This is a genomic window from Streptococcus sanguinis SK355, from assembly GCF_000212855.1.
In the GTDB taxonomy this organism is placed as follows: domain Bacteria; phylum Bacillota; class Bacilli; order Lactobacillales; family Streptococcaceae; genus Streptococcus; species Streptococcus sanguinis_A.
Genome location: NZ_GL890993.1, coordinates 1,863,603 through 1,920,526 on the forward strand (window position 1 = coordinate 1,863,603; position 56,924 = coordinate 1,920,526).

Annotated in this window: 56 protein-coding genes and 4 pseudogenes (1 of these 60 only partly in view); 10 read left to right on the forward strand and 50 right to left on the reverse strand. The window is 40.6% G+C overall.

What is annotated here, in order from left to right:
* Positions 1-69: 69 nt before the first annotated feature.
* Positions 70-1,452, reverse strand: a complete 1,383-nt coding sequence (gene sufB / locus HMPREF9389_RS02445) for a Fe-S cluster assembly protein SufB (protein ID WP_002930631.1) — start codon at positions 1,450-1,452, stop codon at positions 70-72.
* A 124-nt stretch (positions 1,453-1,576) separates the two neighbouring features.
* Positions 1,577-2,017, reverse strand: coding sequence for a flavodoxin (locus HMPREF9389_RS02440; RefSeq protein WP_002930633.1), 441 nt, complete (start codon positions 2,015-2,017; stop codon positions 1,577-1,579).
* Between the two features lie 105 nt (positions 2,018-2,122).
* On the opposite strand from HMPREF9389_RS02440, the gene HMPREF9389_RS02435 reads away from it, so the two are divergent.
* Together HMPREF9389_RS02435 and HMPREF9389_RS02430 are read left to right on the forward strand one after the other, a co-directional pair.
* Positions 2,123-3,058 (forward strand): DHH family phosphoesterase, encoded by a 936-nt coding sequence (locus tag HMPREF9389_RS02435; protein WP_002930636.1) that lies wholly within the window; start codon positions 2,123-2,125, stop codon positions 3,056-3,058.
* A 107-nt stretch (positions 3,059-3,165) separates the two neighbouring features.
* Positions 3,166-3,408 carry a type B 50S ribosomal protein L31 gene (locus HMPREF9389_RS02430; RefSeq protein ID WP_002895374.1) on the forward strand — a complete coding sequence of 81 codons (243 nt, stop codon included), beginning with the start codon at positions 3,166-3,168 and terminating at the stop codon, positions 3,406-3,408.
* A 209-nt stretch (positions 3,409-3,617) separates the two neighbouring features.
* Here HMPREF9389_RS02430 and HMPREF9389_RS02425 read toward each other — a convergent pair whose 3' ends face one another.
* The 12 genes and pseudogenes from HMPREF9389_RS02425 to uvrC form a co-directional block, all read right to left on the reverse strand.
* Positions 3,618-5,120 carry a CAP domain-containing protein gene (locus tag HMPREF9389_RS02425; RefSeq protein ID WP_002930638.1) on the reverse strand — a complete coding sequence of 501 codons (1,503 nt, stop codon included), beginning with the start codon at positions 5,118-5,120 and terminating at the stop codon, positions 3,618-3,620.
* Positions 5,117-5,494: a hypothetical protein gene (locus HMPREF9389_RS12395; RefSeq protein ID WP_002930640.1), complete on the reverse strand. Its 378-nt coding sequence runs from the start codon at positions 5,492-5,494 to the stop codon at positions 5,117-5,119. The genes HMPREF9389_RS02425 and HMPREF9389_RS12395 overlap by 4 nt, the downstream gene beginning before the upstream one ends.
* Positions 5,495-6,279: 785 nt before the next feature.
* Entirely contained in the window at positions 6,280-6,570 is a 291-nt protein-coding gene (locus HMPREF9389_RS02420) for a cupin domain-containing protein (protein ID WP_002895366.1), read from the reverse strand.
* A gap of 29 nt (positions 6,571-6,599) precedes the next feature.
* The gene (ldcB, locus tag HMPREF9389_RS02415; protein WP_002930641.1) at positions 6,600-7,340 is read right to left on the reverse strand and encodes an LD-carboxypeptidase LdcB/DacB; all 741 of its coding nucleotides are present in this window, start codon (positions 7,338-7,340) and stop codon (positions 6,600-6,602) included.
* Between the two features lie 328 nt (positions 7,341-7,668).
* Positions 7,669-7,983, reverse strand: a complete 315-nt coding sequence (locus tag HMPREF9389_RS02410) for a rhodanese-like domain-containing protein (protein ID WP_002930642.1) — start codon at positions 7,981-7,983, stop codon at positions 7,669-7,671.
* Positions 7,976-8,938, reverse strand: a complete 963-nt coding sequence (locus HMPREF9389_RS02405; protein WP_002930647.1) for a zinc-binding alcohol dehydrogenase family protein — start codon at positions 8,936-8,938, stop codon at positions 7,976-7,978. Before HMPREF9389_RS02405 ends, HMPREF9389_RS02410 begins: the two co-directional genes overlap by 8 nt.
* Positions 8,939-9,213: 275 nt before the next feature.
* A complete protein-coding gene (locus HMPREF9389_RS02400) occupies positions 9,214-9,702 on the reverse strand; it encodes a prolyl-tRNA synthetase associated domain-containing protein (RefSeq protein WP_002930655.1) in 489 nt (162 codons plus the stop codon).
* Between the two features lie 10 nt (positions 9,703-9,712).
* A complete protein-coding gene (locus HMPREF9389_RS02395; protein ID WP_002930656.1) occupies positions 9,713-10,297 on the reverse strand; it encodes a uracil-DNA glycosylase family protein in 585 nt (194 codons plus the stop codon).
* Positions 10,298-10,350: 53 nt separating this feature from the next.
* Positions 10,351-11,757: a dipeptidase PepV gene (gene pepV, locus HMPREF9389_RS02390; RefSeq protein WP_002930657.1), complete on the reverse strand. Its 1,407-nt coding sequence runs from the start codon at positions 11,755-11,757 to the stop codon at positions 10,351-10,353.
* Between the two features lie 69 nt (positions 11,758-11,826).
* Positions 11,827-12,432, reverse strand: coding sequence for a nitroreductase family protein (locus HMPREF9389_RS02385; RefSeq protein ID WP_002930658.1), 606 nt, complete (start codon positions 12,430-12,432; stop codon positions 11,827-11,829).
* A gap of 298 nt (positions 12,433-12,730) precedes the next feature.
* Positions 12,731-12,964 (reverse strand): annotated as a pseudogene (locus tag HMPREF9389_RS12345) (DUF4274 domain-containing protein); the annotation flags it as partial.
* An 11-nt stretch (positions 12,965-12,975) separates the two neighbouring features.
* Positions 12,976-14,811, reverse strand: coding sequence for an excinuclease ABC subunit UvrC (gene uvrC, locus HMPREF9389_RS02375; protein WP_002930667.1), 1,836 nt, complete (start codon positions 14,809-14,811; stop codon positions 12,976-12,978).
* Positions 14,812-15,175: 364 nt separating this feature from the next.
* Here uvrC and HMPREF9389_RS02370 point away from each other — a divergent pair, with 364 nt between their 5' ends.
* The 3 genes from HMPREF9389_RS02370 (at position 15,176) to HMPREF9389_RS02360 (ending at position 18,707) form a co-directional block, all read left to right on the forward strand.
* Positions 15,176-16,432 (forward strand): extracellular solute-binding protein, encoded by a 1,257-nt coding sequence (locus tag HMPREF9389_RS02370; RefSeq protein ID WP_002930668.1) that lies wholly within the window; start codon positions 15,176-15,178, stop codon positions 16,430-16,432.
* A gap of 81 nt (positions 16,433-16,513) precedes the next feature.
* Positions 16,514-17,872: a carbohydrate ABC transporter permease gene (locus HMPREF9389_RS02365; RefSeq protein ID WP_002930669.1), complete on the forward strand. Its 1,359-nt coding sequence runs from the start codon at positions 16,514-16,516 to the stop codon at positions 17,870-17,872.
* 16 nt (positions 17,873-17,888) lie between these two features.
* Positions 17,889-18,707 (forward strand): sugar ABC transporter permease, encoded by an 819-nt coding sequence (locus tag HMPREF9389_RS02360; protein ID WP_032906578.1) that lies wholly within the window; start codon positions 17,889-17,891, stop codon positions 18,705-18,707.
* Between the two features lie 161 nt (positions 18,708-18,868).
* Here HMPREF9389_RS02360 and HMPREF9389_RS02355 read toward each other — a convergent pair whose 3' ends face one another.
* The 3 genes from HMPREF9389_RS02355 to rimM form a co-directional block, all read right to left on the reverse strand.
* Complete coding sequence (locus HMPREF9389_RS02355) at positions 18,869-21,430, reverse strand: CAP domain-containing protein (RefSeq protein ID WP_002930677.1); 2,562 nt, start codon at positions 21,428-21,430, stop codon at positions 18,869-18,871.
* Positions 21,431-21,620: 190 nt separating this feature from the next.
* Positions 21,621-22,343 carry a tRNA (guanosine(37)-N1)-methyltransferase TrmD gene (trmD, locus tag HMPREF9389_RS02350; RefSeq protein WP_002930678.1) on the reverse strand — a complete coding sequence of 241 codons (723 nt, stop codon included), beginning with the start codon at positions 22,341-22,343 and terminating at the stop codon, positions 21,621-21,623.
* Positions 22,333-22,851, reverse strand: coding sequence for a ribosome maturation factor RimM (rimM, locus tag HMPREF9389_RS02345; RefSeq protein WP_002930679.1), 519 nt, complete (start codon positions 22,849-22,851; stop codon positions 22,333-22,335). Before rimM ends, trmD begins: the two co-directional genes overlap by 11 nt.
* Before the next feature lie 198 nt (positions 22,852-23,049).
* Here rimM and HMPREF9389_RS02340 point away from each other — a divergent pair, with 198 nt between their 5' ends.
* On the forward strand, positions 23,050-23,508 hold the full coding sequence (locus tag HMPREF9389_RS02340) for a hypothetical protein (RefSeq protein ID WP_002930680.1): 459 nt from the start codon (positions 23,050-23,052) through the stop codon (positions 23,506-23,508).
* Between the two features lie 251 nt (positions 23,509-23,759).
* Here the strand turns inward: HMPREF9389_RS02340 and HMPREF9389_RS02335 are convergent, their stop codons facing one another.
* The 21 genes and pseudogenes from HMPREF9389_RS02335 to lepA all read right to left on the reverse strand — a co-directional run bounded on the left by HMPREF9389_RS02335 (position 23,760) and on the right by lepA (position 41,488).
* On the reverse strand, positions 23,760-24,353 hold the full coding sequence (locus HMPREF9389_RS02335; protein WP_162091602.1) for a TipC family immunity protein: 594 nt from the start codon (positions 24,351-24,353) through the stop codon (positions 23,760-23,762).
* Between the two features lie 5 nt (positions 24,354-24,358).
* Positions 24,359-26,008, reverse strand: coding sequence for a hypothetical protein (locus HMPREF9389_RS02330; protein ID WP_002930682.1), 1,650 nt, complete (start codon positions 26,006-26,008; stop codon positions 24,359-24,361).
* A complete protein-coding gene (locus HMPREF9389_RS02325) occupies positions 26,008-26,562 on the reverse strand; it encodes a DUF3958 family protein (protein ID WP_002930683.1) in 555 nt (184 codons plus the stop codon). The genes HMPREF9389_RS02330 and HMPREF9389_RS02325 overlap by 1 nt, the downstream gene beginning before the upstream one ends.
* A 52-nt stretch (positions 26,563-26,614) precedes the next feature.
* Positions 26,615-26,887, reverse strand: a complete 273-nt coding sequence (locus HMPREF9389_RS02320; protein WP_002930685.1) for a TIGR04197 family type VII secretion effector — start codon at positions 26,885-26,887, stop codon at positions 26,615-26,617.
* Positions 26,888-27,064: 177 nt separating this feature from the next.
* On the reverse strand, positions 27,065-27,850 hold the full coding sequence (locus HMPREF9389_RS02315) for an alpha/beta fold hydrolase (RefSeq protein WP_002930686.1): 786 nt from the start codon (positions 27,848-27,850) through the stop codon (positions 27,065-27,067).
* 187 nt (positions 27,851-28,037) lie between these two features.
* Positions 28,038-28,817, reverse strand: coding sequence for an alpha/beta fold hydrolase (locus HMPREF9389_RS02310; RefSeq protein ID WP_002930687.1), 780 nt, complete (start codon positions 28,815-28,817; stop codon positions 28,038-28,040).
* Between the two features lie 15 nt (positions 28,818-28,832).
* Complete coding sequence (locus tag HMPREF9389_RS02305) at positions 28,833-29,381, reverse strand: putative immunity protein (protein WP_002930692.1); 549 nt, start codon at positions 29,379-29,381, stop codon at positions 28,833-28,835.
* Between the two features lie 140 nt (positions 29,382-29,521).
* Positions 29,522-31,294, reverse strand: coding sequence for a hypothetical protein (locus HMPREF9389_RS02300; RefSeq protein ID WP_002930698.1), 1,773 nt, complete (start codon positions 31,292-31,294; stop codon positions 29,522-29,524).
* Positions 31,295-31,369: 75 nt separating this feature from the next.
* Positions 31,370-31,609, reverse strand: coding sequence for an RNA-binding protein KphA (gene kphA / locus HMPREF9389_RS02295; RefSeq protein WP_002895313.1), 240 nt, complete (start codon positions 31,607-31,609; stop codon positions 31,370-31,372).
* A 19-nt stretch (positions 31,610-31,628) separates the two neighbouring features.
* Positions 31,629-31,901, reverse strand: a complete 273-nt coding sequence (rpsP, locus tag HMPREF9389_RS02290; RefSeq protein ID WP_002895310.1) for a 30S ribosomal protein S16 — start codon at positions 31,899-31,901, stop codon at positions 31,629-31,631.
* 175 nt (positions 31,902-32,076) lie between these two features.
* Positions 32,077-32,766 (reverse strand): YjjG family noncanonical pyrimidine nucleotidase, encoded by a 690-nt coding sequence (locus HMPREF9389_RS02285; protein WP_002930699.1) that lies wholly within the window; start codon positions 32,764-32,766, stop codon positions 32,077-32,079.
* Between the two features lie 30 nt (positions 32,767-32,796).
* Complete coding sequence (locus tag HMPREF9389_RS02280; RefSeq protein ID WP_002900215.1) at positions 32,797-33,411, reverse strand: hypothetical protein; 615 nt, start codon at positions 33,409-33,411, stop codon at positions 32,797-32,799.
* A 62-nt stretch (positions 33,412-33,473) separates the two neighbouring features.
* Positions 33,474-33,826, reverse strand: a pseudogene (locus HMPREF9389_RS12350) (hypothetical protein); the annotation flags it as partial.
* Between the two features lie 283 nt (positions 33,827-34,109).
* Positions 34,110-34,343 (reverse strand): annotated as a pseudogene (locus tag HMPREF9389_RS11830) (ClbS/DfsB family four-helix bundle protein); the annotation flags it as partial.
* Positions 34,344-34,437: 94 nt separating this feature from the next.
* A complete protein-coding gene (locus HMPREF9389_RS02275; RefSeq protein ID WP_032906582.1) occupies positions 34,438-35,352 on the reverse strand; it encodes a hypothetical protein in 915 nt (304 codons plus the stop codon).
* 53 nt (positions 35,353-35,405) lie between these two features.
* Entirely contained in the window at positions 35,406-36,239 is an 834-nt protein-coding gene (locus tag HMPREF9389_RS02270) for an AraC family transcriptional regulator (RefSeq protein WP_002930701.1), read from the reverse strand.
* 197 nt (positions 36,240-36,436) lie between these two features.
* Positions 36,437-36,931, reverse strand: a complete 495-nt coding sequence (locus HMPREF9389_RS02265; protein WP_002930703.1) for a YkgJ family cysteine cluster protein — start codon at positions 36,929-36,931, stop codon at positions 36,437-36,439.
* A 154-nt stretch (positions 36,932-37,085) separates the two neighbouring features.
* Entirely contained in the window at positions 37,086-37,730 is a 645-nt protein-coding gene (locus HMPREF9389_RS02260) for a hypothetical protein (RefSeq protein WP_080560787.1), read from the reverse strand.
* 104 nt (positions 37,731-37,834) lie between these two features.
* Positions 37,835-38,626, reverse strand: coding sequence for a nicotinamide riboside transporter PnuC (gene pnuC / locus HMPREF9389_RS02255; protein ID WP_002930705.1), 792 nt, complete (start codon positions 38,624-38,626; stop codon positions 37,835-37,837).
* A gap of 447 nt (positions 38,627-39,073) precedes the next feature.
* The gene (locus HMPREF9389_RS11835; RefSeq protein ID WP_002930706.1) at positions 39,074-39,220 is read right to left on the reverse strand and encodes a hypothetical protein; all 147 of its coding nucleotides are present in this window, start codon (positions 39,218-39,220) and stop codon (positions 39,074-39,076) included.
* A gap of 444 nt (positions 39,221-39,664) precedes the next feature.
* Positions 39,665-41,488: a translation elongation factor 4 gene (gene lepA, locus HMPREF9389_RS02250; RefSeq protein ID WP_032906585.1), complete on the reverse strand. Its 1,824-nt coding sequence runs from the start codon at positions 41,486-41,488 to the stop codon at positions 39,665-39,667.
* Positions 41,489-41,610: 122 nt separating this feature from the next.
* Here lepA and HMPREF9389_RS02245 point away from each other — a divergent pair, with 122 nt between their 5' ends.
* On the forward strand, positions 41,611-42,426 hold the full coding sequence (locus tag HMPREF9389_RS02245; protein WP_002930711.1) for a Cof-type HAD-IIB family hydrolase: 816 nt from the start codon (positions 41,611-41,613) through the stop codon (positions 42,424-42,426).
* A gap of 76 nt (positions 42,427-42,502) precedes the next feature.
* Here the strand turns inward: HMPREF9389_RS02245 and HMPREF9389_RS02240 are convergent, their stop codons facing one another.
* The 6 genes from HMPREF9389_RS02240 to HMPREF9389_RS02215 form a co-directional block, all read right to left on the reverse strand.
* Positions 42,503-42,868, reverse strand: a complete 366-nt coding sequence (locus HMPREF9389_RS02240) for a TIGR02328 family protein (RefSeq protein ID WP_002930712.1) — start codon at positions 42,866-42,868, stop codon at positions 42,503-42,505.
* A gap of 51 nt (positions 42,869-42,919) precedes the next feature.
* A complete protein-coding gene (gene hemH / locus HMPREF9389_RS02235) occupies positions 42,920-44,014 on the reverse strand; it encodes a ferrochelatase (protein ID WP_032906586.1) in 1,095 nt (364 codons plus the stop codon).
* Between the two features lie 194 nt (positions 44,015-44,208).
* The gene (locus HMPREF9389_RS02230) at positions 44,209-45,492 is read right to left on the reverse strand and encodes a glycosyltransferase (protein WP_002930714.1); all 1,284 of its coding nucleotides are present in this window, start codon (positions 45,490-45,492) and stop codon (positions 44,209-44,211) included.
* The gene (locus HMPREF9389_RS02225; RefSeq protein ID WP_002930715.1) at positions 45,461-46,108 is read right to left on the reverse strand and encodes a hypothetical protein; all 648 of its coding nucleotides are present in this window, start codon (positions 46,106-46,108) and stop codon (positions 45,461-45,463) included. The genes HMPREF9389_RS02230 and HMPREF9389_RS02225 overlap by 32 nt, the downstream gene beginning before the upstream one ends.
* The gene (locus tag HMPREF9389_RS02220; RefSeq protein WP_002930716.1) at positions 46,101-47,273 is read right to left on the reverse strand and encodes a glycosyltransferase; all 1,173 of its coding nucleotides are present in this window, start codon (positions 47,271-47,273) and stop codon (positions 46,101-46,103) included. Before HMPREF9389_RS02220 ends, HMPREF9389_RS02225 begins: the two co-directional genes overlap by 8 nt.
* Complete coding sequence (locus HMPREF9389_RS02215; protein ID WP_002930717.1) at positions 47,245-48,015, reverse strand: SDR family NAD(P)-dependent oxidoreductase; 771 nt, start codon at positions 48,013-48,015, stop codon at positions 47,245-47,247. Before HMPREF9389_RS02215 ends, HMPREF9389_RS02220 begins: the two co-directional genes overlap by 29 nt.
* Before the next feature lie 138 nt (positions 48,016-48,153).
* Between HMPREF9389_RS02215 and pepT the strand changes: the two genes are divergently transcribed.
* On the forward strand, positions 48,154-49,377 hold the full coding sequence (gene pepT, locus HMPREF9389_RS02210) for a peptidase T (protein ID WP_002930718.1): 1,224 nt from the start codon (positions 48,154-48,156) through the stop codon (positions 49,375-49,377).
* A 44-nt stretch (positions 49,378-49,421) separates the two neighbouring features.
* Here pepT and HMPREF9389_RS02205 read toward each other — a convergent pair whose 3' ends face one another.
* From HMPREF9389_RS02205 to HMPREF9389_RS02195, 3 genes are read right to left on the reverse strand one after another with little or no spacing between them, the layout of a single operon-like run.
* The gene (locus HMPREF9389_RS02205; protein WP_002930719.1) at positions 49,422-50,081 is read right to left on the reverse strand and encodes a DUF6572 domain-containing protein; all 660 of its coding nucleotides are present in this window, start codon (positions 50,079-50,081) and stop codon (positions 49,422-49,424) included.
* 31 nt (positions 50,082-50,112) lie between these two features.
* Positions 50,113-50,547 (reverse strand): hypothetical protein, encoded by a 435-nt coding sequence (locus HMPREF9389_RS02200; protein WP_032906735.1) that lies wholly within the window; start codon positions 50,545-50,547, stop codon positions 50,113-50,115.
* A gap of 47 nt (positions 50,548-50,594) precedes the next feature.
* Positions 50,595-51,266, reverse strand: a complete 672-nt coding sequence (locus HMPREF9389_RS02195; RefSeq protein ID WP_002930721.1) for a PoNe immunity protein domain-containing protein — start codon at positions 51,264-51,266, stop codon at positions 50,595-50,597.
* A 123-nt stretch (positions 51,267-51,389) separates the two neighbouring features.
* Between HMPREF9389_RS02195 and HMPREF9389_RS02190 the strand changes: the two are divergent.
* Positions 51,390-51,974 (forward strand): annotated as a pseudogene (locus HMPREF9389_RS02190) (IS256 family transposase); the annotation flags it as partial.
* A gap of 536 nt (positions 51,975-52,510) precedes the next feature.
* Here the strand turns inward: HMPREF9389_RS02190 and HMPREF9389_RS02185 are convergent.
* The 3 genes from HMPREF9389_RS02185 to HMPREF9389_RS02175 all read right to left on the reverse strand — a co-directional run bounded on the left by HMPREF9389_RS02185 (position 52,511) and on the right by HMPREF9389_RS02175 (position 55,755).
* Positions 52,511-53,404 carry an alpha/beta hydrolase gene (locus tag HMPREF9389_RS02185; protein ID WP_002924421.1) on the reverse strand — a complete coding sequence of 298 codons (894 nt, stop codon included), beginning with the start codon at positions 53,402-53,404 and terminating at the stop codon, positions 52,511-52,513.
* 135 nt (positions 53,405-53,539) lie between these two features.
* On the reverse strand, positions 53,540-54,508 hold the full coding sequence (locus HMPREF9389_RS02180) for an NADPH:quinone reductase (RefSeq protein WP_002924420.1): 969 nt from the start codon (positions 54,506-54,508) through the stop codon (positions 53,540-53,542).
* 2 nt (positions 54,509-54,510) lie between these two features.
* Positions 54,511-55,755, reverse strand: coding sequence for an MATE family efflux transporter (locus HMPREF9389_RS02175; protein WP_268687550.1), 1,245 nt, complete (start codon positions 55,753-55,755; stop codon positions 54,511-54,513).
* An 88-nt stretch (positions 55,756-55,843) separates the two neighbouring features.
* Here HMPREF9389_RS02175 and HMPREF9389_RS02170 point away from each other — a divergent pair, with 88 nt between their 5' ends.
* Positions 55,844-56,924 carry the 5' portion of a PLP-dependent aminotransferase family protein gene (locus HMPREF9389_RS02170; RefSeq protein ID WP_002930724.1) on the forward strand. Its footprint extends 299 nt past the window's final position, so 1,081 of the gene's 1,380 nt are visible here — the first part of the coding sequence; its start codon is at positions 55,844-55,846; its stop codon lies beyond the right edge, outside the window.

The following is a 56,924-nucleotide window of genomic DNA, read 5'->3' on the forward strand; positions in this document are numbered from 1 at the left end:
GAACCTTATTAAAGGGAACTCGCTTTTGCGAGTTCTCATCAGCAGATTAAAAAGGTCCACTGGACCTTTTTAACCAACCGATCCTTCCATACTCATGTTGATGAGTTGGTTGAGTTCGACGGCGTATTCCATTGGAAGTTCTTTGGTAATAGGTTCCATAAATCCATTGATAATCATAGCTGTGGCTTCTTCTTCGCTGATGCCTCGGCTCATCAGATAGTAGAGCTGGTCCTCAGATACTTTGGAAACCTTGGCTTCATGCTCTAGCGCGACATTTGAATTATGGATTTCATTAAAAGGAATGGTGTCAGAACTGGACTCACCATCCATCAGAATGGTATCACACTCGATATGAGATTTGGAGCCAGCACTATTCTTACCAAAGCGAACCTGACCACGATAGTCGGTCTTACCACCATCCTTAGCCACTGATTTAGAAATCAAGGTACTGGAAGTCTTGGGTGCATTATGAAAGACCTTACAGCCCGCATCCAAGTGCTGGCCATAGTTGGCAAAAGACATGGATAGAACAGAAGTTCTTGCATTGCGACCATTAAGAATGCTACAAGGATATTTCATATTGACCTTGCTGCCTAAGTTTCCATCAATCCACTCTAAGGTACCGCCCTCTTCAACAATCCCGCGCTCCGTTACAAGATTATAGACATTGTCCGACCAGTTTTGAATGGTTGTATAGCGGAAAAAGGCATCCTTTTTGACAATGATTTCGACATTTGCCGCATGAAGACTATTACTTGTGTAAGTCGGTGCTGTACAGCCCTCAATATACTGGATAGAGCCCCCCTCCTCGATAATCATCAAGGAGCGCTCAAACTGGCCAGCGTTTTCACCATTGATTCGAAAATAGGTCTGAACAGGAACTTGGCACTGGACGTTCTTGGGCACATAGATAAAGGTTCCGCCGGACCAAACCGCACTATTAAGAGCAGAGAATTTATGCTCAGCATTTGAAATCACAGTACCAAAATACTGCTTGACCAAGTCTGGATATTCCTGAACAGCCGTATCCGTGTCAGTGAAGATAATCCCCAGCTTGGCAAACTCTTCCTTCATATTGTGGTAAACCACTTCAGATTCATACTGAGCCACAGCTCCAGATAGAAAGCGCTTCTCGGCTTCTGGAATTCCCAAGCGATCAAAGGTTTTCTTAATCTCTTCTGGAACTTCATCCCAACTGTGAGCCCGATCTCCGCTTAGCTTCTGGTAGTAGATAACATCATCAAAGCGAATCCCTGACAAATCCGGGCCAAAGCTGGGCATAGGTAACTTATGAAAGAGTTCCAAGGAGCGCAGACGATAGTCCAGCATCCACTGGGGCTCATTCTTGATTTCTGAGATTTCTCGAACTACTTCTTCTGTCAGGCCTTTACCAGTCGAAAAGAGCGGCTTGACATCGTCATGAAAGCCAAAGGCATAGTCGCGTTCTTTCATAGGGACTCCTCCTTTATCTTACGGATAGCGCTTGCCTATATTATACTCCTAATCATGAGAATTGTCAGAAAATAACACTTTCGAAAAATAAAAACGGCCGCAGCCGTTTCCTCTATTTATCACTTTAAACTTTATTAACCAAGCCTTCTGCAAAAGCTTCCAAGCGCGCAATATCATCATCTTCTGCAGATAGGTCTACTTTAACGCTTTCTGCACCCTTCACCGCTCCTGTAGCAGCAAAGGCAGCATCAAAGTCATCGACAGCCTTGCAGAATTCGTCATAGAAAGTATCGCCTGAACCGACCACTCCGTAGATCTTGCCAGACAAATCCAAACCAGACAAGTCTTCATAGAAGTCCATCATCTCATCGGGCAGCTCACCATCACCATAGGTATAAGTCGCTACAATCGCAATATCTGCTTCCAAGAAATCTTCTGCATCGACAGTGGTGCACTCGTCCACTTCAACTTCTACATCCAGGTCTCTTAGCTTATCCGCCACAATATCAGCAATTTCCTCGGTGTTTCCAGTCATGCTGGCAAATACAATTTTCGCTAAGGTCATAGTTTCCTCCAAATTCTAATCTGCTCTCATTATATCATATCTTTTTTATTTTAAAAATAAAAACTCTTATGCTACAATGGGTAAAGAAAGTTGACGAGGTTATTTATGACTCTTTATCATGATATTTTAAGTAAAATAAAAGAATACGATACTATTATCATTCATCGCCATATGCGGCCAGATCCCGATGCGCTTGGCAGTCAGGTCGGACTGCAAAAGCTACTTCAATACCACTTTCCAGAAAAGAAAATCAAAGCGACAGGCTACGACGAACCCAATCTCATGTGGCTAGCACAAATGGACCAAGTTACAGACGAAGAATACCAAGAGGCCTTAGTTATCGTCTGTGACACTGCTAATACAGCCCGGATTGACGACCAACGCTACACGACAGGCGACTTCCTCATCAAAATCGATCATCATCCTGATGATGAGGTTTACGGAGATATTTCTCTGGTAGATACAAGTTCCAGCAGTGCTAGTGAGATGATTGCTCTCTTCGCCTTTGAAAATAACTTAGACTTGAGCAAGGAAGCTGCAGAACTCCTCTATGCTGGTATCATCGGCGACACTGGCCGCTTCCTTTATCCTTCTACTAGCGCCCGCACATTCGAAGTAGCTGCCAAGCTGCGCCAGTACGATTTCGACTTATCAGCCTTGTCTCGCAAAATGGACTCTATCAGCCGCAAAGTAGCTAAACTGCAGGGCTATGTATATGAGCAATTGGAAATAGATGAAAATGGTACTGCGCGGGTCATTCTGCCTCAGGAAGTTTTACAAGCCTATCAACTGACTGATGCTGATACTGCAGCCATTGTCGGGGCACCTGGACGAATTGAAGAAGTCGGTCTGTGGGCTATCTTTGTTGAGCAGCCTGAAGGTCACTACCGTGTCCGCATGCGCAGCAAGGTTATTCCTATCAACGGTATTGCTAAAAATCATCATGGCGGAGGACACCCACTAGCCAGTGGAGCCAATGCATTTTCTAAAGAAGAAATAGAGCAAATCTACACCGAGATGAAAGAATTGGTAAAAAAGTAAGAAATTAGTCTAAAAGTCTTGTCAAATCAATCAGAATTTGATAAACTATCAAAGTAACTAATCTATGGCTCGCAAAGAGACCATGGCAGAAAGGAAATTTTTGTAAAATGAGAAAAGATATTCATCCAGAATACCGCCCAGTTGTCTTCATGGACACTTCTACCGGCTACCAATTCCTTAGTGGTTCAACTAAGCGTTCAAACGAAACAGTTGAATTCGAAGGTGAAACTTACCCATTGATCCGTGTAGAAATTTCATCAGACTCACACCCATTCTACACTGGACGTCAAAAGTTCACTCAAGCAGATGGACGTGTGGATCGTTTCAACAAAAAATACGGTCTCAAATAATCATAAGCACCAATCGGTGCTTTTTTTGTACTCAAAAATTTCTTTTCGCCTTTTTAAAACTCTAAACTTTCTTCACACCTGCTACTTTTGCTTCCTAGTTAACTCAACAAAAAAACTCCAAAAGTCAGAAGGTTAAATCCAACTTTTGGAGTGTGGTTTATATGTAACCAAAGATTAAGAGCACAGACGTTTAAGAATAAAATTCCTTATTATTTATAGCTGTAAGCCCAGTAGTAAACACCGTTTCCGTCTACAACTGTCGCTACTGCACCTTCAGTTACGTTAGGATCAAGAAGCAATTCTCTCAGACCGCTGTTAGCCCATTTCTTGACGACAACAGATGCATCTTCATCACGACGTCCAACAAAGCCTGAGCTATCGTATTGACGTGAGATTTCATTTACTTTTGGAAGTGCTTGATTTTGATAAATGTCTTCTGACCAAGTCAACTCTTTCAAGCCTTGTGCTTTACGCTCTTCATTGATTTTAGCGAAAGCTTCTTTGGCTTTTGAAAGATAGTCATAGTTTGTATCGTTTGTTGCTTCAACACGGTAAACAAACTTAACGTAACCAAATTCTACATCACTGTATTTCTTATCCTCAACACCACTCTTAAGGTTTGCAATCAAGACATAATCCTTAGCATATGGGTTTTCTTTAGTGTTCTCAAAGATTTCTGGATCTTCGATTTCCCATTCAACTTTGGCATCCCATCCTGCGTTATCAAGGAACTTAGGATTCATCTTTTCGATAACGTAGTTCTTGAACTCTTCAACGTTCTTGAATGGCAGCGGTTGACCTGCTTTAGCAGTTGTCACTAGGTTGGTTGAGTACAATTTCACGCTAGAGTCTTTATCACTGTACATGTATTCATCATCAGCAGTATTTTCGTGAAGTTTTGGATCAAGAGCTGGATCGTTTGGATCAGTCATACCTTGCAGTTTCCATTTGTCACCAAACCATTTCCAATACGGAGAGTATCCATTAGCTTCTGAGTCAGATGGTATACGGTAATAATGAGTAGATCCATCAAAGTAATAGTTAGGATCTGACTCAAGAGCCTTGTCACCCGGTTTTCCAGTTGGGTAGATAATTTTTGGAGCTCGTCCATTTGGTGCCCATGCCAAGTGCTCAAGACCTTCTGCTGGTTTTTCAACATATGGAGGAATTTGATCTTCACTTGGTTTATCAGTAGTTACCAAACCAGGAGTCTCTGGCACAGCAGGTCTTGTCGGAGTTTCTGGTTTTGGTTCTGCTGGTTGCTCTGGTTTCGGAGCAAATGGATCAAGCTCACCTTCCGCACCGTTAATTGGAGGATTTTCTGGCAAATCAACACTTGGAGTTTCTGGTTGGCTTGGTACTTCTGGTTTTGGTTCTGCTGGAGTTGTTGGTTGTTCCGGTCTATCATTTGGAGCTGGAGTTGGTTGCTCTGGTTCCGCTGGTGTCGGAGTTGGAACTTCTGGTTTTGGTTCTTCCGGCTGACTTGGAGTTGTTGGATTAGTAGAGTTATCAGTAGAATCCTTAACAAATACCCACTTACCATTTTTATAGTAGTAATAGTCGCCATTATCTAATACATAGTAATGATAACCATTTTCATAACGATAATGTGGATCGTTTTCCAGGTTGTTATTGGATGTACTGTTATTGTTAGTATTTGTCAATGGCTTCCACTCACCATCACGATAGATACGGTAAGAACCATCTGTCATACGGTAGTAATGGTTACCATTCCAGTAAATATAGTTCTCATCATTTGCCAGATTGTTGTAGTTATTCCAACCATTATATCCGTAGTTGTTGCTATAGTTATAATTCCAGTTGTTATAGCCTGGATAATAGTTATTATAACCATAGTCATAATTATAGCCATTGTAACCATAGTTATAGTTGTTATAGCCGTAGTTATAGTTGTTATAGCCATAATTGTAGTTATTATAACCATAGTTGTAATTATTGTAACGGTAGTTGCGGTTGTTACGGTAATTATAGTTGTTATAACCATAGTTATAATTGTTGTAACCACCATTCCAGTAATTATAACCTGGTTGATAGTAGTTATAGCCATAATCTTGAGCCTGAGCATTATTCGCAACAGCAATTGCTGGAATAATAGCCGCAGCCGCTACAACAGATCTTGATAAGAGTCTGAAACGATTGTTCATATTAATTAAACCTCCAAAGTGACCAACATCACTTTATTTTTTTGTGGGGGGAATTTATTTTTTGTGCACAACTTCATAAAAAAGAATTTCTCAAAAAAAATGCCAGCTGGCAGCTAACCACCCCATCTTTAGCAAATGGTAAAAAACTCGAATCACTAGCTAGTGACTCCACCTAAATAAAGGCTGCACCATAAATGTTTTTATATCATTTGTTTAAGAAAGCAAGTAGTCAATATGCTTGAAAATACTTTTTTATGCATATCTCACCCTCAAGTCGAATTATAGCACAAGAAATTTTTGAATGCAAGCATTTTAGTTAACAAGGTGTAAATTATTTTTATGGGTAATTTTTTATAGTTCGTATTTTTGTTTATTTTTCTGTTTTTTATCTATAAAATTCCATATAATCTTCTTATCAACGAACTAAAGTTATAGAAAAATGTTTATAATTTGGTTTACAGAGTGTAAATTATTTTTATTATTTATTTATAGAAACTCCTCGCCCTATCATTCTGATTTTTTATTTAAGTTTATTTTAAGCTTAAATTAAGGCTTTTTTAAGCATATCTTAAGTTTATTTTAAGAGTCAAAGAATCTGATTATAAATTTCTTGATTGTGGGTTTTTATTTACAGAAATGAATAAGTGTTAAAGAGTAGTAAAAAATACTAGAAGCATTTATTGCAGCTTCTAGTATTTTGAGTTTATTAATATTTGAGTTGTTTGATAACCAAGAGGTGACTATCTTCTTCTCCAACCAAGCTGTGTGGCTCATTGGGCTCCATGGTTAAAAAGGAACCTGCCACTAGCCGCACAGTTTGTTCTCCAGCAGAAAAGCTTACATCTCCCGACAAACAAACAACTGTTACCAGTGCATCAGCACTGTGCTCTGGTACTTCTTTTCCTTTAGCAAGATGCAGATGATGGATGATTCTGCCTTCTTCTTGCACAGGTGTTTCTGCAAAATCATTATTGGGATTGGTAACAAAAAATTTCATTTTCTTCCTCCTTCTAATGGATGATGTGACTACTGATCTTCATAGCCTCCACCAGTAATGCCAAAATATTCTTCTAAAGATTTGCCTGATTGAGCAATTTCCTTGGCTTCTTGACCAATATAGCGCAGATGCCAGCTTTCAGGCATATAGCCAGTTGAACCTTCCTTACCCTCTAGATAGCGAACGATAAAACCATATTTATAGGCGTTATCTAGAAGCCACTGACTTGCTCCGGCTTCTTGCACGAGGTTACCACTCTTATCAATCAAGTCAAAGGCTAAGCCGGTCTGATGCTCACTGTAGCCTGGCCGAGCCGAATAGCGGTCTGCAGCAGCTTTACCGTCCTGATTGACATAATTTTGATAGAGTTCTGTCTGAGTATCATAGCTGCGAAAACCACTGTATTGGTCGCTAATGGCATAACCTTGTGCCTGCATGTCTGCAATCAGTTTGAGCAATTCTGCTTTAGCAGTCGCATTCTCACCTGGATTATAGGAAGCAGACAAAGGATAGTGTTTATTGACAACGAGAATCTCATCATATTTCCCTTTGACACTGTAGTAGCTGCCGTTATAAGAAACATTTTCGTCAATATTTTTGACTTCTTCTGCCTTGTTTTCTGCTACTTGACTAGAAACCGATTTTTCCTGAGACACAGAAGAATTAGGCTGATTACCTCCAGTACTGCTGTTATTACTCTTGCTGTTCGTAGAACAAGCTGAAAGGCTGAAAACAGCTACGCTTAGAAGTAATAATTTCTTGTATTTCATATTGATTATAATCACCTTCCAATTGAAAAAAATTAAGACTGTTCTGAACTCGCATTACCCAGTCAACGACTTTTTGCCACCATGAATTACCAAGTGTTTTGGCCTGGAGACTAGTTTGTTTGCTTAATCCCAAATCGTTCTAACCAACTGCGTTTAAACAAATTCTTCTTACTTTAGTTGGGAAGAACTTTGTTTTTTTAGAAATGTCTAAGCCAATCTTCTTTTGACATAGATATTCTCCTATCCTCAATTTATTATACTACTATAGTATACAAAAAAAGGGCCGGAAATTCAATCTATTCCGGCATTTGCTCTTCTTAATCGCTTGTCATATCGTCAATTTAGCAGGAAAAGCTTCCACTCCTCCTTCAACGTTGATTACTTGGTAACCCTTGGCTTCCAAAAATTCGCAGGCACGCGCTGAACGGCCTCCTTTTTGGCAGATGATATGGTAGGGGATTTGTTTATCTAATTGCGCATAGTTCTCCGGTAGGGTGCTGAGTGGCAGATTTTGAGCCCCAGAGACATGTCCAGCTGTAAATTCGTCCACCTCGCGGACATCAATCAACTGCAGTTCTTCTTCCTGCAATTTGTCATATAAATCTTTCGCACTAATTTTTTGCATCATTTTTCTCCTATTCATTCATAATCACAATTTTTCCAAAACCTGCAGTCCCCTCTATAAAAGCATGAGCTTTAGGCACTTGCTCTAGGGAAAAGACACGCCTTGGTGTAACATTGACCTGATAGCGGTCAATATAGTCAAATAATTCATTCATCAAGTCTTGGCTCACATGAGCTGAGTGGAAACTTGTCAGAAAACTGTTGTTTTTGATTTCTTCAATTGGATTGAAATCTTCTAACTCCCATTGCCCACCCAAGAGTCCGGTAACGCAAATAATACCACCCTCGGCAATATGGTCAAAAGAATCCTTGACAGTTGCCGGACCGACCAACTCAAGGATTTTATCAAACTTATCCTCTGTTTCCAGTCGGCCATCCTGGTCTATAATGATATCGTCGTAGGCTTGGTGCTTGAGCAGAAACTGTTTGGAACCACTATTGACTGAGCCCACGATATGTGTGTCTGGAAACTGTGCCTTGACCAGACGAGCAAAGGCCAAACCGACACCGCTAGTGGCAGCCCGAACCAAAATCTTGTCATTGGGGTCAATGCACAGATTTTTCATAGAGCCTAGAGCAGTATAATAGGTCTCTGGCACTGCTGCCAGCTCAGTCCAGGTCAGGTCGGTCTCAACTGTATAAATTTGGTCGTTCGGCAGGAGGACATACTCAGCATAAGAACCATCAAAAGCTCGCCCCATTTCACCCATGATGGAAACCACTTTCTGGCCAATCTCTAAATCTGCCCGAGTCGTCTCGGCAACTTGGCCAACACACTCAATGCCTAAAATCCGAGGGAAGGTGACACTAGGCGATAAGCCCTCGCGAGTAAAAATCTCTGAGTGGTTAATCCCAAATCCTCTGACCTTGACCAGAGTCCAGCCTTCTTGAAGTTCTGGAATCGGTCTTTCTTCCAGCAGAAGCTTTTCTGGGCCACCCGCTTCGTAAATGACTATAGCTTTCATCGTTTCCATAGAATCACCTCGCTTTCTACAAAGTTTAGCATTCTAAGCTTAGACTTTTCAAAAAATAAGTCAGATACTCCAGCAAGATCTAATAGTTGTTTGACAATATCATTGGCTGGCTGTTGGAGAATCCCCTGAGGGAAACCAAGTGGCTGGACACGTCCTTCATCCAAGATCAAGATAGAGGTACAGAGGTGCTAGCAAACGAGTGATACCAATCTGCTAGGTTTAATCACTCGAAAGAGAAGCTGGATAGCGTTCCTCTAACTCAGCAAAACGGTTAGTTAAAGCTCAAGAACTTGGTAAGAATAACCTAAATCTTGCAAGAATTTAAATAAATCTCTTGTAGAGACAAAAATAGTTTTTTCATTAGTATTGGGATGGAAAGTCATGATATCCTCTGATACAATGTCCCTATCAAAATAAACTTGAATGTCCTTCTCCTCATTGTTGAGAAGACCAAAGGGAGATACAGTTCCTGCTGGTAGGTTCATTTTCTCTGCCAAGGAGTCCAATGAGGCCATACGAATCCGATCGGCTCCCACTTGAACTTTAAAGTCATCCATATCCAATCGTTTCTTGTCATCCATAATGAGTAAGTAATACTGGGTTTTCTTCTTATTGGTTAAAAACATAGTCTTAGTCCGAACACCCTCCATGCCTTCAATATAGCTATCTGCCTGCTCTGTCGTAAATGCAGGAGGGTGCTCCACCACATCAAAGGTGATCCCCAACTCTTGCAACTTGTTAGCTACTTGTTGATATGCATCCATGCTTCTTACCTCATTTCTCCATGATATTTTTTACTAATTTTTGTAAATCTGGTACAACCTGAGCTGCAAACCAAGGATTTTTAGCCATCCAAATTTGGTTGCGGGGCGACGGGTGGACCAGTGGGAAAAAGTCAGGCAGGTAGTCTTGATAATGCTGAACCGTCTCGGTCAGCTTGATATTTCCTTTTTGATGCAGATAATATTTCTGTGCATACTGACCAATCAAAATTGTCAGCTCAATATCTGGCAAAAGCTCTAAAATCGGCTGATGCCATTTGTCCGCAAAGCCCTTACGAGGTGGTAAATCTCCAGACTTCCCATGCCCCGGAAAATAAAAATCCATGGGCAAAACCGCAAAGTATCCAGAATTATAAAAAGTCTCTTCATCGACACCCAGCCATTTTCTCAGCCGCTCACCACTCTTGTCCTTCCAGTAAAGCCCTGCCTCTTGAGTTTTCAGCCCCGGCGCTTGTCCAACAATGTTAATCCGTGCATTCCGAGGCGCCGCAAAAAGCGGCTTGATCCCTTGCTCCGTAAATTTCTGATTATCTGGATCAGCCATGATGGCCTTGGCAATATCCTCTATTGTTTGCATGACATCTCCTTGCAAAGAAACTCATCCAGCAAGGCCAAACGAGTTTTTCTTTTTTATTTGATTAGCTCGTAGATAGCCTCCGCGTAAATGGCCGCAGCACGGAAAAGGTCTTCTACATCTGTAAATTCATTGGCTTGGTGCATAGTGTTGACATAGTCAGGGAACATAGCTCCAAAAGCCACACCGCGCTTCAAAAGACGACCAAAGGTTCCACCACCAATGACTTGCTCATGTCCTTTGAGACCCGTTTGTTTTTCGTAAACACTCAAAAGTGTTGCTACCAACTCATCATCTGCTGGAACATAGTGCGGAGTGTGTCCATGTTCAGACAAACTCACAGACACAACACCAGCAACTTTTTCAAGACCGGTTTGAATCGTTTTCGGATCAGTACCTTGCGGGTAACGGATGTTCAGAGCAATGGTATTATCAGCCTCGGCACTGTCAAAATGGAAAACACCAGCATTCATACTGAGAGCACCCATTTTAGCATCTGTATAAGCAATTCCTAACTTCTCACCTGTAAAGTCCTCGTGCAGAACTTGAGCTGCCACTTCCAGATAGGCCTTGGCGTCACCAGCAAAGTCAAATTGGTTGAGGAAGAGAGCTAAATAAGTTGCTCCGTTGATACCATCCTCTGGTGTAGAACCATGAGCTGATTTCCCAATGACTGTCACTTCAAGAGCGTCGCCATTTTCTTTCAGACTAGCTGAAAGCTTGTGGGCAGCAGCAAAGTCTTGTAATTTCTTATCCAATTCCGCTGCATCAACTGCTGCTGTAAAAATAGCTGTCGCTGATTCTGGCACCATATTCTCACGAAGTCCGCCAGTGAAGCTCTTGAGTTTAAAGCTGCCATCATTACTGTTACCAAAGTGGAGATATTCTGTGATATTCCCTTTTTCACCGTTAATGATTGGAAATTCTGCATCTGGTGAGAAACCAAAGTCTGGCTCAGGTAGGCCAACATGCTTGAAATAATAGTCCATGTCTTGCCAACCGGATTCCTCGTCTGTCCCCACCACAAAGCGAACGCGCTTAGATACTGGCAATCCCAAGTCTTTGATGATTTTCAAACCATAGTAACAAGCCATGGTTGGACCTTTATCATCAGATGAACCACGTGCATAAAGCTTACCATCAATAATTTCAGGTTTGTAAGGATCTGTATTCCAGCCACTCCCGGCAGGAACTACATCCATGTGGGCAAAAATCCCAAGTTCTTCCTCACCCTCACCAAAAGTAAAGTGACCAGCATAATTGTCCACATTCTTTGTTTCATAGCCATCGCGCTCAGCGATTTCTAAAAACTTATGCAGAGCTTGAACAGGACCAGGTCCAAAAGGATGTTCCTTGTCTGCCTTGGAGTCATCACGCTCTGAGTTAATTTCCAAAAGGCTGAACAAATCAGCCAAGAGAGCTTCTCTACGTTTTTCAACTTCTGCTTTAAAATCAATTGTCATTATTTTACCCCAATTTTCAATTCGATCTAAATCGATATTATTATGAATTAAATCGTAAATATAACTATATCAACGTTTCTCAATGATTTCATCAACTGGCAAACGATAACTAGGTTCTAGTTTTTCATCAGTATAACCAACAGTAATCAAGAGTTCCGGACGGAAACGCCCATCAATTTCCAGAACCTCATTAACCTTAGATTTATCGAAGCCTAAGATGATGTTAGATCCGATACCTTGGTCAGTCAGAGCCAGAACAAGATTCATAGCCACTAGACCAGCATTGAGAGCTAAATAATCGCTCTTTTGCTGTTCACTATAGCGAGCAAACTCAGCTGGCAGATTCTGCATATAGAATTGGAGCTGCTCGTCAGAGAAATTTCTCACTCCAGCCACACGCGCAATCTTACGAGCCCGCTTGGTCAAATCTGTATCAGTAAAGAGGGCAATGGTCACTGGAGCTTCCTTAATCTGATCCACATTTCCACCGAAAGCTGTCTCTGCTAGAGCCTGATTACGCTCCCGCACCACAACGAACTTCCATGGCTGGCTATTGTGGGCACTGGGGGCCAACGTTGCAATTTCAATGGCTGTGCGAACATCCTTTGGATCCACAGGTTTGTCATTGAAATGCTTGGTCGCATGACGCTTTTTATTGAGTTCTAGAAATTTCATAAGTCGTATCCTTTTCTAAATATACTAGCTTCATTTTATCATATTTTGTAAGAGTTTGCAGGAGTTTTTCATTCTCTATAAGATCTGACTATCAGTACTTGCCACTTGATAAGATTATTCTGTAACAGAGGTTTCGTTTTCTCCATTCTGGCTACTTGAATATCTTAAGCCCTTAATTAAATCGCTATAACTAGAGCTTCTTTCTTGGTCAAAGACATTCTTAAAGTTTTAATTTTTCATAGATGTCTCAAGTCTCGGTTTAGGTTTTCATTTTTCAGATGTTCAACTAATTATTTAATTAAATTACTATATTCAAATCTTTACCAGAAACTCCATCAAGGAAAATTGGATTTGATGCCGGTTTTAATTTTTTCAGTTTAAATTTTTGAATTCTCGTTATTTCGGGTCGAAAATAGATATTCCCATTCGAAAATTTCCTTCTGATAATTTTATCATAGACATCTTTTAAAAAATCTTCCCATTCCTTAGATAAAGAATTTGCAAAGGCTGCTTCTGCATCTAATAAATACCTGCAAATTAATTTCAATCTATGTCTACAATTGGTTCCGCCACCTCTCGCAACTGTGCTTGTTCCTGCTCCTGAGTTTTCGGATTCAACTTTCTTTGCACCGCTTCTGCCACTGCTCGTGGTACGCCGACTTCGACGATTTCATCAACACTGGCTTCTTTAATCTTGGTTAGAGATTTGAAGTGTTTCATAAGGTTTTGCTTGCGTTTTGGTCCCAAGCCTTCAATGCCATCTAGCTGCGATGAGAAGGAACTCTTAGACCGGAGCTGGCGGTGGAAGGTAATTGCGAAGCGGTGGACCTCATCTTGGATACGCTGGAGTAGGAAAAATTCCTGCGAATTGCGGGATAATTCTACAACCTGCAGAGGGTCACCAAAGAGCAATTCATGGGTCTGGTGCTTGTCATTTTTTTGCAGTCCAGCGATGGGAATATCCAATCCCAGCTGCTCCTGAATAACTTCTTTAGCGACATTGACTTGGCCCTGTCCACCGTCAATGACAATCAAGTCTGGTGGAGTTAGTCCGTCACGAATTACCCGACTATAGCGGCGCTTAATGACCTCTCGCATACTAGCGTAGTCGTCAGGTCCTACCACAGTCTTGATCTTATACTTGCGATAGTCCTTCTTACTTGGTTTACCATTGACAAAGACCACCATAGCTGATACAGGACTGGTCCCCATGATGTTGGAGTTATCAAAAGACTCAATACGAACAGGTGTCGGAATGTTAAGGAGCTGCCCTAGATTCTCAATAGCCCCATGAGTCTTTTCAATAGATCTCTCCAAAAGGTCAAATTTCTGCTGAAGACTGACTCGGGCGTTTTTGATAGCCAGATTGACTAACTGTTTCTTCTCGCCTCGCTGGGGCTTAAACACCTTGGTATCCACCATGGCCCGTACAGCTTCTTCGTCAATATCTGGCGGAATCAAAATTTCATTGGGCTTGAGGTGGGATTTTTCCTGATAGAACTGGCCGATATAGGTCAGAAAATCTTCGTCCGGATCATTGTAATAGGGAAAAAGGTTGACATCACGCTCGATTAGCTTACCCTGACGGACAAAGAAAACCTGTACGCACATCCAGCCCTTATCCACATAGTAGCCAAAGACATCCCGATTCTGCAAATCCTTGGCCATGACCCGCTGCTTGGTTCGCAGGGTGCCAATGGACTGAATCAAGTCGCGGTACTCCGCTGCCTTTTCAAACTCCATAGCTTGCGCTGCGCCAGCCATTTTTCCCCGTAAATCCTCAATAATCTGGTCATCCTGACCCTTGAGAAAGGCTGCCACCTCCTGGGCTAGCTCCTTGAAATACTGGCTGTCTACCTGGCAAATAGTGTGGGCCTTGCACTGCCCCAGATGGTAGTAAAAGCAGACCTTTTCAGGTGGATTGGTACACTTACGAAAAGGAAAGAGCCGATCTAAAAGCCGCTTGATTTCATTGGCCGCTCCGACATCCGGATAAGGACCAAAATAAAGCCCACCGTCCTTTTTGACTTGGCGCGTGATGATGAGGCGCGGATAGGTCTCATTGGTAATCTTGATAAATGGATAGGACTTATCGTCCTTGAGCATGATATTGTACTTAGGCTTGTTTTCCTTGATTAGATTGATCTCCAGAAGCAAAGCCTCAATATTGGACTCGGTGACAATAAACTCAAAATCCTCAATCTCAGAAACCAGAGCCTCCGTCTTGGTATCATGGCTACCACGAAAATAAGAACGAACCCGATTGCGAAGATTCTTGGCTTTTCCGACATAGATAATGGTATCGTTTTTGTCTTTGTGAATGTAACAGCCGGGACTGGTCGGCAACAGTTCCAGCTTTGATTGGATTAGCTTATTCATAGGTCTATTATAGCAAAAAAGGGAAGCATTCAACAGGTAGACACTAGATTATTAGAAAATCATAAGTTTGATTCTTTTCATAGGTAATGATGAACTATAACTTCTCTTCATCTCTTCATACAAGTACCAAAAATATATTGCGAATGAGACAAAACTTTCTTCATAATAAAGCGTTTTCTAAGTAAAAATCAAGCAAGCGATTGCACAGCTATTTTAATAGGCTTTGATTAAATAAACAGAAATAAAATAGAAAAATTTTAGAAAAATTAATATATTTTTAAAAAAATTTCAAAAAAAGACTTGACAAAAATTGCAAACGGTTGCATAATAGAATTGTAAATAAAAATTCCGGGAGGAAATAGGAATGAAAACATGGAAAAAAGTAGTATTGGGCAGTGTCAGCTTGCTGGCTGCAGGAACGCTCTTAGCAGCTTGTAGCTCAAATAGCAGCAAGGAGAGCTCTTCTTCTAAAGCAGATAGCAAGACCTTGAAACTTTGGGTACCAACTGGTGCTAAAGATTCTTACTCTGATACAGTTAGCAAGTTCGAGAAAGAATCAGGCTACAAGGTTGACGTAGTCGAAATGGAAGATCCAAACGCTCAGGAAAATCTGACAAAAGATGCTAGTACTGCTGCCGATGTTTTCTCTCTGCCACACGACCAACTAGGTAAATTAGTTGAAGCTGGAGCTATTCAAGAAGTTCCTTCTAATATGGCAGAAGAAATCAAGAAAAACGATACAGAACAAGCAGCGATTGGTGCTCAGTATAAAGGTAAAACTTATGCTTTCCCATTCGGTATCGAGTCACAAGTAACCTACTATAACAAGTCAAAACTTTCTGCTGACGATGTTAAATCATACGAAACAATTACATCTAAAGCTAAATTCGGCGGAAACTTGAAAGAAGTTAATGCTTACGCTACTGCTCCACTCTTCCTTTCTGTTGGCGATACTCTCTTTGGTAAAGACGGTGAGCAAGTAGACGGAACAAACTGGGGTAACGAAGCTGGTGTGAACGTTCTGAAGTTCATCGCAGCTCAAAAGAATAACAGCGGTTTTGTAAACGTCGATGCTGCTAACCTTCTTGCTAAATTTGAAGATGGTTCAGTTGACGCTTTCCAATCTGGTCCATGGGACTATGCAGCTGCTGAAAAAGCTGTCGGTAAAGACAACCTTGGTATCTCTGTTTACCCAACTGTGAACATCGGTGGACAAGACGTTCAACAAAAAGCTTTCCTCGGTGTAAAACTTTACGCAGTTAACCAAACACCTTCAAATGGTGACACTGATCGTATCGCAGCAAGCTACAAACTGGCTCAAGCACTTACTAGCAAAGAAAGCCAAGAAAACCAATTCAAGTTTGAAGGACGTCACATCATCCCAGCTAACAAAGAAGTACAAGAGTCTGAAGATGTGAAGAAAGATGCATTGGCACAAGCTGTTATCACAATGGGATCTTCTGATACCTACACAACAGTTATGCCTAAACTTAGCCAAATGTCTGTCTTCTGGACTGAAAGTGCTGCAATCCTCAGCGATGCTTACAACGGTAAATTTGGTGAAGATCAATACCTCGCAAAATTACAACAGTTTGATAAAGATTTAGCAGCAGCTAAATAATACTCAAACGAATAAAAATAAGCATTGAAGTGAGGGGGGCAGCCTCCTCACTTCTTTCTTTGTAAATATAAGGAGAATACTATGACTCAGTCATCCTATGACAATGCATCCATGGTTCAGGTCTTTAAAGAGGGAACCTGGGATGTCAAACTCTCTTTTCTAGTAATGGGACTGAGCAACCTTGTAAACAAACAATTTATCAAGGGGCTGCTCTTCCTCTTCTCAGAAATTGCATTTCTGATTGCTTTTGTAGTTCAAATCGTTCCGGCTATCGGCGGTATGATTACTCTGGGTACTCAGGAGCAAGGAGAGACTATCAAAAAAGTTAATGGCTTGGAAATCACCGTTCAAGTAGCTGGTGACAACTCTATGCTGATGCTAATTTTTGGACTTGCTTCTCTCATCTTCTGTGCTGTCTTCGCCTATATCTACTGGTGTAATCTGAAAAGTGCTCGTCACTTGATGGCTCTTAAGCAGTCAGGTCAGAAAATCCCTAACTTCGTTGAGGACTTTAAGACACTTGCTGACGGTCGCTTCCACATGGGACTGATGAGCATTCCTCTTATCGGAGTACTGCTCTTTACCATCTTGCCTCTGATTTATATGATCTGTTTGGCCTTTACTAACTTTGACCATAAGCATCCCGCTCCTAAGTCACTCTTTGACTGGGTTGGCTTCTCTAGCTTTGGTGATGTATTCTCAGGTCGCATGGCTAGCACCTTCTTCCCACTTTTAGGCTGGACCTTGATTTGGGCGGTTGCTGCGACAGCTACTACTTTCTTCTTCGGTATCGTTTTAGCTCTCTTGCTCAATACCAAAGGTCTCAAGTACAAGAAAGTTTGGCGCACACTCTTCGTTATCACTATCGCAGTTCCACAATTCGTATCCCTGCTCTTGATGCGTAATTTCCTGAATGACAATGGACCTTTGAACGGATTATTACAAAGCCTCCATCTCATTCAGCATCCAATTCCATTTTTGAGTGACCCTGTTTGGGCTAAGTTCTCAATCATCCTTGTCAATATGTGGATTGGTATTCCATTTACCATGCTGGTAGCGACTGGGATTATCATGAACCTACCTAGCGAGCAAATCGAAGCTGCTGAGATTGATGGAGCTAGCAAGCTTCAAATCTTCAAGAGTATCACTTTCCCACAAATTCTCTTGATTATGGCACCATCTCTTATCCAGCAGTTTATCGGGAACATCAACAACTTCAACGTGATCTACTTCCTGACAGGCGGTGGACCTACTAACTCTTCCTACTATCAGGCAGGCTCAACTGACCTTTTGGTTACCTGGCTCTATAAACTGACCGTCTCTGCCAAGGACTACAATCTGGCATCTGTTATCGGTATCCTGATCTTTGCAATCTCTGCAGCCTTCAGTATTTTAGCCTATACTAGATCCGCATCATTCAAGGAAGGAACTGCTAAATAATGAAAAATAGAAAAAAATCAGTTTATTAGGGATTTATGTCTTGCTGACTATTTTAGCACTCATCTGGCTAACGCCAATTATCTGGATTTTTCTGACCAGCTTCCGTGGTGAAGGTTCTAATGCGGTCCCTTACTTCTTCCCTAAAACTTATACTTTTGACAACTATATCAGACTATTTAATAACAACACATATCCTTTTGTTCAGTGGTTTATGAATACCCTGATTGTTGCGACAGCGACCTGCATCCTGTCTACTTTGATTACTGTGGGTATGGCTTACTCACTCAGCCGTATCAAATTCAAGCATAAAAACCGTTTCCTCAAGCTGGCTTTGGTTCTTAACATGTTCCCAGGCTTCATGTCTATGATTGCGGTTTACTACATCTTGAAAGCACTCAATTTGACACAAACCCTGACCTCACTGATTCTGGTTTATTCAGCTGGAGCAGCTCTAGGCTTCTATATTGCTAAAGGTTTCTTTGATACTATCCCATATTCTTTGGACGAATCCGCTATGATTGACGGAGCTACCCGCTTCCAAATCTTCCGGACTATCACACTGCCGCTGTCAAAACCGATTATCGTTTACACAGCGCTTATGGCCTTCATGGGACCTTGGGTCGACTTCATCTTTGCCTCTGTCATCCTAGGCGATGTCAAGGAAAAATACACGGTTGCTTTGGGACTTTTCCAAATGCTTAATAAAGATGCCATCAATAAATGGTTCTTGCCTTTCACATCTGGAGCGATTATCATCGCTATCCCAATCACTCTTCTCTTCATCTTCATGCAGAAATACTACGTAGAAGGTGTAACAGGCGGAGCAGTCAAATAAAATCTATTATGTATATTGAAAACTTCCGACAGTTAATATCGGAAGTTTTTATCTTAGAAAATGCAGAACTTATCTTCTCTTTCCTTTTTATATGAGATTGCTTATTAGCTATAGACAAAAAAATGAGACTAGAATAATTTCCAGACTCATTTTGTATTTCTTTAATTATAATCTTCGTCTCTGCGACGACGCTTGTTGGTTCCCAAAAAGGCAGCTGCACCAAGTGCCATACCAAAAATTGCAAGGCGCTCTGCTTCTGAACCAGTATTTGGCAGAATAGCAGGAACTGTTGGAGCCTTATCAGCAGTTGTAGCCACGCTAGCAAGCTGAGCTGCAGGATTCACAACAAAATCAGTGAATACGCCACTACCGGCCGTTTGAACGGCACCTGTAGTCGCTCCTTTGACTTCACGAGTGTTCGCATGAACTTCTGCAGTCTTAGCATCTGAATCTTTCTTAGATTCATCCTCTGCACCTGGACCAGCAGCTCCACCCTTAACAGCAGTTAAAAGCTTCTTATCCTCACCTGAGCGGTAGTTGCTATTCAGAGCATTTCCATAAAGGAGAGATGCTTGGTTCAAGATATTCAAGAGAGTTTCATAATTGGCTTGAAGACTGTTGTAAGCCTCTTCAAGAACAGCTAAAGTTGCAGTTTCTTGATTTAAGATTGCTTGTTTAGCTTCATAATCAAGCTGCGCTTCTGCCAACTCCCGCTCTGCTTCTGCAAGTAACTGAGGAGCATTTTGAAGATCAATGACTTTCTTTTTAGCTGCTGCTAATGTCTTTTGAGCAGCCAAGAAATCCTCTTGAGCAGTTGTCAAATTAGCTTTCGCAGCTTCTTGAGCTGACTGAAGTTCTGTCAACTTATCCTTAGCTGCTGCTAAAACTGCCTGAGCATTGCTCAAGTTAGTCTGATAAGGTGCTAGGTTTGCTGCAATCTTAGCTGTCGCTCTGTCGAGAGCTTCCTGCTTAAGGGCAACATTTTGCTTGGTCAAAGCTAGATTATTTTCAGCAGTTGCTACCTTCTGACGAGCCGCTTCAACTGCTGCAATTTGATCTGCCGCTGCCTTTTGAGCATCAGCTAATTGAGCATTGAGGATATTAATAGCTGATTCCTGACCAACTTTTTGAGCCTTGAGTTCAGCTAACTGATTCTTAAGCGCTGTAACATTTGCGTTAGAACCTGCAGAACGACCGCCACCAGCACGCAACAACTGCTCCATAGCCGCAACAGTCAGCAAAGTACCATTATTAACACGTTGGTTAAAGTTGCTAATATGATGGAAACCAACTTCGGATGTACCATGAGGAGTGCCCCATTGGTTTGGCTGTTTATCATAAGCTGCTGAGATAGCATTGGCTTTATTGTCCATCATCTGAACATAGTGGCCAATCTGAGCAAATACACCCGCTCCAACTCTCATATAGATAGAATTAGCATCAATCTGAGTTTCATCTGTAGGCAGTCCATATTGCGCTGCAATCTCTTGGTAGCGTGCTTTTTCACTATGCCAGAAATTGACAGCCCCTTGCGGATCAAAACTAATCGCCACATTCTCGTTACCAATCAGCTTACCCATGTGCCAGTTATTGCGCTCAAAGTAGATAGTCTGAATCTGGCTGGCCACATTCGCATACGGATCAACCAACAACTCTTGTAAGCCGGCATTACGACGGTAAGCATTAATGGCCTTAACCAACTCCAAAGCTTGAAGGTTATTTTCCAGACTAGCTGGACTTGTTGGGTCAGAATTAACTGAAATACCAAATTCATTTTGTCCACGTTGATAAACTGCAAGAGCATTGTTAGCAGCATCACGAATCTCCTGATTAGCCGCATTGTTACGAACATTTTCTAAAAATTGAGAATAAGTCGTATTGCGAAGGTCAACAGGAGCTGTTGCTGCTGCTTTCTCAGCAGCCGGAATCTGTCCTTCAAGAGAGTTAATAGCTTGATTGGTTTGACCCAAAGATTCCTTTGCCTTATTGATTTTATTCTGGATTTCAGCCTGCACTTGGGGAGCAGAAGACGCTGCTTGTTCTGCCTTTGTCAGTTCAGCCTTTGCATTATCTAAGGCAGTCTGTGCTTGACTTTGCTGACTCTTAGCAGTTGCTACAGCTTGCTCTTCTGAGTTAAGTGGTGTTTTAGCTTGTTTCAATTCAGTCTCTGCAACATCTACCAGAGATTGACTCGCCTTAATAGTATTTGCTTGGTCTTTAACAGCCTGTTCTGCCTTAGCAGCTTTAGCCGCCGCTTCTCGAACGGCAATGTCTTTTGCGCTAACCTCTTGCTCTGCTGTTTTTGCTTCTGTCTCCGCCTTAGCAACATTTTCTTCTGTTGCTTCTGCCTGTATTTCTTTAGCAGTCTCAACAGCGACTTCAGCAACTTTCACGCTAGTTTTTGCATCTTCAGCTTCTGTTTTAGCAGTATCTACTATCGATCTTTGCTCATCGAGTTTTGCTTTGGCAGCTTCAGCATTTTCTTGGGCAACAGCTACATCTGCTGCTGTCACTGGTTTTCCAGTTACTTCAGTCGCTTGTGGAGCTGTTACAGTTGATTCAACCAACTCATCCGCGTGTACTTGATGGGTCAGTCCACCAGAAATAATAGTTGTAGCCGCAATACCAGTCGCTACAACAGACTTGCCTATTTTCTTTTCCATAATCAATCTCCTTTTTATAATCTCACATACTATAATTAACCTGGGTATAGCAGCCCGCATAGTAATATACTATCACAAAACGCTAGTATTAACTAGTAGCAAACGTCTCCTTTTAATAGTTTTTTTATTACAATTTAGTTACAAAAATGTTGTATTAGAAAAATAAGATGGTTTTTCCAACAAAAATGAGCATTTCTGTATTAAATAAAGCAAAAACTCCTAGATCCTTTCTAAGAGTTAACTTTGCTTGTCAGTCCGTTTGAGCTTGTCGAATTTCTTCTAACATCGCTTCTTCTTCGGCCGTCATTTCGTAGTCTTCCAGTAAGTCAGGACGTCTTAGATAGGTCTTTTTCAGACTTTCATAGAGACGCCACTTGCGGATATTTTCATGATGGCCGCTCATAAGGACTTCAGGAACAACCATACCCCGATAGTCATAAGGCCGAGTGTACTGAGGATATTCCAATAGTCCAGACGAAAAACTGTCATCTGTATGACTGGCTTCCTTTCCAATAACCTCTGGAATCAGGCGAACGGTAGCATCAATCATAGTCATAGCTGCCAATTCTCCCCCAGTAAGAACATAGTCCCCAAGCGAGATTTCGTCTGTCACTAAGGTCTTGATCCGCTCATCATAGCCTTCGTAATGGCCACAAATGAAAATGAGCTCTTCTTCTTTAGCTAGCTCCTCCGCATAGGCTTGGTCAAAAGTCCGACCAGCAGGATCCAGCAAAATCACACGCGGTTGCTTCTTTTCAATGGCATCATAGGCATCAAAAATAGGTTGGGCCCGTAGCAGCATACCCTGGCCTCCGCCGTATGGCTCGTCGTCTACATGCCGGGATTTTTCAGCCTTTTCTCGGAAATTGTGGTAGTTGATTTCTAAGAGACCTTTTTCCCGAGCTTTACCGACGATAGAGTGCTCTAAAGGCGCAAACATCTCCGGAAAGAGAGTCAAAATATCAATTTTCATCGTCCAGTCCTTCCGGTATCTCTACATCAACCCGACCTTGCTCAATGTCAATCCTCAGCACAACTGGCGGAATATAAGGCAGCAGCAAGTCGCGCTTGCCTTTACGCTTGACCACCCAGACATCATTGGCTCCTGGCTGCAGAATTTCCTTAATCGTACCAAGAAGAATGTCATTTTCATAGACTTCAAGGCCGATGATTTCATGGTAGTAAAATTCCCCGTCTTCCAAGTCCGTCAAATCTTCCTCTCGGACTTTCAGAGTGAAATCACGGAATTTCTCGATGTCATTGATGTGGTACATCCCCTTAAACTTGATAATATCAAAGTTCTTGACTTTGCGATGGCTGGCTATCTCCACATGCATAACAAACTGATCCTTTTTATCGAAAAGAGCCAGTGTATTTCCTTTTTTAAAACGCTCTTCTGCAAAATCCGTCACTGACAAAACCCGCATCTCCCCTTGCAAACCTTGGGTATTGACGATTTTACCAACATTAAAATAATTCATCTCGACTCCAACATATTATACTCTGCCTAGTATTTTATCATGATATAGGGGAATGTACAAGGGAGATAAGGGGGAATTCTCTTGCCTATATTTATTTGATTAATGTTGCGATTTAACGTATAATTATACATATAGAACCTCAACACCGCAAACACCCAAGTGTGTTTACGCAAAACTAGAAAGAAGTTGGTGATACCTATGGGAAAAAAGTTAAGCAAACTCCTTCTCTCTACTGCTCTTCTAGCCACAACAGCTGCCAGTTTGACTGCTTTGACACAGGTCAAAAAAGGTCAAGCAATGGAAAATGAAACGAGGGAAACTAGAAATATCTCAGCCCTTGACGAAAAAATTGCTCAAATTGATAACCTAACCATCAAGGCTTTCCTAGAATACTATGCTAGTCAGAACATGACCTCCGCATCGTCTCTTCCAATGATAGATGATTTAGAGGCCAATACGCGCATCATCGTTATTGATATAGACTATGCTGACACAAGCATCCCCCCTGCCATTGGAACATCAGTCGATGGATCCGAAGGGCCTGTCGGGGGAACTGTTGATGCTGATGGCAAATACATTGAGTTTGATACCAGTGACCATAGCAAATCCGCAACCGTTCAGGAAATTCGAGATGCTATTGCTGAGATACTTGGGTAGACTCATTTTAATATTAAAATTACCAGCTAAAACAAACGAAGTCATTAAAAAATAAACGGCAAGCTTGACGAAAGGTTTACTTATTTCAAAGACCGTCAATTTCAAACTCAAATATGATAATAGTTTACATAAAAAACGCATAAAACCAATGTTCACAGAAGCATTAATTTTATGCGTTTTGACTATTAAAAAATTTTTTCCACTACCTCTTTGTTAGAAAGGTAATTCATATTATCACAGCTATGCCTCTCTTACTTCCATTTTTTTACAACCTTTACATTGCCTTTATCACCGGGAGAAAAGCGGCCGCTTGAAACAGCTTCCCATTCTTTGAGGAAAACTTTCTCAAACAAAGAAAACTTTTCTTCAATCTTAGCTTGAGTCAAGCCATAACTTTCAAACTTATCTCTAGGAATGACAATATCTTTGCTGTCATAGTCTAGCAGTTTAGCTTCCTGTGTGAGAGACTTCGTCTTTATATCATAACTAGCTGTCAAGGAAAGCTGAACGTTCTCATCCCATTTCTCCTCATAGTCAAAAATAAGCATCTGATTTTTATTTGCGATAATATTGAGATTGCTGTTTTCTGGGAAATTCTTTGATTTATAGATTACCATCACTGTTCCAGCCTGAAAGTCCGAACTATCCTTTTCCGTGACAAGGTCTGCTCCTTTTATTTTCAAGAGCTTCATCTGACTCTTATCGCCAGAACCCACATATTGGATTTCATCCTTGTAAATCTCATCAAAAATACTGCTAGACTGACTACTCTGATAGTAAAAGACTAGAAAAATAACTACCAAAAGTAAGGCAAGAACTGATATAAAAATTAGATTCTTTTTCATAATTATCATTCACTTTCTGCATAATTTCCCAGTTGATTATCGCGCTCCTCTAAACTTCTGAGGAAGTTATAAGAGTCAGGATAATGTTCTTTAATATAGGCGAGTTTTTCTTCATCAGTCCGACTGACATATCGAAATCCATCTTTATTAGATGCAGGTACCATTTTTAGCGGAACCATATCGAAAATTTCTTTTTTTACGTGATTGATATCAGTAGATTTAAGAAAGAGCTCTGAGCGAGTCATCTTGTCTGTATTAGGATCTGCTTTTTCTTCCAGCTGATTGTAATAATAATTAGATGCTTCAACATAAGAAACATTCTTTTCTTTCATAATATTTGTAATATTTACGGCATCTAAATCAGCTTTATAATCAGCATTCCCCATTGAAGGTTTTGCTTCTGCATCTTTTGTCACATCTCCGCGCCAACCTGAAACTTCCTCAAGATCTTTTTTACCCCAAAACCACATTCTTGCCAAGCCCCAACCAGAATACAGATGAGTAGCTGTTGTGATGGACTGATGAGCAAAGTCGGTCTTATTAGCATAGCGTTCATTTTGTTCCCTCCAGTCTTTTAGGAAGGCAGCTTCTATCTCAGAATCAGACATGCCTGAAGTATCATGATTCTCCTTGTATAGCTTTAAACGTTCAGCATAGCGCGCTTTATCTGCTGTAGGATCTACCACCTCGCCAGGATCTAAAGCAGAAAAGTCATTTTGTTTTTTGATTTCATAATACAAGCTTTTAGCTTCAGCATCTGTCAGCCCCATTTTTCTATAGAACTCCTGAGGGGAATCTCCTTCAAGGTTACCTGCAGTATTATCCCACGAAAAACCATCATAGTTTGGAGCTCCTAAAGCTCGGTTGAGCAGGTAATCTCTCTCTTCCTGTGACTTATCAGGGTATTTTGTATCTATCCCCTTTTTAAGTTTGAGTATTTTAAGAGCTGTTTCTTGATTGAAACCATACTGTTCCATAAGGTTTTCGACATATTTTCGCTCTTCTGGCTGTAAATTCGAAAGGTCTGTTGGTTTATAATTTATCAATTTAGTTGCCCAAGTCAAATTCGCTGGCAGAACATAAACACCCTTATTAGCATCCCAGCCAGTACTCAGTTGACTCAGACCGATATCAAGCAGATTTTTCAGAATTTCAATCTCTGAGAAAATTTGGGGCGATGAAAGATTGAAAGCTCTTAGTTTCTGTAATTTTTCTTGGAGTACTCGTCGCGCCTCATTTAAAATATCGAGCATCTTCTGATGGCCTGCCACTAATGCTGGTGCTACCAATGCGCTTGAAAGCATGGAAGCTTTAGTGGTTGTTATCAAGGCATCTAGTTTCTGAATATCAGCTTCTAAATCAGACTCCTTTAAGCTTTCATTGGCAACCTGTATGACATAGAATTCTGGAAATTGCTTGACTGTCTTCCCGACTGCTTCCGATAATAGTTTTCCACCATGGGCCAAAGGGCGAAGAACTCGGGCAGAATAATTTCGAGCAGAATCATAAGCTTTTCCCTTTAGCGATTCCGCACTGGATTCAAAATCTGTCAGACTTCTTTCCAGTTCTTCATAAGCTCTAATTTCCTCTTGTATCATTGTCTGGGTACTGTTCGCTTGAGACTGCGAATCTCCTAAATACATGTCTATACTCATCAATGTTTCCCCTTATCTTCTAAACTGTTAACCATTCGAACGCGCTCATGATGGATTTTATCACGCTCCTCAGAGACTTCTTTTCTTTGCTGTTTTAAAGCACCGCTTTCCTCTTCAAAACTTCCCTGAAAGCTCTGCCAGTTCTGAAAAAAATCATCGCGCATATGCTCAAAGCCATTTTGAGAACTGTAGCGATAAGCCAGATCATCTAAAAAAGCATGCATTTGATGCGCATCAGACTCTACAGACTCATAGTATTCAGTAATCTTTTTTAAATCACCATCTATCTGATATTCCTTTTCCAATAAGTCCGATTCTTTGCGGCAAAGATCCTCAATCTGCTCCTCTGGGGACTTTATTTTTTCCTGCTCTTTCTGATATCGCTGGCTTATCTTATACATAACCTTATCTTGATTAGCCAGCATTCGCTTCAGCTCTTCCTGCTCCCGCAGATTTTGCAGCTGCTCGCGTTGCGCACGCAAGCGCTCTGCCAGAGTCATATCAGGATCATATATAAACTTAATTGGCTTCTTCTCTGTATTTTCTTCTTCCATGAGCAGTCTGTTCTCCTTGATTTCTGGGTAAGCGGAGTATCTTTAACTTTATTTAACCATTTACAGACTCCGCTATCTGCTGATCCACTGCTTCAAATTCGCCAGCAACACTATGGATATTCGTCACCATTTCAGAGAGAGCATTGGAAATGCCTTGTCTGGCAACTTGGGATGCCTTCATAGCCTCATGAGCATTTGAATTACCCGAAACGGTCGTTTTATCATCCTGTTGGGCCTGTCCGATTCCTGATAAATTGGAACTCCCTTGTTTGATTTTGGTTGCATAGTTCTGAGCATCTGACATACTACTCTTAATTTCAGACATCTTTTTTCTCCTTTATTAAACATACTAACATTTATCTGTAGCATTTTTATTATAATGTCTTTGCAAAACTATTACAAAAAAATACAGGATAATATTTCTCATTAACAAGGAATGTTTTATATTACTTTGAACTTTCTCTACACACCATCATCTTGCTTTTAAATGCTGGCTTCACAATCACATTTCTAAAAGAAACTCAGCTATCTTTTCTGACTGACTCCAATGTAAATAATGATGGTTGCCTCCTAAAATAATCCGAGTATTTTGTGAAGCAAATTTGGAATCTTTATATTCTTGTTCTCGATAGGTCTGACTCAGGATAAAAATCGGAAATTGAAAAGAGATATCTAAGTTTTGAAAATCGCTTTTTGCGATACTGCAATAATGTTGAAATCCTTCTTGTACAGATTTTAATCTATCAGAACTCCTTTCTGCCTTAGCCCATAAGATTTTAAAATCAGCTACTGAAAAACTCTCTTGTCCTATTTTTTTCAGATATTCATATCCTCCACCGAGCGTCTGAACTTTCTCCTGTAAGGATAAAAATTCGGGATAAGGATACTGAGCTAATTCTCCATATAGAACAGAATAAGTGGTTGGTTCAATCAAGATTAGTCCCTGACAAAGCGGCTCTGACTCAGCAACTTTAACTGCTACAATACCACTAATACTGTGCGCGCAAACAGCATACTGGATGACTTTAAACTGCGATAAAACCTCCAAAATAGATTGAACCAAATCGTCCAAAACAAAATTTTCTTGATTTTCGAGTGGGCTTTGGCCAGTATTAGGGTAATCTATTGTTAAATAGCCCCAATTTTTAGGTAACTTCCGAATAACTGGCAAAAAATTTTCATAGGTCGGCAGACTCCCTGCGCCGCTTAAAAATACAGCAATCTTTTCTGCAGGTTGATAAGATACAAATAGCTGTCCTACTTTCGTTTTGATTATTTTTTCTTTCATAATGTTTCCAATCAATTCTTACAAATATCATCTGGGCACACACTACTATCTGAGAGCTAGCTATTTTACTAGCAGAATAAGGACACTCCAATACCAAAAATTATATACCAAAAATTTTTCATATTCAACCAAGATGCGTGTTAGAAGAGGCAGTTGTTAGTATCGCCTTAGATGTATCAGACGTGGTCTAAAAAACCTGCTCAGCAAATTCCTCCACCAAAGCATTAAACTTAGCTGGTTGGCATAGATTCGATGGATCAAACGAATCAGCAATGACAAAATCTTGAGCATGACTAAGGTGTTCCTTAGTTGTTTTCATCATTTGAACTAATTTTCCTGAAAAGTCTCCCGCCAGTAAAAGTGTAGGAATCTTGCACTTATCCAAGGCAGCACGATAATCAATGGCTTGAATTGCCCTGCGCTGCAAAACAGACTCCTCAGATCGCATCCGGTCGAATAAATCAGCAAAATAGGATTGAGCCAAAGACCAGCGTTTATAAATCGGCAAGGTTGATAGCTTCATAAACCACGAGTATTTCACCAAAGGAGCCATAAGTTGAGCCAGAGCATTCATCATTGGTGACAAATCCGTCGCACAAAAAGTATCGCACAAGAAAGCTCCCTTAAAGATTTGCGGATTTTGAGTCATGAGGTGCATGGTTAAGATACCGCCATAGGAAGTCCCTCCGATTATGGCTCGCCTGACGCCTTCTTTTCCCAAAATCGCCAGCACATCTGCTGCCTGTATATCTAGAACCTGATCCGCCTTACAAGTCAGCTGGCTTGATTGCCCATTTCCACGTAGGTCAGGCGCAATAATCTGATAGCGATTCTTAAAAAAATCTATCTGAGACTGAAACATGCCCGAGTCAGCACTCAGACCATGCAGGAGCACGAGCGTTTCTTTGTGACCTCGCCCTTCTATCCGATAGAATACCTCACCATCAGTTCTTTCGATATGGTCCATCCCATTGCCTCCGTTCTACATTTCATTTATACTTTTCAGCCATTCTGTGGCCAATTCTATCTGTTGCTTTCTTTCTCTGATAACTGCTTGCATATCATCTGTACTCTGCAAATTTATTACTTTGACAGCATAATCCGCCGAAACAATGGCATGACCTCGCATGTGGGCTGTTGCGACCGCTTGGGCAAAGACACGCGCAGCATACTTGCTGACTGGTGATTTGGCTTGCTGTGACAGCTGCTGAGCCAAGAAACCAGCCTTCCTCAGCTCATAGGCAGAAACATTTCCCGCAAGTCGCGCTTCAAACACTTCCTGAACTTGGGTCAAGATTTGCTGCTTTTTAAGATCGTCACCAATATCTATCAGAGTCATAAAGCGAGTGGCATGCTCCAATGCCCATTGGGCAAGCTGCTTCTGAGGAAGCTGGACCAAGATTTGCTCCAGTTCCAATCTTTTCTGACTATCATCAAGAATCTTTAGCTTGTAAGGACTAGGTAGACTCACTTGTCCATCCTCATAACACTCTCGTTCATGGTCGTTCCAAGCATAATCTTCTGGTTTCATTGCTTTCTCTTTCTCTCTTACTAGCTAGTCTAAACAAGGTGAAAAACTCCATTATTACTGAAAAGAGATCATTCCTAGTTTTCTTGGAGGTTTTCAAAAAATCCTTCTAAATTTGAAATATATAGATATTTTTATCTAAACTACAAAATAGTATCATTGATATCTTCTAATATCTTAAAACTGAATGAAATAGTCTTATCACCTATGTTACATTGTATATTTCTGTATTTTATTCTTTGCGTAATCAATTCTCTTTTATGATTTGATTGTAAAAGATTTAATAATTGATCGACAGTTGCTTCACCAGAATATAATTGAGGCAATATACCTATAGAGTGTATATCACCTTTTTCACTAATATGAATCTGAGGAGTTCTCCTATTCATAAAATTAGAAAAATCAATCTCATCAATAATATATACTTCATCTTGTTTCGAATTATACTGACTAACATTGGAAACCAACATATTTATCACTCGTTTAATATCACTACTATATATCCCAAGTTTTTTTGCCATTGTTTTTTTCTCATTTTCAATAAAATATTTAGAATTTCTTTTAAATTTTTCTATGTAATTATTTAACTCAACTTGATTCTTATAGAACTCAATGATATTAGTTGGTTGATTTTGTGTTTTAGCTTCCAGAATAACTAAAGTCCCATCTTTAAAAAAAATTCCGTCAATTTCATATGTCTCCCCAGCAATACTCCGTTTTATTCCATCAGACTGTTTAGAAAATTGTTTTTTTGCTAAGCCGTTAATATGACGTTCAAAATTTCTTCCTTTTTGATTTATTCCAGTCTCTTTACTTTGTTGTTTTTTTGATATAACAGATAAAATTGTTCTTGAAAAATCTGTATATAAAACCAAACTAGATAGTAGAACATAAACTTCTTCAAACTCTATAAGTGGATTATCATATAAATCTCTAGAAGAAGTTTTAAAAATTAGTTGCTTAAGCAAGTATTCTGGCAGTCCTTTATCAAAAAACAGCTCTCTTAATTCGTTCTTTGAAATCACTACAATTCTTTCATCAGATTTATCGCATAATTCGTATAAAAGCCAATAAGCATCCATCCACTGTCTTAGTTTAATACCATCATATTCTTCTTCAAAATTCTTAGTATAAAAATATTCTTTAACCTGTTTCTCTAATAGTTTATATAAATTTTGTTTTACATCAGATTTTTCTAATTTAGTATCAAAATCAAGATTGGGGTTACAAGCCAAAAGGCCTCTAAAATCTTTTAAATCTAAATAAGTTGCTAAAGCATATAATCGTTTTTTACTAAAATCACCTATCTCTTTAATATGAATTTGGTTATCATAAATCTTAAATTCAATGTCACTGTATGTCCATAAGTCAATTATTAAACTAAAAATATTCAAGTGACCAAAAATAGAAAAAATATTTTCAATTTCTGACTGAGTTAAACTAGCGCCTTCTTCCCATTTAAAGACTGTCTTTTTTCGAAGCGCGTCTTTTAAAACATCTCCTAATCTTAGCCAAATTTCTTCAATTCCATCACTTAAATCTGTAAGCCTGTTGTTACCATTCTTAAAAGATTCATAGTACGCTTGTGCGTAGTATAATGATGATTGTAGAACATTTTTCTTTGTGCTATCTAAAAGAGAGTTTTTTTCAATCTGAATCATCTCATAAAGTTGATTCAAGATTGAGACCTCATATAGAAATTTATTTACAATCTGTTCATTCAATATATAAAATTTCTTCACTAAAATATATTTAGCTATAAGTTTAGTACCATCACTAGAATTTCCACTTGTAAAAACCCCAGATAATTTCAATAACTTGATGTAGTCATTGACATCATGAGCCTCATATAAATGTTTATAAAATTCAACAGTATTAATTTTGTTTTTATATTTATTAGTATTCCAATATTTCATAAATTTTTAAAACCATAAAATAGCAAGAAAATATCTTCCGCTCTTCACAAAAAAGCGAGACATCTGTCCCGCTTTTTATTTCTCATCAATAACGATGCGAACTTTTTTGTATTCAGTTGGGACAGAGTAAACAATCGTCCTTATAGCGGAGATAGTACGACCTTTACGACCGATTACACGTCCAACATCACTCTGATCAAGATCCAGGTGATATTCTAAAAATTCAGGTGTATCCTCAATCTTGATAGTTAAGGCATCTGGCTGTGAAATCAAAGGTTTCACTATCGCAATAATTAGATTTTCAATCGTGTCCATATGTCAACCTACGCTTCTATTATTTAGAGTATTTTGAATCGTGGAATTTCTTCAATACGCCTTCTTTTGAAAGGATGTTGCGTACAGTATCAGAAGGTTGTGCACCATTACCCAACCACTCAAGGATACGGTCTTCCTTCAAAGTCACTTGGTTTTCAGCTACAAGTGGGTTGTAAGTACCAACTGTTTCGATGAAACGTCCGTCACGAGGTGAACGTGAGTCTGCAACATTGATACGGTAGAAAGGTTTTTTCTTAGAACCCATACGAGTCAAACGGATTTTTACTGCCATTATTAAGGTCTCTTTTCTTTATTTTTTCTTTTGGTGAAATAGCAAAGCTATTAAGCACATGTTCTATTATAGCAGATTAAAAACAGCTGTCAAGTTTTTTTCTTGACAGAGTTAAAAATTTTTTAGATTAGTCTTTCTCGTTTAAACGGACAATAGTTTTTCATTTGAAGTCTCCTTATGGAACCAATAGTCTGATAATGTCGTCATAAGAATAAGCGGTATAGGTCAGTTGAAAAAGACTTTCATTTTCTAGCTGCTTGGGATTGTACCAGATAGAGTCCAATCCAGCATTATTAGCGCCAGCAATATCAGCTGTCAAGGAGTCTCCAATCATCAAAGTCTGATACAGGTCAAAATCTGGTATCTGCTCTGCTATTTTTTCATAAAATAAAGCTTCGGGCTTCTGAGTTCCCATCTTTTCCGAGATAAAAATATGGTTAAAATAGGGTGAAATGTCGGAATTGGCCATGCGGCCAGTCTGAATAGCTGTGATGCCATTAGTCGCTCCGTAAATTTCATAATCAGCTGCTGTCAGACTGTCCAAAAGCTCGCTAGCACCAGCGTAGGTTTGGCCTTGCTGAGCAATATGCTGCTGATAAAGGAAGGCTAACTCGGCACCATCCTTCTCAATGCCAAAATGGGCAAAAAGTCGAGAAAAGCGAGTATTGACCAGCTCCGGCTTGGTGATTTTCCCCTGCTCCAGTTCCCGCCAAAGCCCCTTGTTCATGGGAATATAATAGTCTTTGTAGGTCTGAATCTCCGTTACGCCCTGCTCCTCCAAAAAATGAGTCAAGGCAATGTCTTCTGCCGTATCAAAATCCAGCAGCGTATGGTCAAGGTCGAAAAGTAGAAATTTGTAGGACATTAAATTTCCTTTCTAAGTGAGAAAAAGTCGCTAATATTTATTTGGGAAATATTCTTTTCCCAACTGCCATAAATACTGATCAATCTCTTTTAGATTAAATTCTTCTAAATCGTAGTATTCTCTAAAAGCAATAATTATATTTTTAAATTTTTGATAATCTTTTAGATCTGCATTCTTAAATTTGGAAAATTTATCTGTTTTTCTAAAATATTTTAATACCTTTTCTACATAGCTATCATAAATAGGGTATTCTTTAGGATTATGATGAGAACAGTATTTGGTAGAAAAAGAATAGAACTTTCTAGTTACTCCATTAATAGCAACATTTTGAATTTCATTGACTAAAGTTGCATCACCTTGTCTCAACCTCTCATCAATTTTAAGACTCAGTATATGCTCTGCAACTGGATAAACTGAAAAAATATTTGTGCTATAAAAATCATTTAATGTAGCAACCTTTAATAAAATATCAGAAATTTCTTCGTTCCTTGGTAATAGCTCAAAAAACAATTTATCTAAAGCATCTTCTTGCAACTTATAATTTTTAAGATTATTCCACGATTTCAAGTATTTTTCAACTTCAATAGCTGACGGTCTAGAAATAACAATATCTGATTTCTGTTTTCTATCGTAGTTTATTTGCATATCTATCTCACTTCTAGTAGTTATTCATAAAATTCGATAGATTAATTATATCATATTACAAAACGAATCAGTGTAGCTAAGATAGCCACTTGGAAACTCTGTGTATTCCAGACAATAAAAGGAAAAACTGAAATAAGTAAAACAAGGTCTAGTATTCTGAAACCACCATAAAGTTTGGGGACACTTCCACTTCCAAACTGGGGATTCGACAGTCTTCTAATCAAAATTGCCCAATAAAATGAACCTTGAAGCAAAATAAATATCAGTAAAGACAAAGGATAGAGAATGGTTACTAGACTATTCAAATCAGCAAGCAGATTTTTCAAAAGGATAGGCCGGCTGTGAACTCTCCCAAACAGAGGGACACCAACTCTTTTCTAACTTTCTCTTTTTGTATTTTCATCATCTCACCCATCTATCTATCATCCTAAATCAGAAAAAAACCATTCGAACCAGTTTATAGTCAACACTTCTCAGAATCAAAACATTCTAAGCATCGAACAGATCAATAGCTTCGATATAAATGTGCTCTAAACTTAGAATCACATCAAAATAAATGTTTTAGTGCTATTCTAAGTCTATGACAGCCTTAAATTTTAATTTTTGAAGGATTCTAAAGCTAGAATAGCTTAAAAATCACGAGAATGAAACTATGCGAAGCTTAGAAGAACATTTTCTAAACTTCATACGCACTTTAGCTAATGGCGCTCACAGTTTTTCTGATGAGCTTTGAGTTTTTTACTAGCCCAATCATATTGACTGGAGGTTCTACTGACAAAGCAGGAGCCTAAACTTGTCCCACCCGTCCACTTATAAACACCTTTTGTAAACAATTCGTCATTGGTAAATCTTTCAGCTAAGCCTACAAGCTCTTTATACGTTTGCTCAAGTAGTCTAGTCGCTTCTTCTAAAGACGTTTGAGGTGTTTTCTTACTTCATTATACCATAATCAAAAAGCAGTTATTCATTTTTGAACAACTGCTTTTACTGGTTAATTTTTAAAGTTTAGGAGCATCGTTAGTCTTGTTAATTTACATATAAATCTCTAAAGCGTCGGTCCAATTCTGCTATCTGATAGAGCAAGCGGGATAGTTCTTGGTAATCTTCTTTTAAACACGAAAGGTGGGCTTGACCAAATAGAGTAGCCAATTCCTCTTTTAATCTTGCCCCTTTGGGTTCATGGTCTTTTAAGAATTTACTGAGATAGAGATTTCGAACAGCAGCAAGTTTAAAGCTGAAATACTGATGCAATTGTTTTTGCTCCGTATTTAAGCCGTTTTCAGCAACTGCTTTTGCATAACATTCCAAAACATTACTTTGTCCATCCAGATATCTGGCCCTCATAATCTTTGCTGTTTCTTGATAGATTTCACACTGACTAGGACTTTTGACCTTCCTAAAATTTCCCCACATGGAGAAAGAACCTCTTTTATAGTCGATATTTTTAGCTTCCCAGGCTTTCGAAAATTCTGAGAAAGTCATTTTCATACAAGCAAAGCCTGCTGAATCATGGAAATAGATAAACTCATCATCTAGATCATAAACCGAAACAAAATGGTCCACCCCATACAAATGGATATGATTGGGGTTATAAGTCAGATACCCCATGTCCAAAGGGCCAAGAACAACTGGTCCGCTGAGCAAGAACTTGCTTAGCATTTCTCTGATAGAGAGAAGATTCACAGCATTTGAATCCTTTATATAGTATTCATCATAGATAAAGCCCAGAATGTCTAAAGAATGGCTGATAGAACTATCTGGCATCCCATTATCAAAGAAGACTAAGGGGTGTTTTTCATCTTCCTTTACAATACTAGCGCCATTTCCCATCACCATAATGGCTTCCAAAAACTCAGAGCGAACATCATAACCATACGAATGTAGCGCCATCGCAAGTGAATATGTATAACAAAGAGAAACGTCCCCAAAATATATCTGCATAGCATCATCCTCCTCTGTAATCAACGCCTAAAAAATGACTTGCAATCACCATTTTATTTCACCACTGGAATCCAGAGTTCCATTTGATAGTCTGGAGAAGACATGTCTCCCTCGGTGTAAACTTCAAAATCTGGTGCTCCTGAGTGGCGATAGCCAGTTTCTGGAAAAAAGACTTCCAAAACATATTTCCAAGCATGGTGGATGCTTGTTGGTATCGCACCCTTGACTGGTACGATAGCATATTCAGCTTCTGCGATTTCTTTGATTGACAGACCTAGTTCTTCTGCTTTGGCTTTATCCTTCACATCATAGGCAGCCATATAGTTGATAATTTCGCCTTCTTTGACATCCGAGCAGACACCAAAGGATTGGTCACTGCCCAGACTTTCTAGGCTTTCAAAGCTGTGATTTGCATAGAGCTGCTCCCATGCAGACGGGCACTGGCTATTGTCAATAGCTTCCAATAGGACGCCTGCTACGGTAAAAGCAGGTTTCTTTTGAATCTTGATATCCATGTTCTTTCCTCCTGTAATCTTTAAAGATAATTGAAGTCTAGGAAAGATCCGATAAGGTTTTCCATTTCGAACTTCTGAGGGAGTCGCACCATGGAATTTCTTGAAGGCTGCGCTGAAGGCATCCGCAGACTCATAGCCATATTTCAGTGCTATATCAATGACTTTCTCAGAGCTTTCCCGCAAGTCTGTCACAGCTTCTGACAACCTGCGATTGCGTAGATATTCTGCTAAAGTCATATCTGCTAGAATAGAAAAGAGCCTGCTAAAGAGAGCATAAGAATAGCCTGACAGCTGCTGGAATTGCTGCAAGTCCACTTCTGCGTCCAACTTGCTTTCTAGATATTCCATGGTTCGATTGAATTGATGCATCATATTCTTTTTCACCTCACAAAAGATACTAAGGCCGTTAAAAGCAAAGTGAAAATAGGAAAAATGACGGAGGGGCTCCTGCTCCGAGAAAATTTCATCCTTCTCACACAGCTTTTAAGCCGTCTTCAATTCTAACTATAGTCTAACAGATATAAGATACTTCCGCCCTAGAATTTTTGTACAAGATTTAGAGGGGGATTCTACAACCTATCCCGCAACTTCTCCACAAAGAGATAAGCCGCAGGACAGGTCAGGGTATTTTTGATTGTCAGATGATTAATCTGATGAATCTTCTTGCGGTCTGTGTGAGGGAACTCACGGCAGGCCTTGGGACGGACATCGTAGATTGAGCAGAGATTGTCTCCACCTAAAAAAGGACAAGGCATCGCCTTGAAAACCTTGTCACCGTCTTCGTCCACCTGCAGAAACTCCTCTTCAAAAGCCGGCAGCTTCATCTTGAAAAACTTGGCAATGCGGACAATGTCGGCTTCCTTAAAGTCTGGCCCCAGAGTCTTACAGCAATTGGCGCAGGCTGTACAGTCAATCTCCTCAAAGACCTCATCATGGATTTGCTGGGCAATTTTATCGAGGTTTTTTGGTGGCTTTTTCTTGAGATTTGTTAAAAATTTTCGATGCTCTTTCTGTTTCTGCAGAGCTAGTTGATGGTATTTTTCAAGGTCGATTTCTTGAGTCATATATTTTTCTTTCTGTATTCAAATTGTTTTTATTATATCATAAAATGAGCGCTCTTAAATGTTGTCAAACCCCAAAAACATGACATATTCCACCTCACAAAAAAATCTGAGAACGAGTCCCAGATTTGCTTTTTATAAACTTAGAGAGTTATCATCAAATGCTTGTTCCGCCGTCCTTGCTGACGCTCCAAGTTTCTTCGATATAAGGGATAAACTCATACAGAGTATCTTCATCGCCTTCAAAGGACATCATATAGACCTTATCGCCTTGTTTGAAGACCCAAACCGTTAGATTTTGAGTGGATTTTAAAATAACATTAATCTGAAAGGCTTCATTTCCAGCTACGGTACTCTTTGCACCCCAAAAATCATCGACTTCCTTATTATCCTTCCAGTGGTAGGCAATCCGTTGGGCAATGGTTTCAGCGTTGAATTCTTCCCCTTCTCCAATATTGGCTTTTTCTTTTGTATAAGCATTCATCGTGACAATGTTATAACCACTTCCATCCGTATACTGGACGCTGTCGCCACCATCTACGTCTGTAAACTTAATCCAATTATCAGGAATACTAATATAGCCATAATCATCAGAGCCGACGCGCATAGTACCAGTTGTCTTTGACGAATCTTTTTCTCTACGACTGCTACTGCTTGTATCGCTGTCATCTCTCAGGGAAACCCGACTGGAAGAATCAGATGGTTTACGACTGCTATAGCTCCTGATAAGACTACAAGAGGACAGAAAGAGACCTGCTAAGATAGTCAGGGAAAGCAGAAAGTACTTCTTTTTCATGGTCATTCCTTCCTAAATCTAATAAATTTTACCAATACTAGTTTACCATATTTTTAGGACGAAAGGAAAGAGAGACATTGTCACATCCGATTTCTTTTCCGTTTATAGGACTATGCTTTTTTAGCGGCCTTATTCCACTGGTACCATCCGACCAAACTGTTGATTAAATAGATCAAATATTTCCCTTGAATCTGAAGACTTTCACCCCACCAGAGGTAGATAGAAAAAACATTGGTCGCTGCCCAGAAAATCCACTGTTCACGATAAACAGCCGTCATCAGGATTTGCCCTACACCATTTGTCGCATCTGTGATTGAATCACGATAAGGACGATTGGCACCCACAGACTGATAAATCAAGCCAAAGACCAACCACCAAAGCACACTGAGTGATAGATATTTTGTCCATCCTTTGGCATCTAGCTTACGAGCAACAAACTCTTGCTTTTCTTTTTTGAACTGACCTTGATAAATCCACACCAAGAGGCCAATTGGCTGCATGATGGTAAAGTAAAGAGTCGTCAAGACCTCGCCATAGAAGCCTTTCTGCAAAGCCAAAATCAAGTAAATCACAGAATTGATCAAACCAAAGAGGTAATTGCTAGCCCGTCCTTCAGAAACGAAGATCACACAGATAATCCCAGTCAGACTGCAAATCATCCCCGTCCAATCCACGATGCGATGTTCATATATCAGCTCCAGCCAGAGCGGAAAACTCCCTAGAATCAAGAGGTAAACCCATTGACCTAGACTGCGATGAGCAAACAAATCGTCCCAGATAAGCTTCAAGGTACCAGAAAAGCCGAGCTTCTTCATGCTAGTCACCATGCGTTTGTAGCCACCAGACATTTCAGAAAGCGTCAGCTTCATGTTTGCGATTTTCTTTTGGATATAAGTATTCATTCTTTCTCCTTTTGTTTTTTAAGAGCCGTGTCTAATTGACTTACGGATGCAACGCTCTACTATTTTTGAACACGCACAAGATTTCTCTTATGTAATATTCACATTTTATCATATCCCTATTTCAGAAAATGTCAAGTAAAATCCAAAAAAGATTTCCTAACGTTCGGATTTTAAGAAAAGACCTACAAGTTTTTGTAGGTCTTTTCACTTGAATTTAGTAGTAGTCGAATATTTTTTCTGATTTGTCACTATCTTTTTGTGAAGCATAATAGATGCATCATTAAAATTTGACGATTTATGATTGCTATAATTTTCATTAGAGTATAAGTAACAAGAGATAAAGCTACCAAGACTATCAGGAAAGCTAGAAGACATTTTTGAGACTAGGGCATTTCATAGCTGAAAATGCAAAATAATGAGCAAACTAGTTTCAAATAATTATCAACTCTAACAGGAAATTACTAGAACTATTGCGATAAGAACAAAACCAATAATGGAAAAGATTATTATTAGCAACTTAAAGATTCTATCATGGCTAGCATAACGTTCTACAAAGGCTTTTTCAGGCTTCTCAGGATTATAATAAACCGTCATGGCCGAGCCTTTTGGAAATATTTCTCTTAACTGTAAATTATTTCCAGCACCAAGAATATATTTCCTGTCAAAGACACCCTTTTGCTCTTTCTTCCTAGGAGTTTCTACATAATAAGGATATTCAATTTTTTTCTGTATATTGTCCCATTCACGAGATATTCTACAACAGGCAAAGGGATAGCCATTTCATTACGGTTGTCATAATCAACCACAAGACCTTCAATTTTAGAAGTACATTTTTTCTGAATATTCTTCTCCCGTCGATAGAATAGGTATAAAACCAAATTTGTAAGACCAATAAAGAAAATTATGGCTATTATCAAGATAATCGGTTTATCCAAGATTTGCCTCAGTCTCCTATTTCCAAGCTCAGGTGAATAACATCAACTGAAATTTTCTTCTCTTTTATAATTCAGGGCTCAGGCGAATAAAGTTCATCGGACTTTATTCCTCATCCATACTCAGGACGCTGAGGAAGGCTTCTTGTGGAACTTCGACAGATCCGATAGCTTTCATCCGTTTTTTACCGGCTTTTTGTTTTTCTAGGAGTTTGCGCTTCCGAGAAACGTCACCACCATAACACTTGGCCAAGACATTCTTACGCAGAGCCTTGATGTCTGTCCGAGCCACGATTTTCTGACCAATAGCAGCCTGAATGGGTACTTCAAATTGCTGACGAGGAATGATTTTCTTGAGCTTGTCTACAATCAGCTTACCACGCTCATAGGCAAATTCCTTGTGAACGATAAAGCTGAGAGCATCGACCTTGTCGCCATTAAGGAGAATATCCATCTTCACCAGCTTGGACGAGCGATACTCAGAGATTTCATAGTCAAAGCTAGCATAGCCTCGAGTAGAGGACTTGAGCTTATCAAAGAAGTCAAAGACGATTTCAGCAAGCGGAATTTGATAGATGACATTGACCCGATTATCATCAATATAGTCCATGGTCACAAAGTCACCGCGCTTGCGCTGGGCCAGCTCCATCACCGCTCCGACAAATTCCTGGGGCACCATAATCTGCGCCTTGACATAAGGCTCCTCGATGGAATCAATCTTGGTCGGGTCCGGAAACTCGCTCGGATTGGACACATCAAGGGAGGCACCATCTGTCATATTGACCTTATAGATAACAGACGGAGCCGTCATAATCAGATCAATATTAAACTCGCGCTCCAAACGCTCCTGAATGACGTCCATGTGCAGTAAGCCCAGGAATCCACAACGGAACCCAAATCCTAATGCCTGTGATGTTTCTGGCTCAAACTGCAGACTGGCATCGTTTAGCTGGAGCTTTTCAAGGGCCTCACGCAGGTCGTTGTATTTATTGGACTCGATAGGATAGAGACCAGCGAAGACCATAGGATTCATCTGCTTGTAGCCAGCTAATGGCTCAGCAGCTGGATTGTCCGCCAAGGTCACTGTATCTCCGACCCGAGTGTCCTGTACCGTCTTGATAGAGGCTGCGATATAGCCAACATCCCCAGTAGCCAAGAAATCACGACCAATGGCTTTGGGAGTAAAGATGCCGACCTCAGTCACGTCAAAGGTCTTACCATTGCTCATGAGCTGAATGGTATCTCCTGGCTTGACCACACCATCCATAACCCGCACTTGCAGGATTACCCCACGATAGGCATCATAAACTGAGTCAAAAATCAAGGCTTTTAGCGGTGCTTCTACACTTCCAGTCGGAGCTGGAACTTTCTCCACAATCTGCTCTAAAATTTCCTCAATTCCGATACCAGCCTTGGCAGAAGCCAATACGGCTTCGCTAGCATCCAGTCCAATCACGTCTTCAATTTCTGCCCGCACCCGCTCTGGATCCGCAGCTGGCAGGTCAATCTTATTGATGACTGGCAGGATTTCCAAGTCATTATCCAGCGCTAGATAAACATTAGCCAAGGTCTGAGCCTCAATCCCCTGAGCCGCATCCACAACCAAAATAGCCCCTTCGCAGGCCGCTAACGACCGCGATACCTCATAGGTAAAGTCCACGTGTCCCGGCGTGTCAATCAAGTGGAAGATATAGGTTTCACCGTCCTTGGCGGTATAATTGAGCTCGATAGCATTGAGCTTAATGGTGATGCCGCGCTCCCGCTCCAAGTCCATGCTGTCCAAGAGTTGGGCCTGCATTTCCCGACTGGAAACCGTCTCAGTCGCCTCCAAAATCCGGTCAGCCAAGGTTGATTTCCCGTGGTCAATGTGAGCAATGATGGAGAAATTGCGGATCTTCTCCTGACGTTTTTTCAAATCTTCTAAATTCATTTTTCTCATCCTTTTAGGGTATTCTATTTATTATAACACAAGACCAGTGATTTTTCCTATAGGCTCGGACTTTCTCTATAAATTATGCTATACTAGTCAGAGAATAATTTTGGAGACACTTTATGATTAAAATTCTTGCACTTGATATGGACGGCACCTTGCTCAACAGCAAAAAAGAAATTCCCCAGGCTCACATCGAAGCTCTGCACCGAGCTATTGAAAAAGGAGTCAAATTGGTTCTTTGCACAGGTCGTCCCTTGGTCGGTGTCAAGCCATACTATGACAAGCTGGGCCTGGCACAAGAAAACGAATATGTCATCGTGGACAATGGCTGTGCTACTCATCAGACCAGCGACTGGAGTCTGGTGGACTGGCAAGAGCTGAGCGGTCAGGATATTCGCTATCTCTACAGCCTGTCTGAAAATAGCCCTGTCCAGCTGACTCTCTTTGATGAAGAGCATTATTTCGTCGTCGGAGAAAAAGCTAGTTCCTATGTCGTGAATGATGCTAGCTTAGTATTCACCACTCCAACCGAGATTAGCCTAGAAGGAGCTTGCAGTGGTCAACACAGAATGTTCCAAGCTATGTTTTTAGGCAGCCAAGAGCAGGTAGATGCTTTTGAAGCTGACTTTGGCCAAGAAATCTGCCAGCGTTTCAGCGGTGTTCGCTCTCAGCCAGTCATTTACGAGGCCATGCCAGCCGGTGTGACCAAAGCCTTTGCCCTAGAGCGATTAGCTAAACAATTGGACGTCAGGCCTCAAGAAATCATGGCAATCGGCGATGCCAACAACGACATCGAGATGCTGGAATATGCAGGTCTCGGTGTTGCTATGGGTAATGCTTCAGACTATGTCAAAAACCTAGCCGATGCCGTCACAGACAGCTGTGAAGAAAATGGGGTCGCTACAGCTATTGAAAAGTTTATTTTGAACTCATAAAAGTCAAAAAGGAAGAGCATTGTCTCTTCCTTTTTGTTCTATAACCTTAATACTATGCCGTCTTGGCACTTGGAAATCAGGAAATATCTATTCCCTTCTCCTTAAGATTTTCCAAGCATTCTTGCAGATAGGCTGCGTCATGCTCAGGATAAATGGGATGTTCGAGCTCCTCAGCTGGCAACTCCTGATAAGGCGAGCAGGTCTTGCCACGGTAGTCCTTATCCAGCCAAAGGGGATCCGGCTGATAGCCCCGTCGTTGCATCTCCTCCATAATCAGCAGGTGATAAGCATACAGGCGATAAGGGCTGTGCTTAAAAACATAGTTGACCGTCGCATGTGGCTTGCCCCACCCTCGTCCACGCAAGGCTGCACACTCTCGGTGCTGGCCTAAAAGCTGCTGGCGCGGAAGTTTTTCAATCAAATCTTGATGCCAAAGTCTCACGGTTTTCTCCTTCTAGAATAATCTTATAAAATCATCAACGAATATGAACAATCAACTCTTGGGCAGCTTTCCTGCTTTCTCCAGCATTTTCTTGACAAAATACGGCATCTTAACATTCTCGCGCCCTTTTTTCTCAATCAGTTTCTTGACGAAATCTGGCATTTTCAGCTCTTCATCCTCTGCAAGAATCTGGCTGCTCTCCTCCGACGGCTGCAATTCATCGAAGGTTTCTTCTTCTGGAAAACATTCTTTGAATGGTTCATGCTCATGGCGACGGATAGTTTGAATCAGAGCCTCAATTAAACGGTCATCTGCATTGGGCATAGGCGGTCTATGATAGGCAACATCCAAATCTTCGCAAAGTTCCTTGCACTCCACGTCATTGTCAAAAAGGACCTCTATATGCTCACTGATAAAGCTAATCGGCACAAAAATATAATGCTGCGGATGTGTTTCTTGCTGACGCATGTAGTCCAGCACGTCAGGTTTGATCCAAGGGAGCCCAATGTCACTCTCACTCTGCCAAACGTTGAGATAATCCTCTTCTGTCAAACCCAACCTGTCAGCAATCAAACGGGCATTGTCATAGATCTGATCAATGTAAGGATCTCCGAAATCCAAGGCCAGAATAGGCACACTGTGGGCTGAAAAGAAAATCTTGAAGGTCTCTTCTCTAACCTCTTCTGTAAGAATCTTTCTCAGCTCCTCTGCCCAATAATCAAGGATAGCTTCTTCCTGATACCATTCCTTAATGATATTAAAGCGGATGGAATCACTCTGGATGAACTTCTCATAACCCATGACAGAATAGTAAGAAAAATGAGGCTCTAGGATCAAACAGATACATTCCTCAATACCATCCTCTTCCATCTGCTTAATCACATCAGGAATAAAAGGACATGAGAATTTATTGGCAAAATAAACCGCATACTCGCCAGCCAAACGCTGACGAACCTTTTCCACCTCTTCTAGACTGATACGCTGCAGAGGCGTTCCACCGATGAGGACATAGTTATCATAGAGGGTCTGAATTTCATGGTCTTGCGGCCTGACACCGCGGCGAATATTGGTAAAAAATTCAGCCACTCCCTCAAAGCTAATCTCCTCTGGCGAGCCAAAAGTCATCATTAGAATTGCTTTCTTCATCATCTTTCCTCTTCAGTCACTCCGAGAAAGCCAAGCTGGCTTTCCAACGACTTTCTTGTAATCACTTTCATTTTAACATCTTAAAAAAGACTTGAATAGATCAAAAACCTATTCCTTGAAAAGAATAGGGAAATTTAATAATTCAGATATTTTAATATTGGAGGTATGCTTTAATGGTTTGTTGAGTTTTCCAGTTATAAATCAACCTTAAGCAGCCGCCCTAGCTCTTGATAGAGAATCTCTGTAGGCTGATATTCTTTGCTTTGCTGGGCAAGAGTTTTCAACTGAGACCAGTCCGCGCGATTCGTCAATTCTTTAAAAAGCCGCAGCACTTCTGCATCATTCTTTCTGCGAGAAACCAACCCCACCTGAGCCAGCTCAGCACGAACGGCATTGTCAAACTGGTCATAATCCTGCGGCAAAATGAGACTGGGAATCTCGTACTCAATACAGGCCATCATGATACCCGTCCCTGCGTGGTGAATGGCAAAATCTATCTTGTCCAAAATATCTGTATAGGGCAGATAATCAAAGAGCAGCAGGTTTTCAGCAAGTCTCTTCGGAGCATTTCCCAAGCCACTAGCTTCACCCAAGGTGACATAAAAGAGATAATCTGGGTAGAGTTGGCTTAGCTTTTTCGCCCGCTCCACCATACGCTCCTTCTCCCATTTCAAATGCGTACCGCAAGTCACTAAAACCCGCTTCTTTTCGGTCTCAAAATAAGACTCATGAGCTACAGGCAGGCGATCAAAGGACAGGCATTTGTAACCAACCCAGCGAAGCTGCTTAGGAAAATCATCTCGAAACTCCAGCTCTTTCATGCCCAAAGCCAAGATAGAGTATGGCGAATAAATAGCTTCTGTACCATCTTCCCGATAGAGTTTAAAATCTTGATAGTCTCCCAAACTCTTCCGGACTAAAGCAAAGGCCATTTTCTTTCCACAACGAATAGCTTGCCTGCCTAAGGCATCTCTGAATTTGTACAAGACACCCTGATGAGGTTTCCATCCTCCCAAATAGGTCGGAGTTGTCGTCCGGCACTCAATAGCAACCGGACTCGGAATCGTTGTTATCCAGGGAATGCCAAAGCGATCAGAAATCAGGCTCGCTGGCGAAGCAACAAAGTCCGCTATGACCAAATCCGGTTTGCCGCCCTCTTTCCAAATTCGATTTAATTCGTCTATAACTTCTGGAATTAGTCTAGAATTGGCTCGAAACTGCTGATAGGTAATCAGGGGATTGCTTTGTTGCGGGGTGTTGGCGATGTCCTCCATCACTGTCGGTCTTTCTGGAAAGAGAGCCAGACAGTCAAAACCGATTTCCTCTACTAACTCTTTCTTTTGACAGCCAGTGATAACCCGAATCTGAAAACGCGGATCCGCTAGCAGAGGCTTGACTAAGGTCAAAGTAGGCAGCAAATGCCCACTAAATGGCACACTAATCACATCAATCTTTATCACTTTTTCTAATCCAGTCATAAACTAATCCTTTCACATCTTCCCTGTATTCATAATCAAAATGGTTGCTATCCACCATCACATCAGCTGGATGGCCATCTAAAAATCTGCTGTAAATATCCTTCCTGCCCTTGATGACCAGCAAGTCAATATCCTTGCGATTTAGAATCCTCCGTGAAACAGGCCCCAGCGCAATCACTCTCAGTCTGTACGGCAGATTTTCCTCACCCAAGCCCTCTAGCCACTGGGTCAGCATATTGAGTCCCGAGCTTTTGCAGATAATGACAGCCTCCTCAGCATCCAGTAAAGGAGACAAGTGATGCTGTAAAGCCTCCTGAAAGCGAAGATTGCAGAGAGTATGCCAATAGTAACGGATATTGGAAATGGATGCTGTCAACAAGGAAACTTGGGTTTGTCGCTCATGCTCAAATCTCTGATTAAAGGGAAAATTACTAGCTACCGCTGAGAAATCTGATGGACAAATCTGTTCAAGAAACTCAAGCTGTCCTGCAGTCAGACTAGCGCTCTCCAAATGACTGCTGCCACTGAGAAAAAGCAAGACCTTGCTTGATTTCAACATGGTTTGGTCTGGCGACAGAGTATCCAACTTATCCAAGTACTGCTTCATCTTACTCATAGCGGATTTTCCCATCTGTCACTCTAATCTTCCTTCCCCGCCAGTTAATCAGAGGCGGACTAAGCAAGACATAGAGGAAAAGCCAAGGCAAGACAAGGTCATTCAGTACCTCGTAAAACACCTCATCCAGATGCGGTCGACCGGATAGAATGTGACGACGATAAGCCAGCATCCAAACCGCCTTGACCAAGAGCAAAAGCAAAGCCAGCAGCACAAAAGGCCAGCCAAGAAAGAAACTAATGATCAAGGCAGGAAGGGGCAGGAAACTAGGCAGAGCAATTAAAATAATAACTTTCCAGTCCAAGTGTTCCTTCAGATAGATGGAGCTAAAAAGCAGCCAACGCTTCATCTGCAGCAAATATTGCTTGGCATCCTTGATAGTTGTCCGAACATTACAAGTCACCCGCGTCTGGATAATCTCCACTCCCTTGCTGCGCAGAAAATCCGCTACAGCCAAATCATCACATAGGTAGTCTTTGATAGCACTGAAGAGCTTCTGCTCTCTAGCTAGTTCAAGTGGCAGGATGTAGAACATTCCATTAATCGAGTGATTGGCTTTGACTTCTGCCATGGTAAAATAAGTAATGAAAGAATTCCCATTGACAAAAGCTGCCACCAGCTTAGACCAGAAATTACTTCGCTCTTGATTGTAGGGAATGCCGGTCAAAATAACATTCTCACCTAGATAATCTGTCAACTCCCCCATTTTTGAAAAATCAATGACGCTGTCGTCGTCGAGAACAATCAGATAAGGCCGGGTCAGCTCATCTATAATCTGCTCAATCTTATAACTCTTAGGATTGATCCCCTGAGGTACATCCTCCATGAGAAAAACGCGAATGCGCTGGGCATAAGAAGGATTCTGACAAATCTTATCAGCCACTCGCAGAGCCTCTGGGTCAGACTGATCAATCAGCCAGTAAAACTCAACTGCTTCTGTCTGCTGGAGATTGGCTAGTAAGTCATTTTCCAAACGAGGGTCACCAGATAGGATGGGCTGAACCACCGTATAAAGCTCCTCTTGAAAGTCCGATGAAGAGCTCTGCCCTTTTTTCAAATAAGCCAAAGACAAGAGCCAACGCAAGACAAAGAGAAGCAGGTAGGCAGCAGCCAGCAGGAAAAAATAAGTTTCATGATCAAAGCCCCTTTCGTAGATAAGCGCCAATCAAACGGATAATCCATCTTTGCGGAAGTAGCTGCATGAGCCAAACCAGTAGTCGATATCTCTTGCCCACTATAGCATAAGAACGGCCTTGCTGAAGAAGTCTAATGATGCGCCGTGCCGCTATCTCCGGACTCATTTGCAACTGACTTCCACCTAAAGCATTCTGTAACTCTGGAGGAAAGATGGCAGTCCGAACCGGTCCTAAAACGTAAAGACAAACCGTCATCTCAGAGCCTTTAAGGTGCAGCTCTTCTTGCAAGGCTAGACAGTAAGTCTGCAAAGCGGCCTTGCTGGCGCTGTAAGCTGACAGATAAGGATGGGGACAAAGAGTAGCTAAAGAAGAAAGTTGGACAAATCTTATCTTGCGATTGAGCTCCGCAACCTGCTTCATCAGTCGAATCGGCGCTTGGTAATTGACCCGCCAGAGAGCCTTTTCATCTGCTTCCGAAAGAGATAGCGCTAGACCAAAATTAGCCAGACCGCAGCAATTAATCAGTAGATCTGCCTCTAGCTGCCGAGCAAAATCATCTACTGCAGCCGCATCCAGCAAATCCAAAACTCTGCAGGAAAGCTTAGCTCTAACTCCAGACAAGTCCTCTTGCAACTGAGTGAGCTTAGCTTCATCTCTGCCAACCAAAACAAGCTGGTCTGTCCTTTGAGCCAGTTCTCTAGCCAGCTGACGACCTATACCTCCCGAAGCACCCAAAATCACAGCTTTGCTGATTGTTTTTTCCATTTGCATAAATATAGTTTACCAGATTTTGACAAGATATAAAACTAATTGCTAGATTTTGCTTTTGCCTTCAAGGGACGAAAAACATTTCTCACTCTCTTCTGAATATGCTAAAATAGACTTAAATGAAATGAAAAAGGAGCATTTATGAAATATCCTAATCTTTTAGAGCGTTTCCTGACTTATGTCAAGGTCAACACGCGCTCAGACGAGACATCTACTACTACACCCAGCACCCAGAGTCAGGTAGATTTTGCTAATAATGTCCTCATCCCCGAGATGAAGCGGGTTGGCTTGGAAAATGTCTACTACCTGCCCAACGGCTTTGCGATTGGAACTCTGCCAGCCAATGACCCTAGCTTTACCCGCAAGATTGGCTTTATTTCCCACATGGATACAGCAGACTTCAACGCAGAAAACATCCAGCCACAGGTCATTGAGAATTATGACGGCGGTGTGATTCTGCTGGGGCAATCCGGCTTTAACCTAGATCCTGCAGACTTTGCCAGTCTCTATAAATACAAGGGCCAAACCCTGATTACGACTGACGGAACCACCCTTTTGGGAGCAGATGACAAGTCAGGTATTGCTGAAATCATGACGGCTATCGAATACCTGTCTGTCCATCCAGAAATCAAGCACGGAGAAATCCGAGTTGGCTTCGGTTCAGATGAAGAAATCGGTATCGGGGCTGATAAGTTTGACGCTGAAGACTTCGATGTGGACTTTGCCTACACAGTAGATGGCGGCCCTCTAGGAGAACTCCAGTACGAAACCTTTAGTGCTGCTGGAGCAGAACTAACCTTCCAAGGCCGCAATGTCCATCCGGGAACTGCTAAAGACCAGATGGTCAATGCTCTCCAGCTTGCTATTGACTTCCACAACCAGCTGCCAGAAGCCGACCGACCAGAGAAGACCGAGGGCTACCAAGGCTTCTACCACCTGATGAACCTGACCGGTACTGTCGAAGAAGCACAAGCAAGCTACATTGTCCGCGACTTTGAGACAGAAGCTTTTGAAAATCGCAAAGCTGCTATGCAGGCTATTGCTGAAAAGATGAACCAAGATCTGGGCAGCGAGCGTGTTATCTTGACCCTCAAAGACCAGTATTACAACATGAAACAGGTCATTGAAAAGGATATGACACCTATCCATATCGCCAAAGCAGTCATGGAAAGTCTGGACATCCAGCCTATTATCGAGCCTATCCGCGGCGGAACTGACGGCTCTAAAATTTCCTTTATGGGTATCCCGACACCTAACCTCTTTGCAGGCGGCGAGAACATGCACGGCCGCTTTGAATATGTCAGCCTAGAAACCATGGAACGCGCTGTCGATACCATCATCGGCATTGTTTCCTACCAAGATTAAAAACGAAACCACAGAAATTCACGAAGGATTTCTGTGGTTTTTTCTCACTCTGGTAATTCTATCTTCAAACTCATATCTGTATTCTGCAATGTCTTCTGAACAGCGGCGAGAAAGGCTAGACCGTTGTCAGATGGAGAATACTGGAAGGTGATATGGATGACTTTCTTGTCAAAGCTATCGCCATATCGTTTTACATATTGCTTGCTTTCGAGGAAGTAGATATAATTGTTAATTTTTTCCTGCAGAATTTCCAGATGGACTGCCTCTATTTCTTCCTGCCAGTCAACTGGATCCACTAGAAGAAGCTCCAAATGATTATCAACTGTACCAATGGCGTCAAGTTCAGTTGGTTTTAGTTCTGAAACAATGGCTTTGGTGACGATTTGGGTAAATTCTTCAGGAGAAAATATTTTTTGGTTATAAGATAAATCATTGAAAATTAAGTCAGGATTATTTTGTATAAAAATTTTATTCGACTCTTCTTGTGTATATTGTTTTTTAGATTTCCAAAAACCATAATCTGCATAATTCATCAACTCTTTACCAGTATGTTCTCCCGACATATAGCTGTCGGCCGCTTCTTTGGGGATTTCTTTCACCACTTCTGGCATGGTTATATTAAAAGTTGGATAACGCAAGAAATACTTATCCCCATCTTGACAGATTTCCAACATATCTTTTTTGCTTAAATAAATTGTTTCCATTCCATCACCTTCACTATTTGATACCAATCTACTAATTATTTAAAGACCAGTGCTCTGTTTCGGCATAAATCATCACCTCATATGCTCCCCTAGAAGATTCAAATGCTTTATCCATCAGTTCCTTAGTAATGGGATAGCAAACTTCTGGACCCATGGCTCCTACAATTTCTTTAAAGAAGCTAATTTCGTAATAACCATCTGTCTCATATACAACAAATCCATCGCCTCTATGTACAATCGTATCTGAATAATTATAATCATCTAACTCATCTGCCTTTGGCAAACGATGATGTTCACAATAAAACATGACTTCTAAAGAATCTTTTTCTGATTTTGAAACACGTTCTGCTAATTCTTGGCTAATGGGAAAGTTAAGCACTTGTTTCCCTCTACTCCACAGAATCTGATAATCATTGTTGTTTTTTAATATCGTACAATTTTTGTATTGCTGAATTTCTGTTGTCATACAAACACCCATTTAAATTCGTTTATTTTTAGTTAAAATAAAATACCCTAGACTTCTGCGCCTTCAGCAACCAAATCATACAGGAAATACTGAACACCTTCCAATTCCCTATAATCCAACCCCTTGAGCTTGCAGAGGGCACCTGACTCAAAGGACCAATAACCATAATAATTATCAATATTCCGCTTATGCAAATCATACCAACCTGTATCCCTATGTCCTGGATACCATTTCTTAATTACATATTCTTTGAGCAGTTTGAGAGCCTGTTCAGCATTCTCTTCTTCAATAATTTTTCGAGTAAAGCCATAAGGTCTTGGAAAATTATAGTTTATATGAATCTTCCAATCTGGATGACGTGATTGAATCAAGTAATCAATCAAATAATCCTCTGGATCATCTTTTTTAACCAAGTCTACTAGCTGATTAAAAATCTCTTCATCAATTTCTAACAGAAGACCAATAGAAAGCGCCCAAACCATTTGAAGATAGCCAGAATTGCTATGCCAAACTGGAAGCAGACTGTTGACAAAGTTAATATATTCCTCCTTAAAATCTTCAAGAGGATAACCAGCTGTATATGTAGCTAGCATATTCTTTTCTTGATAAATAGATATATCTTCTTGAGTTAGTTTAATAACTTCGTCAGTTGGACGTTTATAAGGATTAATTCCTAGTTTAAATTGATTTAACTCTTGTAGCCATTCCTTAATCATCATTGGTAGTGTAAAATAAGTTGTGTAAACACAAAAACTAATAAATCCGTTATAGTAGAGTTGCGAAACATTACTAGAAAGAGAATTATTCCTATGACACAGTTTACCACAGAATTGCTTAACTTCCTAGCCCCAAATGAAAACAATGCTTCTTGGTCCACCCTATTAGACAATCTTCAAAACCAAGGGGTTCAACAGGTTTCTCTTGTAGTGACCGATGGCTTCAAGGGGCTTGAGCAGATGATCAGTCAGGCTTACCCATTAGCTAAACAACAACGTTGCTTCATTCATATTAGTCGAAATCTGGCTAGTAAAGTGAAACGAGCAGATAGAGCGGTTATTTTAGAGCAATTTAAAACGATTTATCGCGTTGAAAATTTAGAAATGGTAGTACAAGCTTTGAAGGACTTTATCGCTGAATGGAAGCCAAAGTATAGGAAAATAATGGAAAGTTTGGAGAATACGGGTAATCTTTTAACTTTTTATCAGTTTCCCTACCAGATTTGGCACAGCATTTATTCGACAAACCTCATTGAGTCTCTCAACAAAGAAATCAAACGTCAAACGAAAAAGAAGGTTCTTTTTCCTAACGAGGAGGCTCTAGAACGTTACTTAGTTACTTTGTTTGAAGATTATAATTTCAAGCAAAGTCAACGAATCCATAAAGGGTTTGGCCAATGTTCTGACACACTTGAAAGCTTATTTGATTAACACTCCATAACTCTACTAGAGTGTTTACACATAATTATTGACAGTATCAACAGGAACCTAACCAGCTCTTATAAAATGTCATTGTATTCATACTTAAATATAATAAAAAATCTTTATTAAGAGATTAAAGGGGCTGTCTTAAAACGATAAGAATATAAAAAAAGCAGGGCAAAGCGAATTCCTGAGGAAGCCCGTTTGCGGCTGCTTTTTCTTTTTAACGATTATTCACTTTCATGATGAGGACGAGGTTGGCAGTATCTTCCTTGCCTTCATTTTCATATATGGCACAGTGCGCTGCTGTCTTATCCCAGTCTTGAAAACTGGGCCGGCTTTCTAGCCCAATTTGGCTTTCTGTTGGTCATTCCGCTGTTGGAAGCTTACAATGGCCGGCGCGGCTACTCCCCACTCTGGGTTAAATGGGGCTTCTACGCTTTTCATCCCATACACATCAGCCTGCTCTGGCTTATCCGTTTTATTCTTTTAGGACATTAAAAACGAGACTTTGACAATACATCAAAGTCTCGTTTTTTGATTCTTTAATTTAAAGCTAATACCTGATTGATAAAGTTCATGCATAATTTTTTCCAAATTGCTAACTCTTCATAATCTGAAAATTCTGCCTGTGTATTTCGATTAATGACAGATAAGCCGTGTTCCCCCATCGCAAACATGTGCAATTCGTATAAAACAGCCTTATCTTTTAGTTTTTTAGCATAGTCCAAGAGAGCATTGTTATAGATGCAGTCGTCATTCTGCATGCCCCAAATGAAAGTGGGAACGGTGTCTGCAGAAATATGTTCTATCGGACTGTGTTCTTGTAGATTTTCTCTGGTTAACTCTTTACCCACAACTGTTTTCAAGGCCCCAGTTAGAAAGTCTAGTTTGGGCATGGGAGATAACTTGGTTGGCCGCTGATTATCTGGATCTGCCACAACACTATCATACTGATGGTTAAAGTCTAATAAGGGATAAGATAAAACTACTAAAGTTGGTCTTATTTTTTCCTTTGGATAGTTAAAATAGTCTTGCAAAATAGACTCATTCCAGCGATTAGCTAGGGAGGCACAGTGGGTAGCACCTGCTGAAAAGCCAATAAAAATGATTTTATCTGGATCAATATTCCACTGCTGCGCTTTCTCTCTTGTTATCAGCAACATTTTCGCTAAATCATAGAGGGGAGCTGGGTAGCTACTATCTTTGCCGACTGTATAATCAAGCGTAATAGCTTGAAAGCCTTTATTAAGAAAATAAAGGGCTGCCGGCTCTTTTTCACGATCTGTTACTTTAAAGAAACCGCCCCCACCGCAGATAATAACAGCCGGACGCGGATTATGATTCTTAATATCTGGCGTTTCCTCCACTAGATAGGTTGTATAAGTGACAGAGCTTTTATCAGCTCCTGACCAAAGTTCGTGTGTATTAATTTTCATGAGAATCCTCCTTAATATAAGATACAAAGCCCGTAAAAAGCGACTAGGATTTTAGGCAAGTGACGCCGGCTGCTTGCAGACAAGAAGCTTGGTCTAAATCTCTAAATCCCAATCTTTTAGGGTGTGTTCCGTTATTTACGGTACTAAGACAATTTTTCGCCTTTCTTTTTTATTATCCAGTAATCGGTGAGCCTCTGCTGCTTCATCAAAGGTCTTAATAACAGTATCATCTTCTAAAAGTCGGCCTTCTTTAAAGGCATTATTCACAAGTCTTCCTGCCATTTGCAATTGTTTTAAGTTGGCTTGGCTGATAACAAAGCCTCTGATTTGCTGACAGTTCATATAGAATTGTCGGGCATCAAAGGTACTCTCCCGAGGAGTTGTTATGAGGGTTATGGCACCCTTTAAAGCCAGCAAATCAATATTAGTCTGTAAAGCTATTTCCCCAGAAGTGTCAATAATATGATCAAAGCCAGCTGGAAATTGCTCCGTCAGCTTTTGAAAAAGCTTATCATCACGGTAATCAAAACAAGCAGAACTCCCAATTTGGCCTAATTTTGAAAAATCCTGATAGTTAGAGGTCGTAACAACCTTTGCACCTGCTTCATGGGCAAGGCAAAGCAGTTTGCTGCCTACATGGCCTGCTGCCCCTTCAATTAATAAGGTTTGACCTCTTGCCAGCTGCATAATATCCTGCAAAACGATGGCCGCAGTCGCAGCAGAGTGAACAGCTCCAATTAGTCTTACTGGATCGGCTCCTTCAGGAACTGAGAAAAGCCTTTCTGCCGGGATCAAAGCATATTCGCTAGTGACCCCCTGCCTGCTATCATAACCCATACTATTGGTCCAGACTAAATCACCAGCGGCAAATTGGCTAACGTCATCACCAACGCTGACCACCTCGCCAACAGCATCCCGACCGAGAATATAAGGTTGAGGCAATTGAGTCTGATAAAGTCCCGAGCGAATAAAGGTATCAACATAATTGACCGAGACTGCCAAAACTTTGATGAGAACTGTTTTAGGTATCACCTCTGGGACAGGCAAATCACCAATTTGGATGACTGAAGGGTCTCCCTGCTCATAAATGTAAACTGCTTTCATTTCTACTCCTTTCTCTCAATGTGTTTTGAAATATTAGTAAAATAAATTAGTCTCATTAAAAAGCCTGCAAACCAGCCAAAAGGGGCTGCCAGCCAGATACCGTTAAAACCTAGTTTTGTATGAGATAAGCAGACAGCTAACGGAACCTGCAGCAGACAAAAGGTGGTGACAGAAGCAATCAATGGCAATAAGGATTTTCCATATCCCAATAATAGACCATTTAGCACCTGCATAGCACCAAAAACAAAGTAAAAAATAGATACAATTCGTAGATAGCCTTCTCCAATCTGAACAATTGCCTTCTGACGATTAAAAATAGCAATAAAATGAGGAGCAAAACTGTAAATAAGTCCAGAAATAGCAATCGAAATCCCCAAAGTTATTATTAAGGCGCTCCTGCCTCCTTTTGCTATCCGTTTTTGTTCACCTGCCCCTTTATTTTGAGCGGTAAAATTCATAAGAGCCTGACCTAAATTAATAGCAGGCATTTCTGCAAAAGCATCTACTTTGGAAGCGGCAGTATAAGCAGCAATCGCATTTGCTCCAAAGCCATTGACTAAAAATTGGATAACCAAAAAACCTAAACTGATAAAAATTTGCTGTAACATAGCAGGAAGCCCGATAGCTAAAGAAGTCTTTAAAACGCTGACTTTCCACTTTAAATGAAGAAGATTGGGAGCCAGTTTAGGATAATATCTGTACATGTAGCGCAAACAGACTATAAAGGAAAAGACCTGTGCAAGTACGGTTGCCAGAGCGGCACCAACAACACCATAAGTGAAAAATTTTATGAAAATGACGTCTAACAAAATAGTTTGTAAATACGCATCTGCATCAGATAGCAGGCTGGCTGGAACATTCAAGTGTTCTAAAAGAACAGGAGAGTAAAGTAGACCTAAGACCATTAAAAAGAAAGAAAACAGACTAATAAAAATAATATTTGTGTCAACGACTTCTTTCATATTTTGATTTCTTTTAGCGCCATAAAGTTGGGAAATAATAACACTTGCACCAATAGACATCCCTGTAGATACTGATATTGTCAACGCTAATATTTGAGTACTAGAACCAACAGCAGCAAGGGCTTCAGCTCCCAAAAGATTACCAACGATAACAGTATCTGTAATATTATAAAGCTGCTCAAATAAGTTTCCTAAGAAAATAGGGAGGGCAAAAACAAAAAGCGCTTTTAATTCACCTCCCTTTGTTAGGTCAGTCATTTTAAACTCCTTTAAAAATGATATAATAAAGCATACAATCCATACAATTATTATAAAGGAAAACTCTTTAACGGGGACCGATAAGATTGTATGACAGACAATTTAAGGAGAGCCTATGTCTATTAATTCATTTGAAAATTACCCTATGACTTGGAAACCTGACAGAAATTTACTAAAAACGCCCCTATATTTTCATTTAGCCCAACTCTTAGAGCAAGACATTAGGGCAGGACGCTTGTCTTTTGGAACTCAGCTTCCACCGCAGCGAGAATTGGCAGATTTTTTAGATATTAATTTAAGCACTGTTACAAGAGCATTTAAAATTTGCATGCAAAAAGGGCTCATTCATGCTGTAATCGGCAAGGGGACTTTTGTCTCATCTCAGCCTCCTCTTCCTTTATCATCCTTTAAAAAGGATGAGACTTGTATCCGCCTCAGTGTCTTATGCTCCTATTATCAACTGAATCATATCGTATCTGATGTATCTAGAAAATTGATGCAGAGCCAATCAGTTGATCAATTATTTGAATTTGATGCCAGTCAAACGGAACAGGAGCAAAAGCAAAAATTGACTGCTCAAAACTGGCTACAAAAATTTCAAGTCCAAACTTCTGTCAACAATATCTTGCTGACCGATGGCACCCAGAACGCTTTAGTCATCGCATTTTTGACTCTCTTTAAAGCTGGCGATAAAATTGGAGTAGACACTTTTACCTATACAAATTTTATAGCTCTTGCTAATCAATTTCAGATTGAACTGGTACCTTTAAAAAGCGATAAAGAAGGAATACTCATTCAAGATTTAGTAAAAACACTCAAACAGCAGAAACTCAAGGCCCTTTATTTGGTTCCTACTTCTAATAATCCAACCACTGTTAGCCTGTCTTTGAAGCGCCGAAGACAGTTAGCAGAGCTTATTGTTAAAAATCATCTTTTGCTGATAGAAGATGATACTTATGCTTTTATAAATGCTAAAAACACACCACCTTTTGTTCAGCTCATTCCCCAGCATACAATCTATATCCACGGACTGTCCAAGTCTTTATTTGCTGGTCTGCGTGTGGCGTATATGGTTGTTCCTAGCCATTTGCAGCCTCAATTTACAAAAACTGCTGACACTCTTAATACTCATATCCCCTTGCTTGATGCTAATATCGTCAGCGAGCTAATTGTCAGCGGTAAAGCCGATGAGGTTA

Excerpts from the sequence above, each read along its gene's own strand:
- HMPREF9389_RS02340 (WP_002930680.1), top strand. The coding sequence starts at position 23,050 with ATGGGAAAAAAGTTAAGCAAACTCCTTCTCTCTACTGCTCTTCTAGCC.
- HMPREF9389_RS02400 (WP_002930655.1), bottom strand. The coding sequence starts at position 9,702 with ATGGATGCATATCAACAAGTAGCTAACAAGTTGCAAGAGTTGGGGATC.
- HMPREF9389_RS02195 (WP_002930721.1), bottom strand. The coding sequence starts at position 51,266 with ATGATGATTAAGGAATGGCTACAAGAGTTAAATCAATTTAAACTAGGA.
- kphA (WP_002895313.1), bottom strand. The coding sequence starts at position 31,609 with ATGGACACGATTGAAAATCTAATTATTGCGATAGTGAAACCTTTGATT.
- HMPREF9389_RS02410 (WP_002930642.1), bottom strand. The coding sequence starts at position 7,983 with ATGAATAGGAGAAAAATGATGCAAAAAATTAGTGCGAAAGATTTATAT.
- HMPREF9389_RS02265 (WP_002930703.1), bottom strand. The coding sequence starts at position 36,931 with ATGACTCAAGAAATCGACCTTGAAAAATACCATCAACTAGCTCTGCAG.
- HMPREF9389_RS02335 (WP_162091602.1), bottom strand. The coding sequence starts at position 24,353 with ATGAAAAAGAATCTAATTTTTATATCAGTTCTTGCCTTACTTTTGGTA.
- HMPREF9389_RS02185 (WP_002924421.1), bottom strand. The coding sequence starts at position 53,404 with ATGAAAATTAATACACACGAACTTTGGTCAGGAGCTGATAAAAGCTCT.
- HMPREF9389_RS02305 (WP_002930692.1), bottom strand. The coding sequence starts at position 29,381 with ATGAAACCAGAAGATTATGCTTGGAACGACCATGAACGAGAGTGTTAT.
- hemH (WP_032906586.1), bottom strand. The coding sequence starts at position 44,014 with ATGAAGAAAGCAATTCTAATGATGACTTTTGGCTCGCCAGAGGAGATT.
- HMPREF9389_RS02285 (WP_002930699.1), bottom strand. The coding sequence starts at position 32,766 with ATGTCCTACAAATTTCTACTTTTCGACCTTGACCATACGCTGCTGGAT.
- HMPREF9389_RS02200 (WP_032906735.1), bottom strand. The coding sequence starts at position 50,547 with ATGACAACAGAAATTCAGCAATACAAAAATTGTACGATATTAAAAAAC.
- pepT (WP_002930718.1), top strand. The coding sequence starts at position 48,154 with ATGAAATATCCTAATCTTTTAGAGCGTTTCCTGACTTATGTCAAGGTC.
- HMPREF9389_RS02275 (WP_032906582.1), bottom strand. The coding sequence starts at position 35,352 with ATGCAGATATATTTTGGGGACGTTTCTCTTTGTTATACATATTCACTT.
- HMPREF9389_RS02245 (WP_002930711.1), top strand. The coding sequence starts at position 41,611 with ATGATTAAAATTCTTGCACTTGATATGGACGGCACCTTGCTCAACAGC.
- HMPREF9389_RS02435 (WP_002930636.1), top strand. The coding sequence starts at position 2,123 with ATGACTCTTTATCATGATATTTTAAGTAAAATAAAAGAATACGATACT.
- HMPREF9389_RS02440 (WP_002930633.1), bottom strand. The coding sequence starts at position 2,017 with ATGACCTTAGCGAAAATTGTATTTGCCAGCATGACTGGAAACACCGAG.
- HMPREF9389_RS02420 (WP_002895366.1), bottom strand. The coding sequence starts at position 6,570 with ATGAAATTTTTTGTTACCAATCCCAATAATGATTTTGCAGAAACACCT.
- HMPREF9389_RS02215 (WP_002930717.1), bottom strand. The coding sequence starts at position 48,015 with ATGCAAATGGAAAAAACAATCAGCAAAGCTGTGATTTTGGGTGCTTCG.
- HMPREF9389_RS02225 (WP_002930715.1), bottom strand. The coding sequence starts at position 46,108 with ATGAGTAAGATGAAGCAGTACTTGGATAAGTTGGATACTCTGTCGCCA.
- HMPREF9389_RS02405 (WP_002930647.1), bottom strand. The coding sequence starts at position 8,938 with ATGGAAACGATGAAAGCTATAGTCATTTACGAAGCGGGTGGCCCAGAA.
- HMPREF9389_RS02395 (WP_002930656.1), bottom strand. The coding sequence starts at position 10,297 with ATGCAAACAATAGAGGATATTGCCAAGGCCATCATGGCTGATCCAGAT.
- rpsP (WP_002895310.1), bottom strand. The coding sequence starts at position 31,901 with ATGGCAGTAAAAATCCGTTTGACTCGTATGGGTTCTAAGAAAAAACCT.
- HMPREF9389_RS02325 (WP_002930683.1), bottom strand. The coding sequence starts at position 26,562 with ATGGAAGAAGAAAATACAGAGAAGAAGCCAATTAAGTTTATATATGAT.
- HMPREF9389_RS02355 (WP_002930677.1), bottom strand. The coding sequence starts at position 21,430 with ATGCGGGCTGCTATACCCAGGTTAATTATAGTATGTGAGATTATAAAA.
- ldcB (WP_002930641.1), bottom strand. The coding sequence starts at position 7,340 with ATGAAATACAAGAAATTATTACTTCTAAGCGTAGCTGTTTTCAGCCTT.
- HMPREF9389_RS02320 (WP_002930685.1), bottom strand. The coding sequence starts at position 26,887 with ATGTCTGAAATTAAGAGTAGTATGTCAGATGCTCAGAACTATGCAACC.
- HMPREF9389_RS02370 (WP_002930668.1), top strand. The coding sequence starts at position 15,176 with ATGAAAACATGGAAAAAAGTAGTATTGGGCAGTGTCAGCTTGCTGGCT.
- lepA (WP_032906585.1), bottom strand. The coding sequence starts at position 41,488 with ATGAATTTAGAAGATTTGAAAAAACGTCAGGAGAAGATCCGCAATTTC.
- HMPREF9389_RS02180 (WP_002924420.1), bottom strand. The coding sequence starts at position 54,508 with ATGAAAGCAGTTTACATTTATGAGCAGGGAGACCCTTCAGTCATCCAA.
- HMPREF9389_RS02330 (WP_002930682.1), bottom strand. The coding sequence starts at position 26,008 with ATGAGTATAGACATGTATTTAGGAGATTCGCAGTCTCAAGCGAACAGT.
- HMPREF9389_RS02425 (WP_002930638.1), bottom strand. The coding sequence starts at position 5,120 with ATGACAGATGGTTCTTACCGTATCTATCGTGATGGTGAGTGGAAGCCA.
- HMPREF9389_RS12395 (WP_002930640.1), bottom strand. The coding sequence starts at position 5,494 with ATGCTCAGGCTCAAGATTATGGCTATAACTACTATCAACCAGGTTATA.
- rimM (WP_002930679.1), bottom strand. The coding sequence starts at position 22,851 with ATGAATTATTTTAATGTTGGTAAAATCGTCAATACCCAAGGTTTGCAA.
- HMPREF9389_RS02300 (WP_002930698.1), bottom strand. The coding sequence starts at position 31,294 with ATGAAATATTGGAATACTAATAAATATAAAAACAAAATTAATACTGTT.
- HMPREF9389_RS02430 (WP_002895374.1), top strand. The coding sequence starts at position 3,166 with ATGAGAAAAGATATTCATCCAGAATACCGCCCAGTTGTCTTCATGGAC.
- HMPREF9389_RS02260 (WP_080560787.1), bottom strand. The coding sequence starts at position 37,730 with ATGACCATGAAAAAGAAGTACTTTCTGCTTTCCCTGACTATCTTAGCA.
- trmD (WP_002930678.1), bottom strand. The coding sequence starts at position 22,343 with ATGAAAATTGATATTTTGACTCTCTTTCCGGAGATGTTTGCGCCTTTA.
- HMPREF9389_RS02365 (WP_002930669.1), top strand. The coding sequence starts at position 16,514 with ATGACTCAGTCATCCTATGACAATGCATCCATGGTTCAGGTCTTTAAA.
- sufB (WP_002930631.1), bottom strand. The coding sequence starts at position 1,452 with ATGAAAGAACGCGACTATGCCTTTGGCTTTCATGACGATGTCAAGCCG.
- HMPREF9389_RS02385 (WP_002930658.1), bottom strand. The coding sequence starts at position 12,432 with ATGAAATTTCTAGAACTCAATAAAAAGCGTCATGCGACCAAGCATTTC.
- uvrC (WP_002930667.1), bottom strand. The coding sequence starts at position 14,811 with ATGAATAAGCTAATCCAATCAAAGCTGGAACTGTTGCCGACCAGTCCC.
- HMPREF9389_RS02315 (WP_002930686.1), bottom strand. The coding sequence starts at position 27,850 with ATGAAAGAAAAAATAATCAAAACGAAAGTAGGACAGCTATTTGTATCT.
- HMPREF9389_RS02310 (WP_002930687.1), bottom strand. The coding sequence starts at position 28,817 with ATGGACCATATCGAAAGAACTGATGGTGAGGTATTCTATCGGATAGAA.
- pnuC (WP_002930705.1), bottom strand. The coding sequence starts at position 38,626 with ATGAATACTTATATCCAAAAGAAAATCGCAAACATGAAGCTGACGCTT.
- HMPREF9389_RS02205 (WP_002930719.1), bottom strand. The coding sequence starts at position 50,081 with ATGGAAACAATTTATTTAAGCAAAAAAGATATGTTGGAAATCTGTCAA.
- HMPREF9389_RS02280 (WP_002900215.1), bottom strand. The coding sequence starts at position 33,411 with ATGCAAATAAACTACGATAGAAAACAGAAATCAGATATTGTTATTTCT.
- HMPREF9389_RS02230 (WP_002930714.1), bottom strand. The coding sequence starts at position 45,492 with ATGACTGGATTAGAAAAAGTGATAAAGATTGATGTGATTAGTGTGCCA.
- HMPREF9389_RS02270 (WP_002930701.1), bottom strand. The coding sequence starts at position 36,239 with ATGATGCATCAATTCAATCGAACCATGGAATATCTAGAAAGCAAGTTG.
- pepV (WP_002930657.1), bottom strand. The coding sequence starts at position 11,757 with ATGACAATTGATTTTAAAGCAGAAGTTGAAAAACGTAGAGAAGCTCTC.
- HMPREF9389_RS11835 (WP_002930706.1), bottom strand. The coding sequence starts at position 39,220 with ATGACGGTTTATTATAATCCTGAGAAGCCTGAAAAAGCCTTTGTAGAA.